We start from the raw sequence: 55755 nt of genomic DNA, 5'->3' as shown, positions 1-55755 counted from the left end.
GGCATGACGATCGACCTCGGGTTCGCCTGGACGACGCTGCCCGACGTGGGCCAGGTCGCGTTCGTCGACGTCCCGGGCCACGAGCGGTTCGTGACACAGATGCTGGCCGGGGTCGGGCCGGTGCCCGCGACGATGTTCGTGGTCGCAGCGGACGCCGGCTGGATGCCGCAGTCGGGCGAGCACCTCGACGCGCTGCACGCGCTCGGGGTGTCCGACGGCGTCCTCGTGGTGACGCGGTCGGACCTCATGGACCCCGAGCTGGCCCGCGACGAGGCCCTGGAGCACCTGGCGGAGTCGAGTCTCGGCCGGCTGCCCGCGGTGTGCGTCTCCGGGGCCACCGGCGAGGGCCTCGACGACCTGCGGGCCGAGCTCGTCGCGCTCGCGGGGCGGCTCCCCGACCCGGAGCCCGACGCCGACGTCCGCCTCTGGGCCGACCGCGCCTTCACGATCCGGGGCGCGGGCACCGTCGTGACCGGCACCCTCGGGGCGGGCAGCATCGCCGTCGGCGACGAGCTGGAGCTCGGGGGACGGACGGTCGCGGTGCGCGGGCTGCAGTCGCTCGGGGCGCCGGTGGACGCCGCGGCGGCGGTCGCGCGGGTGGCGGTGAACCTGCGCGGGGTCCCGCTCGAGGACGTCTCGCGCGGCGACGCGCTGCTCTCGCCGGGCCGGTGGCTCGCGGCGGGCGTGATCGACGTGCGCGTGCACCCGCCGCGGGGGACGGACGCCGTCGGGAAGCTGCCGTCGCAGGTCATGGTGCACGCGGGCTCCGCTGCCGTGGCCGCCCGGGTGCGGCCGCTCTCGCGCGACGACGCCCCGGACGCCTCCGACTCCTCGCGGACCGTGCGCCTCACCCTGCGCGAGCCGCTCCCCCTGCGCCCCGGGGACCGCGCCCTGCTGCGCGACCCGGGTGCCCACGCGGTGCTCGGCGGGGTGACCGTGCTCGACGTCCGCCCGCCCGAGCTGCGCCGCCGCGGCGCCGCGCGCGCCCGGGCCGGCGAGCTTGCGACGAGCGACGGCACCCCGGACACCGCCGTCGAGCTCTCCCGACGACGGGTCCTCCGCGCCGCCGACCTCGCGGGGCTGGGCCTCGCCGACCCGCCGTCGGGAACCCCCGCCGCGGCGGGCTGGTACGTCGACCCGGAGCACCTCGCGACGCTGGCCGCCCGGCTGCCGGAGCTCGTGGCGGCGCACGCGGCGGCCGACCCGCTGGAGCCGGGTCTGCCGACCCGAGCGGCGCAGCGGGGCCTCGACCTGCCCGACCAGCGCCTCGTGGCGCTGGTGCTCGCCCGCTGCCCGGACCTCGTCGAGGAGGGCGGCCGCATCCTGCGCCCGGGCGACGGTGGGCTGCCGACGGCGGTGCGGGAGGCCGTCGCGACGGTGGTCGCCGATCTGGCGGAGGCCCCGTTCCTCGCTCCCGAGGCGCACCGGCTCGGCGAGCTCGGGCTCGGGGCGAGGCAGCTCGGCGCGGTCGTGAAGGCCGGGGAGCTGCTGCGGGTCGCCGACGGCATCTACCTGCGGCCGGACGCCCCCGACCGCGCGGTCGAGGTACTCGCGACCCTCGAGCAGCCGTTCACCGTGTCCACCGCGCGGCAGGCGCTGGGCACGACCCGCCGGGTGGCCGTGCCCCTGCTCGAGCTGCTCGCCCGCACCGGGCGGACCCGCCACGAGGGCGAGGGCCACACGGTGCGGAGCTAGCTCCCGCCCTCGGAGAGCTCCTGGCGCAGCGTCGCGAGGGTGCGGGTGAGCAGCCGCGAGACGTGCATCTGCGAGACGCCGACCCGCTCGGCGATCTGCGTCTGGGTCATGCCGCCGAAGAACCGCAGCATGACGATCGTCCGCTCCCGCTCGGGCAGCCGGCGCAGCGCGGGCTGCACGGTCTCGCGGTGCTCGACCTGGGTGAGCTCGTCGTCGTCGGTGCCGAGCACGTCGGCGAGGCGTCCCGACGACGGGTCGTCGACGAGCATGTCGTCGAGCGAGCTGGAGCGGTATGCGTTGGCCGCCTCGAGCGCCTCGAGGATCTCCTCGCGCGGCTTGGAGAGCCGCTCGGCCAGCTCGCCCGCCGTCGGGGCGCGCCCGAGCTCCTGGGAGAGCGCGGGCATCGCGGAGCCGATGGCCAGGCGCAGGTCCTTGAGCCGCCGCGGGACACGCGTGGACCACGCCTTGTCGCGGAAGTAACGACGGACCTCGCCGGTGATCGTGGGCACCGCGTAGGACAGGAAGTCCGACCCGCGCTCCGGCGAGAACCGGTCGACGGCGTGGATCAGGCCGACCGTGGCGACCTGCTCGAGGTCCTCCTGCGGCTCGCCGCGCTGGGCGAACCGGCGCGCGATGTGACGCGCGAGCGGCAGGTAGCCCTGGACCAGCCGGTCGCGGAGCGCCTCCCGGCGCTTGTCACCGACCGGGAGGCCGGCGTGCTCCGCGAGCAGGGGGGCGAGATGGGAATAGGAGTCGTCCCGCTTCTCCTGCTCGGCGGGGACGCTCACGTCGTCGTCCGGTCCTTGAGCAGTCGGATGCCGATCCACGACGGGTCGCGGTCCAGCACCTCGGCGACGTCGGTGAGCGTGTCGAGCACCCGCCAGCCGAAGGTGTCCTGACGCAGCGAGGTGGGCCGGTCGACCGGCACGCGGGCGACCACCGCGACCCGCCCGTCGATCACCGTGAACCCGCACCGCAGCTGACCGCCCGGGCTCGCGAGCGGCACGAGCGCCGAGCAGGCCTCGTCGACCGCCATCCGCAGGTCGGACACCGCGTCGAGGTCGAAGTCGGCCCGGGCCGCGAGGTCCGCGGCCACCGCGCGGACCGAGGGGATCAGGGCCGGGTCGGCGTGCACGCGCACCTCGACGGGGCTCGGCACCTCCGCGAGACTCGACACGTCGGGCAGGCCGTCGACCTCGGTCGCCACGCCCGCGGCGGGAACCTCGGGAACGCGCTGCTGCGAATCGGGCATCTGCACGACTGCTGGTCTCCGTTCGCGGTTCGGGGGACGTCTCGCGACGTCCGGGGAAGTGGGCGACGGGGCCCGCCCCGCCGCGTCACCGTATCGGCGCACACGCCGCTGGTCACCATCGGTTCGCGCGGCGTGTCCTCGCACGACGCGCACCGACGACCGACCGGCGTGATGCGGTCCGCGGTCAGGCCGCGAGGGCGTCCTCGACGGTGGTGTGGATCTCGAACAGATCCGTCAGCCCGGTGGCCTGCAGCGGACGGCTCACGGGGCGGCTGTCGGCCACCAGCCGGAGCGCGACCCCACGGTTGCGCGACTCGTCGAGGGCCTCGACCAGCAGCGCCAGCCCGCTGGACCCCAGGAACTCCACGGCGAGCATGTCGAGTACCAGCACCGACAGCCCGGCGGCGAGCTCCTCGGTCACCTTGGCCCGCAGCGCCGGCGTGGTGAGCATGTCGATCTCGCCGGTGAGGCGGATGACCGACGTCTCACCCGAGCGCTGGACGTCGACTCCCATCGGCTCCTCGGTGGAGTACTCCTCCTCGGTGGCCACGGCCTCCCGCCCCCCGTTCCCTGCGCTGTCAGTCATGCACCGACTCCTCGAAACTGCTCTGGCGGTCCGTGCCGTCCTGGACCACGGACTCCTCAGGTGGCCGCACGATACCCACCGGTGCGGACACTACCCGCGACGCAGGGTCGCAGTTCGGTCGCACGGTGCCCACCGGACGCACGACACGACCAGGGGGGAACCGCGTCCGACCGGGTGAGGCGATCTGGTTTGTGATCGACGGTGGACGGTTATACCGGCCACGATCCCGTCGGGCCGGTCACCACGTGACCACCGACGCCCGTTCGGACAGGCCTGGAGGTTCCCGTGGCTGATGTGCGTCTGCTGCCCGGCCCGATCATCGACGAATGGGACTGGCAGCTGCACGGGTCCTGCCGCGGCATGGACTCCAGCTTCTTCTTCCACCCGGACGGCGAGCGTGGTCCGCGGCGCGAGCAGCGCGCCAGCCAGGCCAAGAAGGTCTGCATGAGCTGCCCCGTGCTCGAGCCCTGCCGTCGCCACGCCCTGGCGACCAAGGAGCCCTACGGCGTCTGGGGCGGCCTGACCGAGGACGAGCGCCGCTCGGCACTGCGTCGTCCGCGCGCCGGCGAGGTCGTCCTCGAGGGCTGAGCCCCCGCCGGGCGACCACGGCGGGTGGTCACAGGTACTGCCCGCCGAACTGCCCGCCCTCGGCGGGACCGGCCCCTCCCGGCAGGGCGGCGCCGGACCGACCCGGTCGCCCCGAACGCATCTGCTCGAGCTGTCCGCGGGCAGACATCTGCTGGGCCAGCACGGCGCTCTGGATGCCGTGGAAGAGCCCCTCGAGCCACCCGAGCAGCTGGGCCTGCGCGATCCGCAGCTCGGCCTGGGACGGCACCTCGTCGGTGCCCAGCGGCAGCGAGATCCGCGCCAGCTCCTCCCGCAGCTCCGGCGCCAGACCCTGCCCGAGCTCGCTGATCGACCGGGCGTGGATGTCGGCGAGCCGGGCCCGGCCGGCCTCGTCCAGCGGCGCCGAGCGCACCTCCTCGATGAGCTTGCCCACCATCCCGGCCACCCGCATGACCGCGCCGGGTGACTCCACCAGCTCCGCGGTGCCCGCGCCGTCGCCCGCTCCGCTGGCGGCCGCGGCGGCCAGGGCGGACGGGTTGCCGGAACGGTCCTCGGCGCCCTCGGCGCCCTCGGCGGCGTCGCTGCTCATGGCGTCCATCATGGCCCGGCCGCGCTCCCGCCGCGCTGCGACCACCCGTCCCGGCCGCCCGTTCCGGGACCGCCCGACCGGATCGGACATCGTCGCCGACGGTGGCGCTTGCGCCGCGCCGGGCGGGGGTATCACGGCCGCGAGGTGAATCGTGCAGCAGCTCGCGTGGCAGACCCGCGCCGTCCCGTCGTCGGGCGGCGCGGTCGTCGCGACGGTCCGGGGCGACCTGGACCGGGGCGACCGTGAGCAGTTCGTGGCGCACCTGGCCGATCTGCTCGTCCGCCACCAGCGGGTCGTCCTCGAGACGGCGGAGCTCCGGCCCCGGCACGCGTCCGTGGTGCACGTCTTCACGGAGGCACTCGCCCGCACCGGTGGGTGGCCCTCCGCCTGCCTGGCGATCGTCGCGCCCGATCCCTCGCTCGCGGCCCTGCTGACCGGCTCCGGGACCACGCACCGCGTCCCCGTCTTCGACGACGTCGCGGAGGCGCTCGCCCACCTCGACGACCGGCCGGAGCTGCTGCGCGACTGGTGGCGCTTCACCGTCGACCCGCACGCCCCCGGCCGCGCCCGGCAGAACGTGCGCGAGACCTGCACCCGGTGGGGCGTGTCCGACTCGGTCCGCGAGGCCGCCGAGATCGTCGTGACGGAGCTGGTCACCAACTCCGTGGAGCACGCCACCAGCGCCTCCGTCGTGGAGATCGAGAGCCGGGCCGCCACGCTGCGCGTGACCGTCCGGGACTACGGGGTCGGGTACCGCATCCCGGCCGCCGACACCTGGACCGCACCGCCGACCTCCTCCCCGCGGGGCCGCGGCCTCGCGATGGTGGCGGCCGTGTCCCGGGAGTGGGGCCTGCGGCGCCACCCCGACGGCGTGACCATCTGGTCGGAGATGACCCCGGAGTCGGTCGGCGCCTGACGCCGAGGCGGACGGGTCAGCCGCGGTCGGTGACCAGCTCGAGGACCGCGGCCTCCACCTGCTCCCGCATCGCGAGATCGGTCGGGTCGGCCTCGCGGATCGCGTCGAGCACGGTGCGGCCGGCCTCGAAGTGCTCGACGAGCACGGGGTCGACGTAGGAACGCCGGCAGACCGCCGGGGTGTTGCCGAGCTGCCCGGCGACGGTCTTCATGGTGTGGGTGACGGCGGCCTTGCGCTTGCGCTCGGCGCCGGGGGGCGCGCCGTCCGGCCCGACCTGGGTGGCCAGCGCGACGGCGGCGACCACCCCGGCGTTCCAGGTGCGCAGGTCCTTCGCGGTGAACTCGTCGCCGACCAGCTCGTGCACGGCGTCGTTGACGTCGTCGGCGGTCACGTCGTGCCACACCCGCTTGCGCTGCCGGGTCGCCGACCACGCGAGCAGGTCGTCCCCTCCCCCGCGCCGGCGCTTGAGGGAGGTGACCAGGCGGTGGGTGGCGGGGTCGGCGATCGTCAGCGTGCGCGGCACGCCGGCCTTCGCGACGTAGCGGAACTGCACCGACCCGTCCTGGCGGGCGCTGGCGTGTTCGCGGCGCAGCGTGGCCAGCCCGAAGGAGGCCTCGGAGTACTTGTCGCCCTCGGCGTACTCCTCGCCGCCGACCCGGAAGACCCCGAGGTCGAGCAGCCACACGGCCCCGGCCAGCACACGGTCGCGGCCGAGCCCGTCGGCCTCGAGGCGCTCCTGGAGCTGTGTGCGGACCTCGGGCATCTGCGCCCCCAGCCGGGCGACCCGCTCGAACTTCTCGCGGGACTGCTGCTCGGTCCACTCCGCGTGGTAGCGGTACTGGCGCCGGCCGGCGGCGTCGGTCCCGACGGCCTGGATGTGCCCGTCCGCGCGCGAGCAGATCCACACGTCACGCCAGGCGGGCGGGATGACCAGTGCGGTGATGCGGTCCAGCGTCTCCGCGTCGGTCACCGCCTCGGCCGAGGACAGGTCGAAGTAGCTGAAGCCCTTCCCCCGGCGGCGGCGACCGAGTCCGGGCCCGTGGGGGTCGACCCTCGTCAGCGTCACCGGCCCGGCGTACCCGCTGGTAAGGCCCCTGCAACCGGTGTTTCGAGGGACGGATCGGTGCCCACCCCCGCGCCGTGACCGCAGCTGCGCCGGCCGACGACCCGCGGATCGAGGGCCCCTGCGGCCCCCTCCCGCCCGAGGCGGCCCACCTCGACGAGGCCGTGGCACGGTTCCTCGGTGCGGGCGCCGAGCTCGGCGACGGACAGCGCGACGCGATCCTCGCCGCGCTGACGACCGACACGCTCGCCGTGCTCCCCCCGGCCGCGGGCAAGACCGCGATCTACGCCATCACCGGCGACCTGCTCGGCGGACGCACGATCGTCGTGTCGCCGACCCTGTCGCTGCACCGCGACCAGGTCGCCCACCTGACCGACGCCGGTGTCGCCGCGGGTGCCCTCAACTCCGAGGACGGACGCGGTGCGCTCGCCGCCTTCGTCGCGGGCGAGATGTCCGTCCTCGTGACCTCGCCCGAGCAACTGGCGCGGCCCGACGTCCTGCGAGAGCTCGCGGGCGCGGCCCCGACCCTGCTCGCGGTCGACGAGGCGCACTGCGTGAGCGACTGGGGACCGGACTTCCGGCCCGACTACCTCGCCCTCGCGCCGGCCGCGCGGGCGCTCGGCTCGCCCCGCATCCTCGCGCTCACCGCCACCGCCTCGGTGCCGGCCCGCGAGGAGATCCTCGACCTCCTCGGGATCCCGGACGCCTGCGTCGTCGTCCGCGACGTCGACCGGCCGCAGACGCATCTCGCCGTGCACCTGGTGCACGACGAGGAGGCCAAGTGGCGGCAGGTGGTCGACGCGGTGCTCGCCGCCTCCGGCCCGGGCATCGTCTACGTCACCACCCGTGGCCACACCACGCTGCTCGCCGACCGGCTGAAGGACGCGGGCGTCACGGCCGGCGCCTACCACGGCGGGCTGCGCAAGCGGGAACGTCAGGCCGTGCAGGACGCCTTCATGGCCGACGACCTCTCCGTCGTCGTCGCCACCAGCGCCTTCGGCATGGGCATCGACAAGCCGGGGGTCCGCTGGATCGTCCACGGCGACGTCCCGACCTCCATCGACGCCTACCACCAGGAGATCGGCCGGGCCGCGCGCGACGGCGGCTCCGCGCACGCGGTGATGTTCCACCGCCCGCAGGACCTCGCCCGGCCGAAGCTCTTCGCCTCCGGCCGCGACGCCCGCGCGGCGGCCCTCGCCACGGTCGTCGAGGCGATCCGCCTGCACGACGACGGGGTCGCGCAGGCCGAGCTGGCCGACGCGGCCGGGCTGTCCAAGGCCGCGCTGTCGCGAGCGATCCCGGCGCTGGTGGTCGGCGGGAGCGTCGTGCAGGCCCCGGGCCGACGACTGCTCGCGGGGATCAACGAGGCGCCCGCCATCGAGGTGGCCCGGGCCGCCGCCGAACTCGTGACCCGCAGCCGGGAGCGGCAGCGCTCGAAGGTCGAGCTGGTGCGGCGCTACGCGGAGGGGACGGGGTGTCGGCGGCGCACGCTCCTCGAGGTGCTCGGCGAGGCCCGGGACGCGGCGTGCGGCAACTGCGACCACTGTGACGCCGGCGACGTCGGCGATCCCGGCGGGCGGTCCGGCGCGTCCCACGGTGAGCCCACCCCCGGAGAGGCCGTCCGCCACGACGAGTGGGGGCGCGGGGTCGTGCAGACCGTCGCGGACGACAGCGTCGTCGTCCTCTTCGACGATGCCGGTTATCGCACCCTGTCGATCCCGGTGCTCCGGGAGCGTGGCCTGTTGACCTCCGTGTGACGGCCGAAGCGTTTGCCTGTCACACAGGGTGCCGATCCTGCTAGCGATGACGTTCCTGCCGTCGAACGGAAGGTGACCGTGCTCCTCGATCCCATCTCCACCCGGCCCGCCGCCGATGACTCCAGCCTCCCCGCTGTCGTCCCCGATGTCCCCGACACCGCCGTCCTCCCCCGGGTCCTCCCCGGTGACCTCGGCTCCCTCGCGACCCGCGCCCGGCGCGACCGCGGGTCGGCCCTGGCCCTCGTCCACCTCCTCCTCGAGCGCGGCTGGTCCGCGACCGAGGCCGGAACCGCACTCGACGGGACGGTCCCCCTGACCCGGTCCCAGATCGAGGCCCTCGCCACCGTGCGCCGGCCGCGGACCTCCGCCTCCGACGTGGCCGACCGCCTGGTCGCCAACCGTCGGCCGCTCACCGCCCGCGTGCCGCACCCGCGGACGAGCTGAGCCCTCCCCACGCCAGGAAAGCGTCGTTGCCGTCACCGGGTGACGGCAACGACGCTTTCCTGTCACGGGGCCGGAGACCTCCGGTTCGGCGGGTCCTCACGCCTGCCAGCGGGTAGGACTGGGAGCCTCGTCGTCCCACCCCCGAGAGGAGCCCGGTGCCCGGCGTCAGCGCTGAACTCGCCGACCTCGCCGCCGCGTACGGCGTCGCCACCCGCTACCGCGACGCGGGCGACCGCGACGTGGACGTCGACGCCGGGGTGGTGATCGACGTCCTCGCCGCGCTCGACGTGGACGCCTCCACCGACGAGGCGGTCCGCGACGCGCTCGCGAACCGGCGGCAGGGCGCCCTGCCGCCCACGCTCGTCGTCGGGGCGCCCGTCGAACTCCCCGAGCCGGGCGAGCTGACCCTCGAGGACGGGACGACGAGCCGGGTGTCGACGCTCGCCGACCTCCCCGTGGGCTACCACCGCGTGGTCTGCGGGCACGAGGAGGCCACGGTGCTGGCACCACCGCCGCGCCTCGCCGAGGTGCCCCGCACGTGGGGCTGGATGGTGCAGCTCTACTCCCTCCACTCGCCCGGCTCCTGGGGCTGCGGGGACCTCGTCGACCTGCGCGACCTGCTGACCGCGGCCGCCGGGCAGGGCGCGGGCGCGGTGCTCTGCAACCCACTGCACGCGCTGCGGCTCGAGCCGACCGTCGAGGCGTCGCCGTACTCGCCGTCGTCACGGCGCTACCTGCACCCGGTGTCGTTGCGGGTCAGCGCCACGCCCGCCTACCGGGCGGCGCCCGCGCACGTGCGGCACGCGGTGGACCGGCTGGCGCCGGACTCGGACGTCCTGCGCGAGTCGGACCCGACCGACCTCATCGACTACGACGCCGTCTGGTCCGCGAAGCGCGCAGCGCTCTCCCTGCTGCGGCCGTTCGCGGTGTCGGTCGGCGCGACGCCGGGCCTGGAGCACGATCTGCCGCCGGTGCCGGGCGCGTCCGTGGGGGACGCGGACGACCCCGACGCTGCCCTCGCCGCCGAGCACCGCGCCGTCGTCGCCGCGCTCCCGGCCGCCCTGCGCGACGTCGCCACCTGGTACGCGCTCGCCGAGCGGTACGGCCCGGAGTGGCGCACCTGGCCCGAGGGCGTCCGCTCCCCCGACGGCCCGGGCATCGAGGCGGCCCGCGCGGAGCTGGCCGACCGCATCTCCTTCCACGGCTGGTGCCAGTACCTGCTGGACCACCAGCTCGCCGAGGCGCACGCGGCGACGTTCGGGATGCCGGTGGGGCTCATCGCCGACCTCGCCGTCGGCTGCGCGCCCGACGGCGCCGACGCGTGGGCGCTGCAGGACGCCCTGGCACCCGGCGTCCACGTGGGCGCCCCGCCGGACGACTTCAACCAGCGCGGCCAGGACTGGTCGCTGCCCCCGTGGCGCCCCGACCGGCTCGCGGAGGCGGGGTACGGCCCGCTGCGGGACATGCTCGGCGCCGTGCTGCGCCACGCCGACGGCGTCCGGATCGACCACGTCGCCGGGCTCTGGCGGCTCTGGTGGATCCCGCCGGGCCGCCCCGCCACCGAGGGCACCTACGTCCACTACGACGCCGAGGCGATGCTCGCGGTCCTCGCGATCGAGGCCTCCCGCGCCGGCGCCGTCGTCGTCGGGGAGGACCTGGGGACGGTCGAGCCGGAGGTCACCGAGGGGCTGGCCGAGAACGGCATGCTCGGCTGCGCGGTGCTGTGGTTCCAGCGCGACGCCGACGGTGACCTGCTCCCGCCGTCGCAGTGGGAGGAGATGACGCTCGGGACGATCTCCACCCACGACCTGCCGACCGCCGTCGGGTTCCTGCGCGACGAGCACGTGCGCATCCGCGACGAGGCCGGGCTGCTGACCGACGTCGACGCGGCCCGGGAGCAGGCCGCCCGGGAGCGCGAGGAGCTGATCGCGCTGCTCGTCTCGCAGGGCGTGCTCGGCGACGACCGCTCGGAGGGCGCGATCGTCGCCGCGATGCACCGGCTGCTCGCGGGCGCCGGGTCGCGGATCGTGCTGGCGTCGTTCACCGACGTGCTCGACGAGGTGCGCCAGCCGAACCTGCCCGGCACCACCGACGCCTACCCGAACTGGCGGATCCCGCTGCCCCTGGAACTCGACGAGCTGCTGCGCGACCCGCGGGTGCAGACGACGGTGGAGGCGCTGCGGGGGCGGTAGTCCCCCCGTGGCAGGAAAGCGTCGTTGCTGTCACCGGGTGACAGCAACGACGTCCTGCCACGTCAGAGGGGGAGGAGATCCACCGCCGACGAGCCCCGGTCGGGCAGGGTCGTCGCGGACTCCTGGTGATACGCCCCGCTGGGCAGGATGCCCGCCGCGCCGGAGCGGGCCATGACCCGCTGCTGCGCCAGCACGTCCTCGCCGTGCGCGTCCTCGGGGACCTCGCGCCAGAAGTCGAAGCCACCGGCGTCGAGCAGCGCGGCCCGGTCGAACAGGACGCAGCCCGCTGCCCACGCGATGCGGTACGCCGACCACGACGACGGGTCGGGCACGGCCGCGCCGGGCGCGTCCAGGCCCTCGGCGAACGCCAGGTGCATCCCGTTCGCCGCGTTGCCGAGCCGCCAGCGCTGCCACGCGGCCGACTCCTTCTCGATCCGCTCGGGGCCGGGCTCCCACCGCTCGTAGGTGACGCGCTCGTGCGGGCGGTCGTCGTCGAGGTGGGAGAGCCCCTGCATCGCGGCGGCCACCATCCCGCACCCCAACGTCTGCAGGGCGGTGTGCAGCCGGGCGAGCACGCCCGGCTCGAGCCACACGTCGTCGTCGAGGAACAGCACGGCGGGCGCCGTGGACCGCGACAGCAGGAACGCCCGCTGCTCGGTGATCCCCCGCCGGGGCAGGTGCCGCAGCAGCTCCACCTCGACGCCCCGGAACCGCAGCGCCCGGACCAGGGTCGCCGCGGCCGGCGTGTCGAACGACGGCTCGTCGTCGGACTGGTCGGAGACGACCAGCCGGAACGAGGGACCGGACTGGGCGGCCAGCCCGGCCAACGTCGTCGCGAACTCGACCGGGCGGTCCCTGGTCGGGATCAGGACGTCCAGCTCCGGAGACGGAGCGGAGGGGAGCTCGCTCGTCGGGTCAGCCACGGGACCGGATCCGTTCCACGATGAGCGACGTCGACCGGTCCGGCAGGTAGTCCAGGATCGCGACGTGGCCGCCGTAGGCGGTGACCGTCGGGGTCTCCGGCAGCATGTCCGGCGTGTAGTCGCCGCCCTTGGCGTACACGTCCGGGCGCAGTGCCTCCAGCAGCTCGACCGGCGTGTCCGCCGCGAACCCGACGACGTGGTCGACGCAGGAGAGCGCCCCGATCACGGCCGCGCGGTCGGCGAGCGGGTTCAGCGGACGTTCCGGACCCTTGAGCCGGGCCACGCTCTCGTCGGCGTTGAGCGCGACGACGAGGACGTCGCCGAGCCGCTTCGCCTGGTTGAGGTAGGCCACGTGGCCGCGGTGCACCACGTCGAAGCAGCCGTTGGTGAACACGATCCGCCGACCCTCGGCCCGGTGCTCGGCGACGAACGCGGCGACCTGTTCCGGGGTCGACAGCGATCCACCGGACGCCCCGACGCGTGCGACGAGGTCCGCCGTCGAGCACACGGCGGTGCGGGCCCGCCCGACGACGACGTCGGCCGCGGCCTGGGCGAGCTCCACCGCGGTCGGCGCGGGTGTCCCGGCGGCGAGCGCGAGCGTGAGGGCCGCGGTGAAGGAGTCGCCCGCGCCGCACGCCCGGCTCTCCGGCGCGGGCCGCGCCCACGTCCGGTGGGCGGGGAGGTCGTCGGCGAGCAGCACGGCCCCGTCGCGGTCGAGGGTCGCCACGACGGCGGCCGCTCCGGACCGCCGTCGCAGCTCGCCGGCGGCGGCCTCGGCGGCCGCCGCCCGGTCCGGTCCGCGCAGGGGGCGCCCGAGCAGGGTGGCCGCCTCCCCGGCGTTCGGGGTCACGACGTCGGGTGCGGTCGGCTCCCAGCGCGCGACGGCGTGGGCGTCGACGACGAGCAGCCCGAGCCGGTCGCGGCGGGCCGCGACCGCGGCGACGGCGTCGTCGTCGAGCGCGCCCGCGGCGTAGTCGCACACCACGGTGGCGTCGGGCCGCACGGCCAGGGCCGTGTCGAGGGCGGCGGTCAGCCCGGCGACCGCGTCGGCCGGGGGCACGGTGTCGTACCGGGCGACCATCGCGTCGTCGGCGACGATCCGACGCTTCGCGGCCGTGGGCCGCCCGGGGGCGACGACCACGCCGGAGGTGTCCACCCCCGCCTCGGCGAGCAGGCGGCGCAACGTGCGCCCGTCGTCGTCGTCACCCACGACCGAGACCAGCGCGACCCGCGCGCCGAGGGCCGCGAGGTTGACCGCGGTGTTGGCGGCGCCGCCCGGAGCGCAGCGCGTGCGGTCGATCTCGACGACGGGGACGGGGGCCTCGCGGGAGAGCCGACGGCTGGGGCCGGTCATCCAGCAGTCGAGCACGGCGTCGCCCACGACGACGACGCGCGGCGCCGCCTCGGCCAGCCGACGGGGCAGGTCGGCCGCCAGTGGGGCGCGATCGAGTGGCGTCAGCGACACGGGGCCCTCCGCTCGGACAGGGTGGGGGCCTGGACGCGTGGCCGGTACCGGGAGTCCTCGCTAGGGTTCGGCCGACGCAGCCGTGGGGTCGAGCAGCCTGCCCCTGGTGACCCCCGACGAACTCCGCGAGTCCCCCGCCGGTTGCCGGCTGCCCGGAACTCGTCCGTGCCACAGGAGGCGCAGTGCACGACCCGGGCACCGTCGAGGTCGCGCTGCGTGATGCGACCGACGGCGTCGTCGTGGTCGCCATCGTCGGTGACGTGGACGCCGCCGCGACCGCGGCCGTGCGCGCCGGGGTCGACGAGGCCGCCGCCGGGGCGCGCGCCGTGGTGCTGGACCTCGAGCAGGTCGCCCTGCTGGCCTCGGCCGGCATGACGCTGCTGCTCGAGGTCACCGAGGACCTGCGCCGCCGCGGGGTCCCGCTGCTGCTCGCCTCGCGCGCCCGGACGGTGCGCCGACCGCTGCGGATCACGGGTCTGGACCGCGTGCTCGCCCTGCACGAGGACGTCGCCAGCGCGCGGGCCGCGGTGGACGATGACGGTTCGGATCACGGGTAGGACGACTCCCCGGACGCGGCCACGAGCAGCTCGCGCACCTCGCTGCCCGGCGGGCGGGTCAGCGCGAACAGCACCGCCTCCGCCGTCTGGGCCGGGTCGTTGAGCTGCGCGTCGGGGCCGGGCTTGTACTGCTCGGGGCGGTCGTCGAAGAAGTGGGTCCACATCCCGCCGGGCACGAGCAGGGTGACGCCGACCTTGCCCGCCCACTCCGCGGCGATCGCGCGGGTGAAGCCGACGACGCCGAACTTGGAGGCGCAGTAGGCGCTGGCGTCGGAGACGGCCTTGATCCCGAGGGTCGAGGACACGGTGACGACGGTGCCGTGGCGCTCCTCCAGGCTGGGCAGGGCGGCGCGGACCACGGCCGCGGTGCCGAGCAGGTTGACCGCGACGACCCGCTCCCACTCCGCCCACTCGACGTCGACGATGCGGCCGCACCGGTCGATGCCGGCGGCGGTGACGACGCCGTCGAGCCCCCCGTGCTCGTCGATCGCGCGGGTCACCGCGGACTGGGCGGCGGTCGGGTCGGCGAGGTCGACCTCGACGAAGGCGTACCCGGCGTCGGGGGCCTTGAGGTCGAGGACGACGGGGGTGCCGCCGGCCTGTGCGACGGCGTCGGCCACGGCGGCGCCGAGGCCGGACGAGCCGCCCGTGATGAGGACGGTGCCGGGGTTCGTCATGCGGGGGTTCCTCCAGGGGTCGCGGGAGACGGAGCGGAGCGGAGCTCGACCGGATCGGCGGGAGACGGAGCGGAGCGGAGCTCGACCGGATCGGCGGGAGACGGAGCGGAGCGGAGCTCGACCGGATCGGCGGGAGACGGAGCGGAGCGGAGCTCGACCGGTTCGGCGGGAGACGGGGCGGAGCGGAGCTCGACCGTCCGGTTGGCGGCGGCGAGCAGCCGGGTCGACGAGCGGCCGGCGTGGTAGGGGACGGCGACGACCTCGCCGCCCCAGGAACGGACCAGGGGCGCCTCGGGGAGGTCGTCCGCCGCGTAGTCGCCGCCCTTGACCCAGACGTCGGGTCGCAGGCGGGCGATGAGGGCCTGCGGGTCGTCCTCGTCGAACACCGCGACGGCGTCGACGCAGGCGAGGGCCGCGAGCAGTTCGGCGCGGTCCGCCTGGCCCACGATCGGGCGCTCCGGGCCCTTGAGCCGACCCACCGAGTCGTCGGAGTTGAGGCAGACGATCAGTACGTCGCCGAGCGCCCGCGCCGCCGCGAGGGTGCGCGCGTGCCCGGCGTGCAGGAGGTCGAAGCAGCCGCCGGTGGCGACGACGCGTCCTTCCCGACGGCGGGTCGCCTCGGCCAGGGCGACGGCCGCGTCGGCGTCGCCGGGCCGCACCCCGTACTGGTGAAGGGCGCCCTCGGCCCATCTATCCGACCGACGGTGCCCTTCGGTCGGATCGGGGTCGGCGGAGGTCGACGAGCGAGGGGCGCCGTCGGCCCATCTATTCGAGCGACGGGACCCTTCGGTCGGGAGGGGCGGGCGACCGACCCCGGGGTGGGACCACGTGCCCTCGGTGCGGCGGACGGCGCCCGCTCCCCCACCGGCGACGAACGCGCCGGCCGCGCCGACGGCCGCCGACACCGCCTCGTCGGGGGCGGCACCGGCGGCGAGCGCGAGGGCGGCGGCCGCGGCGAACCGGTCACCGGCACCGCACGGGTCGCCGCCGGTCACGGGGGTGGCGGGGACGACGGCGTTGCCGGCCGCCGAGCGGAGCAGCGCCCCGTGCGACCCCGCCGTCACCACGACGGCCTCGACGTCCCACCGCACGCGCAGGTCGGCGGCCGCGCGGGACGCCGCCGGGAGCCAGTCGGGGGCTCCCGCGGCCCCGGCCTCGGCCAGGTTGGGCGACACGAGCACGGCGCCGGGCACCGGGTCGGCGCCCTTGGGGTGCGGGTCCCACACGAGCGGCAGCCGCCGGGCGGTCGCGGTCAGCAGGTCGCGCAGGGCCGGGTCGGCGGTGACCCCGCGGCCGTAGTCGGCGACCAGCACCGCGCCGGCGTCGGCCAGGGCGTCGGAGACCGGGTCGAGGTCCCACGGCCCGGTACCGAGGCCACCGGTGTCGAGGCGCAGCAGCGGCCGGTCGCCGGCGAGCATGCGCGTCTTGCGCGGCACCTCGCCCGTCGTCGGGAGCCCGACGACCTCGACCGTGCCCGCGAGCAGCTCGCGGAGGCGGGCCGACCCGTCGTCGTCACCCAGGGGCGCGACCAGCCGGACCGGTCGGCCGGAGGAGAGCGCTGCGAGCAGCGCGGCGAGGGCGGCGCCCCCCGGGCGGGGCCGCTCGGCGTCGGCGTCGAGGACCGGGACGGGGGCGTCGGGGCACAGACGGGTCGCCGACCCGTCGACGTCCACGTCGAGCAGGGCGTCACCGATGACGACCAGGGGCCGCAGGCTCATGCCACCGACCTCCCCAGCGCGGAGTCGACCATCTCGCAGAGCAGGTGCACCGCGACGAGGTGCGCCTCCTGCACCGACGGCGTGACGCCGGGCAGGCAGATCGCCTCGTCGCTGGCCTGCGCCAGCGGGTTCGGGGCGGGTCCGGTGATCGACCAGACGGTGACGCCGAGCGCGCGCGCCACCTCGGCGGCCGCGAGGAGGTTCTCGCTGCGGCCGCTGGTGGAGAGCAGGATCAGCACGTCGCCGGGGCGACCGTGCGCGCGGACCTGCCGGGCGTAGATCTCGACGAAGCCGTAGTCGTTGCCGAGCGCGGTGATCGTCGAGGTGTCGGCGTGCAGGGCGAGCGCCGAGAGTGGTTCGCGTTCGCCGCGGTAGCGGCCGACGAGCTCGGCGGTGAGGTGCTGGGCCTCGGCGGCGCTGCCCCCGTTGCCGGCGGCGAGCAGTCGTCGTCCGGCCGAGAGCCGCGCGGCGAGCTCGGTGCCCCAGGCCGCGAGGACCGGGGCGTGGGACCGGATCGCCGCCAGCGTCGTCGCGAGGCCGTCGAGGTGACGGCCGACGACGAGCTGCGGGTCCGGACCGGCGCCGGTGCGTGTGGTCGGGGTGGCGGGGACGGTGCTCACGAGCGCACTCCCGTCAGGTCGGCGACGGCGGGCTCGGCAGCGGCTGCGCGCGCGGGGCCGTCGAGCACGTCGCGGTAGACGGCCACGGTCGCGGCGGCCACGCGGTCCCAGGCGTAGTGCTCCATCACCCGGGCGCGGCCGGCCCGCCCGAGGCGGGTCCGGGCCGCGGGGTCGGCGAGCAGGGAGGCGATGGCCCGGCCCGCGGCGTCGGGGTCGCCGGGCGGGACGTGCAGCCCGGTGACGCCGTCGACGACGGTGTCGGCGAGGCCGCCGACCTCCGCGGCCACCACGGGACGCCCACTGGCCATCGCCTCGAGTGGCACGAGGCCGAACGGTTCGTAGGCGGGCAGCTGGACGACGATGTCCGCGTCGCCCATCAGCTCCGGGACCGCGGCAGGTCCGACCCGGCCGACGAAACGGACGCGGTGGGCGACCCCCTCGTCGGCGGCGAGCGCCCGCAGCCGCGCGACCTCGGGGTCACCCGCCAGCTCGGTGCCCTCCGGGCCGCCGGCCACGACGAGCTCCGCGGGGCCCGGGACCCGGGCGAGGGCGCGGATCGCGGTGTCCACGCCCTTGCGGGGCACGAGCCGGGAGACGGTGAGCACGCGCGGCGGCCCGGGCCGGCGGGACCCGTCGTCCGGAACGGCGAAGCGGCGGACGTCGACGCCGCAGGGGACGACGTCGACGTTCGTGACGGGCACGCCGAGCGCCACGAGCTCGCGGACCTCGTCGGCGCAGGTGGCGACGACGCGGTCGACCTGGGCGCCGAGGTCGGACTCCAGCGCGACCCGGGACGGGGGGCTGGTGTCGGCGGCGCCCTGGTGTCGGCGCTTCACCGAGCCGAGGGCGTGGAAGGTCTGCACGACCGGGACGCCCAGGGCGCGTCCGGCGTCGAGGGCGGCGAGGCCGGACATCCAGAAGTGCGCGTGCGCGACGTCGGGCCGCCCGCCCGCTCCCCCGTCGCCGCGCTCGCCCCAGGGTGCCGACCAGCGCCGTCGGAGGACCGCCCCGAAGGCGTCCATGTGCTCGAGCAGATCGTCCTTGCCGAGCTCGACCGCCGGACCGGCGGGCACGTGGTCGACCACGACGCCGGAGGGCAGGCGGACCTGGTCCGGGGTGTGCGGATCCGTGCGCCGGGTGTGCACGACGACCTCGTGACCGACGCGGGCGAGCGCCTCGGCCAGGGCGTGCACGTGGACGTTCTGCCCGCCGGCGTCGACGCTGCCGAGCCGGCCGTGGCCGGCTCCGTCGGTGCGCACGGCGAGCGGGCTCGCGTGCTCGGAGACCATGGCGATGCGCATGGCGGTGTCCTCCTGGGGTGCGCGCGCACGCCGGACCACGCCGCCCGGTCACGGGCGGGACGCAGGGGCGCGCAGGAGCGCACGACGATCGAGGGGGTTCCGGACGGCGACCGTGGGCTCAGGTCGGCGTCCGTGTGACGGTCGTGCGGGTCGGGGCCGGGCCGGCACTGGCCCGACCGGGCGTTACAGCGGGAGCGCGGCGTCGAATCCGCTGCGGGCTGACGTGCAGGACCGGTCGGCGACGGTCTCGGCGAGCACGTCGTCCCAGTCGTCGAGGAACCGGCTCACGGCGAACCGGCGGGTGGCGATCTCGCGGGCCCGGGTGCCGTGGGCCCGGGCGAGATCGGGGTCGGCGCGGTAGGTGCGCAGGGCGTCGTGCAGGACGGAGAGGTCGGTCGCCACGACACCGGCGTCGGACGGGACGGACACGGCGGCCTCGGCGGTGGCCAGTCCGACGACGGGCAGCCCCAGCATCATCGATTCGATGAGCGCGAGGCCGAGGGAGGTCCAGCGGATCGGGTGCAGGTAGACCCGGCGGCTCGCCAGCTCGGCGTGCATCCGATGCTGCGGGAGGTCGCCCACCACCCGCACGTCCGGGTGGTCGACGGCCTCGGGCAGCCGCTCGGTACCGATGCCGAACACGTCGAGGCCGATGGTGTCGGCGAACCCGGCGAGCAGGTCGGTGCCGGTGACGCGGTTGCGGCGCACCGGCTCGTTCACGACGACGGCGGCGCGGTCGAGCTCGCCGGTGTACCGGTGGCCCGGGTCGAGCACGCCGTGCTCGACGACCCGGACCGGGGCGCGGCCGCAGTCCCACATGAGGGCGTTGAAGTGCGTCACGTGCACGACCGGGATGTCGTCACGCTCCGCAACCGGATGCCGGGTGGCCGGGGCGTCGCCGCGCGGGGTGTTGTGCTCGAGCCACACCGCCGGGAGATCGACGCCGGGCCGGCGTCCGGTCCAGCGCTCCACCAGGTCGATCTCCTCGGGGCGCTGCAGCACCACGGCGTCGATCTCGTCCGCGCGGGCGGCGAGATCGGCCGGTGAGCACTCCTCGGCAGCATCGGGCCAGGTCCAGGCGGCCGGACGGCCTCCGCCCCAGGGGCCGCGTTCGGGCAGGGTCGGCAGCAGGTAGCGGTGCCGTCCCTGGACGAAGGCGGTGGACCACGAGCCGTGCACGTGCCAGTGCAGCACCGTCAGGGACGGCAACGTGGCGGGGCGGGAGGTCACCGGCGAGGAATCCCTTCGGCTTCGACGTGGTAAACGCGTGCCGGGAAACTACTACTCCGCGTGACCATCGGCAGGGCAACTACCCCTGACCAGCGACGACACCGCCCGCACCACCTCATCGGGCCCGACCGAACCGAGGCAGGGATGGCCCGGGACCGGGCAGATCCGGGCCCGCGTGCCGCGACACGGGGCGTCCTGGTCGCCCAGCAGCACGTGGGGGACGCCGTAGGGCGCCCAGCGCCACGCCGGCACCACGGGGGCGAACAGCGACACCACCGGCGTGCCCACGGCGGCCGCGAGATGGGCGGGCCCGGTGTTGCCGACCACGACGGCCGCCGCGTCCCGCAGCACGGCCGCGAGCTCGGTGAAGCTCGTCGCCCCGCCGAGGTCGGTCCCGTCGGTGCCCGCGACCGCGGCGGTGAGCGCGATCTCGGCCGGCGAGCCGGTGACCACGACGCGCCACCCGGCCGCCGCGAGGGCCGTGACCGCCGCCGCGCACCGGTGGGCGGGCCACGCGCGCGCGGGCACGGACGCGCCCGGGTGCAGCACGACGTAACGGCCGGTCACCGGGGACGCGCCCGGCTCGCGGACCCGCAACCGCCGGTCGTCGGGCGGGGGGAACCCGGCGCGGGCGGCGACGGCGAGCGCGCGTTCGGGTTCCGGGAGGTCGTCGTCGAGGTCGGTCGTCGGGTCGAGGGCCGGGTCGCCCGGGCGCAGGCGGACGTCGAGCAGGTCGCCGGGGAAGTCGACGGACGCGGCCGTGATCCGCGTGACGCCGGCCATCCGCAGCACGAGCGCGGTCGGCAACGGGGACTGGTGGAAGGAGGTGAAGACGACCGCCTCGTCGGCGCCGAGGGCGGCGAGGCGCTCCACCGTCGTGGCGATCTCCCGGGCCGTCACGGGCGGGGCGTCAGCGTCCACCCAGCTGCAGTGCCACACCACGACCTCGTCGACCCCGGGCAGCATGGCGGCCGCCTGGCGCCCCTTGGGCCCGACGACGGCGACGACGGAGTCCGCGCGCGCCGCGATCGCCCGGACGGCGGGCCCGGTCAGCAGGACGTCCCCGTCGGAGTCCAGACGGACCGCCAGCACCCGCATCAGGGGCACCCGAGCAGGTCGAGGGCGTGCAGCAGGTCGCGGGCCACGAGCGGGGCCGCGTCGATCTCCTCCCGCCGGGTGACGGGCGTCGGGACGAGCACCGAGCGCGCCCCGGCCGCGGCCGCCGCCCCGACGTCGGCGCCGATGTCCCCGACGACCGCGCACTCCCCGGGCGCCACCCCGAGCCGACGGGCAGCGTCGAGGACCAGCCCGGGGGCGGGCTTGCGGCAGGCGCATCCGTCGTCGGGACCGTGCGGGCACCAGGCCCAGACGCCGATCGGGCCGAGCAGCTCCTCGACCCGGGCGTTGACCGCGTCGACCTGCGCGGTGGTGAGCACGCCGCGGGCGATCCCGGACTGGTTGCTCACCACCCCCGTGCCGAGCCCGGCGGCGCGCAGCCGGTCGAGGGCGGCGCGGGCGGTGTCGACGGGGGCGACGAGGTCGGGGTCGCCGTTGTAGGGCACGTCGTGCACGAGGGTGCCGTCGCGGTCGAACAGGACGGCCCTCGGGGCGGTCACGGGCTCGCGCACGGCGGGGAGCAGACCACGCCCGACCGGACCGTGCACGGTGTCGCCCGGTTTGTGGGAGGAGGCCTCGGGTACACGACCCGCGACCGGGATGGCGGGGGGTGCGGCCCGCGCCGCGGGGCCCACGCGGTCCCGCCGGGCCCCCGCGGAGCACCGGGGACCGACGTGGTGGTCAGGACGAGGAGGTGCTCGTGGCACGGCCCGATGCGATTCCGCCCGATCTCGAGGAGCCTCCCGAGGACGTCGAGGTCCGGGTCCCGGCGACGCCGCGGGCGGTCGTGACGATGCGCACGGTGGCGGCCGATCTGGCTGCGCGCGCCGAGTTCACGCTCGATGCTGTGGCGGACCTCCGGATGGCCGTCGACGAGGCCTGCTCGAGCCTGGTCTCCCTGGCCCGGCCCGACACGAAGTTGACCTGCACGTTCATCCTCGACGAGGAGCGCATGACGGTGACCGCCACGGTCTCGACGTTCGGCCCGGAGCGGCTGCCGACGGACTCCTTCGGATGGCGCGTCCTCACGACGCTGGCCGACGATGTCCGCATGCTCTCGGCGACCGGTGACCGGAACGGCGACCCCTTCCGGCTCACCCTGCGGCTCTCGGTCCGGCGCCTCGGGACCGTGCTTTCGTGACGGCGAGCGACACCGGGACCGCGCCGGCCGCCCAGCCCGAACGGCGGGAGCGCAAGGGCTCCCGCGGCGAGTACGACCACCTGATGCCCAAGCTGGCCGAGCACGCCTCGCTGCCGCCCGGGTCGCCGCAACGGCTGCGGCTGCGCGACGAGCTGGTGCGTGGTCATCTGCCGGTCGCCCAGCACATCGCCCGACGGTTCTCGCGTCGCGGCGAGCCCGAGGAGGACCTCGAGCAGGTCGCCACGCTCGGGCTCATCAACGCCGTCGACCGGTACGACCCGGAGCGCGGCACCGACTTCCTGTCCTACGCGGTGCCGACGATCACCGGCGAGGTCCGCCGGCACTTCCGCGACCAGGCCTGGTCGATGCGCGTCCCGCGCCGGCTCAAGGACCTCAACGTCACGTTGTCCTCGGCGATGGGCCAGATGTCCCAGACGCTGGGTCGCGCGCCGACGGCCGCGGAGCTCGCCGAGCACCTCAGCCTGCCGAAGGAGGACGTCCTCGAGGCGCTCGAGGCGTCCAACGCGTACCGCTCGGGCTCGCTGGACGAGATGCTCGTCGACGACCCCGACTCGGGCACCGTCTCCGACCTGCTCGGCGAGGCCGACGCGGCCCTGGAGAAGGTCGAGTACCAGCAGTCGCTCGCACCGCTGCTCGCCGCGCTCCCCCAGCGCGAGCGCACGATCATCATGCTGCGGTTCTTCAAGAACATGACGCAGTCGCAGATCGCGGCCGAGGTCGGCATCTCGCAGATGCACGTGTCCCGGCTGCTCGCCCGCACGCTCATGCAGCTGCGCGACGGTCTCGGGGAGAACGCCCGCTGACGGTGCACGTCCTGCGGGACCTCGGGCTCGGCGACCTGCTCGTCGCCGTGCCCGCCCTGCGGCTGCTGCGCCGCGCCCTGCCCGGACGGCGGTTCGTGCTGCACGGGCCGGCGTGGGTGCGGGACGTGCCGGGGTTCCCGGTGCTTCCCGACGGTGCCGACGATCCCGGCCGCGGGTCGGCGCCGGACGTCAGCGGTGGCCCACGGCCAACACCGGACGTCAGCGGTGGCCCACGGCTGACGCCGGACGTCGGCGGCGCGCCACTCACGCTCGTGAACCTGCACGGGCAGGGCCCGCAGAGCCACGCCCGGCTGGACGCCCTCGCCGGGGACCGACCGGCCGTCCGGATCGGTCACGCCGCGCCCGGCTGGGACGGGCCGCCCTGGACCGACGACCCGACCCGTCCCGAGCGCCGCCGCTGGTGCGACCTGCTCGCCGCGTGCGGACTGGTCACCCCCGACCAGGCGGCCGCCGCCGCGGACGACCTCCGCCTGCCCGAACCGCCCCCACCTGCCGTCGGGAACGGAGCCGTCGTGATCCACCCCGGTGCGGCCTTCGGCGCGAAGCGGTGGCCGGTGGAGCGGTTCGCCGCGGTGGCGCGGGCGGTGGCCGACGCCGGGCACGACGTCGTCGTGACCGGCGGCCCCGGGGAACGGGACCTGACCGGTGCCGTCCCGGGCCGGGACCTCGCGGGGCGGACGTCGATCGGCGAGCTGTGCCGGCTGGCGGCGCACGCCCGCCTCGTGATCGCCGGGGACACGGGCATCGCGCACGTGGCGACCGCCTACGGCACGCCCTCGGTGACCCTCTTCGGACCGGTCGGACCCGAGCAGTGGGGCCCGCCTCCGGGCGACCGGCGGCACGTGACCCTCACCGATCCGACCGTCCGCCGGGGCGAGCGCTTCGCCGACGACCCCGACCCGGCCCTGCTCGCCGTCGGGGTGGACGACGCCCTTCGGGTGGTCATGCCACAGCTCACAGCGATGTCACAGGGACAGCCCGGAGATCCAGGGGTACCACTGACGTCATGAGCATCGTGCCCTCCTCCTGCGTGGGCGACGGGACCGTGCTCGATCGATCGGGCTCCGAGGACGCGCGCGACGCGCCCGCCTGGATCGAGGCGATCGGCCGCGTCGGCCTCGTCGCCTACGGCCTGGTCCACCTCGGGATCGCCGTGCTCGCCATCCGCATCGCCGCCCTCGGGCCGCGGTCGGCGCACGGCGAGGACGGCGGCCACGCCGACCCGCGCGGCGCGGTGGCGCTGGTCGCCGCCGGCGGCGGGTTCTTCGGCCGCTGGCTGCTCGCGGCCGCCGCGGTCGCCCTGGTCGCGTTCGCGTTCTGGCAGCTCCGCGCGGCCGCCGTCGGCTTCTGCTGGGCGAGCCCCGAGGAGCGGTGGCGGAAACGGCTCGGCGCCGCGGCCAAGGCGCTCGGCGTGCTGTCCGTCGCCTACCTCGCGGCCGAGTTCGCGACCCGCCTGCAGGGCCGCCGCAACGCCTTCCAGGAGACCGTCCGGGAGGTGTTCACCTACCCGGGCGGCCGGTGGGCGGTGGGCATCGCCGGGCTCATCGCGGTCGGGATGTTCTTCTCCATGACCTACACCGGGGTCCGTGCCACGTTCATGGGCGACTTCGTCGCGGCGAAGCTCCACGGCTACCGGTGGCGGCTGACGATGATCACCGGCTCGGTCGGGAACCTGACGCGCGCCGTCACCTTCGGCGTCGTCGGCATCCTGACGACGGGTGCCGCGATCAACGACGACCCCGACGCCATCGGCGGCGTCGACGTGGCCCTGCGCACGATGGCCGCCCACACCCTCGGCGCGGCCGTCTTCGTGATCGCGGGGCTGGGCTTCGCCGCCTACTTCGTCTACTGCGTGATGGACGCGTACGCGCGCCACCCCTAGAGGTGGGCTCCGCCCAGGTGAGCACTATTCCGTGCTCCGGCACGGAATAGTGCTCACCTGCGCGCAGCGCACCTCGCCTCTACGTCTCCCGCACCACCTCGCGCGCGTCCTTGTCGTCGCGCAGCCCCTGGTAGCGGGGGTGACGCAGGCGGCCGTCGGAGGTCCACTCGCCGAACCCGACCTGGCACACCAGCTCCGGGCGCACCCAGTGCCGACCGCGCTCGCGGGGCGCGTCGGAGAAGGGGTCGACGTCGGAGGCCAGCGGGTCGAGCCGGGCGCGCAGCAGCTTCAACGTCGCGTCGTCGAACCCGGTCCCGACCTTCCCGGCGTACCGCAGCACCCCGTCGCGGTGATACCCGACGAGCAGGGCGCCGAGGACGCTGCGCGAACCCGCCGGGTCGGTCCACCCGCCGATGACGAACTCCTGGTCGCGGACGCACTTGAGCTTGCGCCAGTCGTGGCTGCGCCCGGTGGTGTACGGGGCGTCGAGGCGCTTCGCGATGAGCCCCTCCCACCCGTCCGCGCAGGCGGCGTCGCGGAGCTCGAGGGGGTCACCGTCGAGCTGTTCCGAGACCGTGACCACCGGTGGGTCCGGCCGCACCACCGTCTCCAGCAGCGCGCGTCGGGTCGCGAGCGGGAGGCGGGTCACGTCGAGGTCGTCGAGCACGAGCAGGTCGAACAGGTGGCACTCGACCGCCACCCCCGTCGCCCGGGCCCGCCGCGGGTCCGACAGGTGCATCCGCGCCTGCAGCGACCCGAACCGCCCGTCCGCCGCGACGATCTCCCCGTCCAGCACGAACCGGTCCGGGCCCGCCGCGTCGAGCGCGTCCACCACCTCCGGGTAGCTCGCGTCGGCCGACTTCCGGTTCCGGCTCCACAGCCGCGGCCGTTCCCCGCGCTCCCGCGTGGCGATCACCCGCACCCCGTCGAGCTTCCGCTCGAACGACCAGCCCTCCCGGGGCGGCGGCGGGTCGGTCGGCTTCGACAGCGACGCGAGCATCGGCGTGCGGAACCCGGCGTCGGGCGCCCGGCGCAGGGCCCGGACCTGCTCGGGCGGGAGGTTGGCGAGGTCGACCACGGTGCCTGCCTACCCCGTCCGGCGGTTCCGCTGCGAGCCCCGACGGGTGCTTTCGCCGACGACGGGTGAGGCCGGCTCCGAGAGGTAGCGGCTCCGAGGCCTGACCGTCCGGATTCGCTACGTCTCCACAGGGCCGAGGACGGGCGGCGGCGGGGGACCCGGCTCGGCCACCGACAGCAACCCGATCACCCGACCTGCGCCACCCGTCGTCGGGAACCACAATCCGCACCCATGACCGACCCCTCGCAGCGCGCCGCGGACCTCGAGCAGCAGTACGTGAACGAGTACGAGGGCACCGAGGAGGAGCTCACCGGACTCGACCCGGAGCGCAGCAGCGACGACCAGACCACGGAGCGGGTCGAGGCGGTCGCGAAGGACGCGGACGCCGAGGACCACGTCGAGAAGATGGCCGACGGGGACCGCTGAGGGCCGGACGGATCGTGCACGGGGTTGCTCCGGACCGGCCGGCGAGCCGCTCGACGGTGTCCCGCGGGCGACGACCGGTTCACTCCCTGTAGCGCGCGAGAGTGTCTCGTGCCACGATCCTCCGCCATGCGCTATCTCGTTACCGGCGGTACCGGGTTCCTCGGGCGCGCCGTGCTCGCCCGTCTGCTGGAGCGCGAGGACTGCGAGGCGGTGTACGCACTGGTCCGGTCGGGCTCGGTGCAGAAGCTCAAGCGCCGGACCCGGGACCTCGACGGCGCCGACCGACTCGTCCCCGTCACCGGTGACCTGACCAAGGAGCGGCTCGGGCTCGACGACGACGCCGTGAACGACCTCGCCGGCCAGGTCGACGAGGTGCTGCACCTCGGCGCGATCTACGACGTCACCGCGGACGAGCAGGCCAACCGCTCCGCGAACGTCGACGGCACGCGCAACGTCGTGGCGCTCGCCGCCGAGATCGGCGCGCGGTGCTTCCACCACGTCTCGAGCGTCGCGGTCGCCGGGGAGCACGAGGGCGTGTTCACCGAGGACGACTTCGACCTCGGCCAGGAGTTCGGCAACCCGTACCACGCGACGAAGTTCGCGGCGGAGAAGATCGTCCGCGAGGAGTCGACGATCCCGTGGCGGGTGTACCGGCCCGCGATCGTGGTCGGCGACTCGCGCACCGGCGAGATGGACAAGATCGACGGCCCGTACTACCTCATGGGCGCGATCAGCGCCCTCGGCCGGCTGCCCGGGTTCCTGCGGGTGCCCGCCCCCGAGCTGGGTGCCACGAACATCGTGCCGGTCGACTACGTCGCCGACGCCATGGTCCGGCTCGTGCACACGACCGGCCTCGACGGTCGCGCGTTCCACCTCGTCAACCCGCGGCCCCAGCCGCTCTCCGAGATCTACAACGGGCTCGCCGGGCCGCTGGGCGCACCGAAGCTCGTCCCGGTGCTCCCACCCGCCGTCGGGAAGGCGCTGACGCGGGCCGCGGGCGCGGCGGCCGAGACGGGGGCGGGCGGATCGACCCGCGACATCGCACTCGCGGAGTTCGACGTGCCGCCGGAGGTGCTGCCGCACCTGACGTTCCCGTGCGTCTACGCCGCCGAGGAGACCGTCCAGGCCCTCGACGGCTTCACGCCCCCGGAGTTCGCCGACTATGCCCCGGCGCTGGTGCGCTACTGGCGCGAGCACCTCGACCCGAACCGGGCGCGCCGTCCGCGACCCGGGCCGCCGCTGCTCGGACGGCGGGTCGTCATCACCGGCGCGTCGAGCGGGATCGGCCGGGAGACCGCCATCCGCGTCGCGCGCAACGGCGGCGTGCCGCTGCTCGTCGCCCGACGGCAGGAGGAGCTCGACGAGGTCCGCCTCGAGATCGAGCGCGAGGGCGGCCAGGCCCACACCTACACCTGCGACATCACCGACGCCGAGTCCGTCGACGCCACGGTGAAGTCGATGCTCGCCGACCACGCGGGCCCGGACACCGGCATCGACATGCTGGTGAACAACGCCGGCCGCTCGATCCGCCGGTCGGTGAAGCTCGAGCTCGACCGGTTCCACGACTTCGAGCGCACGATGGCGATCAACTACTTCGGCGCGATCCGCCTGACGATGGCCCTGCTGCCGCACATGATCGAGCGGCGCTTCGGCCACATCGTCGACATCTCGTCGATCGGCGTCCAGACCGGGCCGCCCCGGTTCTCGGCCTACGTGGCGTCCAAGGCGGCGTTGGACGCCTGGGCCCGGATCGTCGCCACCGAGGTGATCGGGGACGGCGTCACGTTCACGACCGTCCACATGCCGCTGGTGCGCACCGACATGATCGCGCCCACGAAGATCTACGACGCGTTCCCGACCCTGAGCCCGGGCGAGGCGGCCGACATGGTCGTCCGCGCCCTGATCGACCGCCCCAAGCACGTCGGCACCGCGCTCGGCACGCTCGGCGCGGTCTCGGCCGCGCTGACCCCGCGGATCGTGGACGTCGTCATGCACGTCGCCTATCGCGTGTTCCCGGAATCACGGGCGGCCCGCGAGGGTAGTGATGCGTTGACCCCCGGCGAGGACCGTGCCCTGCAGGCCGGTCCCCTCTCGCGCGGGGCCCAGGCCTTTGCCCGACTTCTCCCTGGAGTGCACTGGTGAGGACGCCGTTCGGAACCCCGACCGAGCTCGCGACGGGGGTCCGCCTCCTGATCGGAGCCGGGGTCGTCGCCCCGATCGCGCCCCATCGGGTGGTGAAGTTCCCGGTCGCGCTCTACCGCTACGGCTTCACGCCGACCACCGCCTACACCATCGGCGCGTGGCGGCACCCGAAGCAGGTCGCCCTCATCGACGACCGCGGCACGCTCACCTACGGCGAGCTCCACGAGCGCACCAACCGGCTCGCGCGCGCCCTGGCCGACCGCGGCGTCGGCCCCGGCAGCAAGGTCGCGGTGCTCTGCCGCAACCACCGCGGACCGATCGAGACGATCATCGCGACGTCCAAGATCGGCGCCGACGTCGTCCTCATGAACACCGGCCTGTCGGCCGGCCAGATGAAGGCCGTCGCCGAGGAGCAGGAGCTGACGAGCATCGTCGTCGACTCCGACCTCGCCGACCGGCTCGACGAGGTGCCGGAGAGCATCACCCGCATCGGCGCCTGGCAGGACGAGGGCTCGGGCTGCTGGGGCGACGACACCCTCGAGGGCCTCATCGCGGTCGACGGCTCGAAGGAACTGCCGACGAAGCCGCCGACGGGCAAGACGATCGTGCTGACCTCGGGCACCACGGGGACCCCGAAGGGCGCCGAGCGCCCCTCCCCCAACGGCATCGGCCCGGTCAACGCGATCCTGTCGCGCATCCCGCTGACCGCCCGGGAGCCCGCGCTCGTGTCCGCGCCGCTGTTCCACACGTGGGGCTTCGCGGCGTTCCAGATCGGCTCGCTCATGGGCTCCACGCTGGTGCTGCGCCGCAAGTTCGACCCGGAGGACGCGCTGCGCCAGCTCGCGATCCACCGCTGCACGTCCATGTTCGCCGTGCCCGTGATGCTGCAGCGCATCCTCGAGCTGGGCGACGACGTGATCGCCCGCTACGACACCTCGGCGCTCAAGACCGTGACCGCGACCGGCTCGGCGATGCCGCCGCACAAGGTCACCGAGTTCCTCGACACCTTCGGCGAGAAGCTCTACATGCTCTACGGCTCCACCGAGGTCTCGTGGGCCTCGATCGCGAAGCCCGAGGAGCTGCGCCAGGAGCCCGGGACGGCGGGTCGGCCGCCGGCCGGCACCGACGTCAAGATCCTCGGCGACGACGACCAGGAGCTCCCTGCGGGCGAGACCGGTCGGATCTTCGTCGGGAACGACATGCTCTTCACCGGCTACACCGGCGGTCGCGGCGAGACCGAGGTCGTCGACGGCATGCTCGGCACCGGCGACCTGGGGCACTACGACGACGACGGGCTGCTGTTCATCTCCGGCCGCGCCGACGACATGATCGTCTCCGGCGGCGAGAACATCCACGCCGGCGAGGTCGAGGGCCTGCTGGGCGACATGGACGGCGTCAAGGAGGCCGCCGTCATCGGCGTCGACGACGACGAGTACGGCCAGCGCCTGGCGGCCTACCTGGTGCTCGAGAACGGTGCGTCGATCACCGCCGACGAGGTCCGCGACCACGTCAAGAACCACCTCGCCCGCTTCGCGTCCCCGCGCGACGTCGAGTTCCTCGACGAGCTGCCCCGCAACCAGACCGGCAAGGTCGTCAAGAAGGAACTGGGCCAGTCGTCGTAACCATGTCGTAGCCCTCCCCCTGATACAACGGTTCTCGACTCCCCCTCCCCGCAGGAGAACCTGAGGTCATGAGTGTCCACCCCCCGGACCTGACGATCGGCGCCGATCCGCTCACGCTCGCGCGCGGAGCCGCCGAGATGCTGCTCGAGAACGCCGCGGACAGTGACGACCCGGCGATCGGCGTCCAGCGCTGCCTGTTGCGCTGGCTCGCCGCGCAGGGCCTGTACTCGGTGGCGGCGCCGACCGAGCACGGGGGGATGGGCCGCGACGAGCGCACGCTAGCCGAGGTCGAGGAGATCCTCGCGGGGGCGGACGCCGCGACGTGGTTCGTGCTCACCCAGCACCGCACCTCGCAGAAGCTGGCCCTCGACTCCGGGTACCCGGCGGCCGGGCAGTACCGCGAGGCGCTCTGCCGCGGGGACGAGCTCGGCGGGATCGCGGTGGCCCACCTGCGGCGGCCGGGACCGCCCGCGATCACCGCGGTTCCCGACGGCCGGTCCGGGTGGCGGTTCAGCGGCCGGGCCGAGTGGTGCACCGGGTGGGGGCTGGTCGACCTCGTGCTGATCGCCGCGGTCACCGAAGCCGACGAGGTGGTCTTCGCACTCCTGCCCGCGCACGAGCGGCAGGGGCTGACGGCGTCCGAGCCGTACTCACTGGCCGTGATGGGCGGGACCCACACGGTGGGGCTGCGGCTCGACGACATGCCGGTGGCCGCCGACGAGGTGGCGGGGATCGTGCCGGTCCAGGAGTGGCGCCGGCGCGACGCCGGCACCGTGGTCGACACCAAGCCCGCGACCCTCGGGCTGCTCCGGCGGGTCATCGACGAGACGCTGCGCACCGGGCACGACCGGGACCGCCCGGCCGCCGTCGACGAGGCGCAGGCCCTGGCGTCGCGGGCGTGGCCGCTGCGGGAGCGGGCCTACGAGCTGCGCTTCTCCCCCGACAGGGACCGCCACGTGTCCGAGCGCCTCGAACTGCGGGGCCGGATCGCGGAGCTCACCGTCCGCGCGGCCGCGGGCCTCGTGGCCGCCCGGGGCGGGTCGGCGATGTACTCGTCGTCGCACGAGCAGCGGTGGTCGCGCGAGGCGATGTTCCACCTCGTGCAGGCGCAGAACGACGACGTCCGCGCGGCGCAGTTGGCGGCGTTCTCCGGTTCCTGAGTGGCAGGAAAGCGTCGTTGCTGTCATCCAGCGGCAGGAACGCCACATCGTCGATCCCGGTCCGCGCGCCGTGATCCACCGAGATCAGTAGGGTCGTCGGCGTGAACGGACGGCTGGTGTGGATCGATTGCGAGATGACCGGGCTCGATCTCGGCAAGGACAAGCTGATCGAGATCGCGGCGCTCGTGACCGACCAGGAGCTCGTCCCCCTCGGTGACGGTGTCGACGTCGTCATCCACGCCTCGGACGACGACCTCGACGGCATGCCCCCGGTCGTCGTCGAGATGCATGCGCGCTCGGGGCTGACCGAGGAGGTCCGGGCGTCGTCGGTGACGCTCGAGGAGGCCGAGAAGCTGGTCCTCGACTACATCCGCGAGCACGTCCCCGACGCCCGGTCCGCGCCGCTGTGCGGCAACTCGATCGCCACCGACCGGGGCTTCATCGCCCGCGACATGCCGGAGCTGGACTCCTACCTGCACTACCGCATGATCGACGTCAGCTCGATCAAGGAGCTGTGCCGACGCTGGTACCCGCGGATCTACTACGCGCAGCCGGAGAAGGGCCTCGCCCACCGCGCGCTGGCCGACGCCCGGGAGTCGATCCGCGAGCTCGAGTACTACCGCCGCACGGCGTTCGTGCCCCTCCCGGGCCCGACCACCGACGAGGCCCGCGCGGCCGCGGCCGACGTGGTCGACGCCGACCGTTCCTGACGACGGGTCCGCCCTCGGCTCCCGACCTCAGGGGCGCGCCACGTCGGCTGCCGGCCGTCGACGGAGATCGTCAGGATGTAGCGGGGCCGAGGCCCTGGCGTACGGATCCGCTACATCCTGACGATCATGCCCCGGTGGCAACCGGCTCGACGGCGGCTAGTAGTCTCACCTACGTCGCCGGGACGCCGGGGACAGCCAATGGTGGGTGTAGCTCAGTTGGCAGAGCACTGGGTTGTGATCCCAGGTGTCGCGGGTTCAAGTCCCGTCACTCACCCGGACGACAGTGGTACCCCGCTGTCGGACCGGAAGATCAGCACTGTTAGTCTTCTGGTCACGCGCCGTTAGCTCAATGGGCAGAGCAAGTGACTCTTAATCACTGGGTTCGGGGTTCGAGTCCCTGACGGCGCACCATCTTTGCTGGTCAGCGGTTTACGTCATCGTTCGCGACGTGATCACTGGTCGCTTGAGGGAGCGGAAACTCCTCAAGAGGTTCGCCGCCGAAGATCATCGTCGGTTGAGTGGCTGACTCCTATCGGGGTCTCGATCGCTGGACGTCTTCGCTCACTCCCAGTCAGCCGACCCGGTGGGTCTCGATCAGAGCGATGCTTCCTGGTCGCCGCCGACGCCTCGAACCGACAGCCGACCGCTCGCTCTTGGTGACGGTCACCGTCGCCCACTACAGGCTCGCAGCGACGGTCTCGGCGGTCGTCGCCTCGGGACGAGTCAAGGTCTCCCCCGAGCGCCCGCCCTCGGTCGGCGCCCACGACCGGGCGTTGATCGCCCCCGGGACCACCACGCGAGCACCCGTGGCCAGGGACTCGGCGACGTGCTCGCCCCGCTCTTCCAAGGCGCTGAGAGGTGGAAGCTGGGCTCGCCGTCGACCCACTCGCCCTCGATGAGCTAGCGAGAGTCGGCCGCGACGGTGGAGCGGGTGGCGGCGCGGCCGCTCGGGGTCAGCGGTGAGGTTGCCGGTGAGGTGGATCGGGGGACGTCTGAACCGGACGCCTGAAGCGGGCATACAATGATCTTGGTCGGGGCCGGTGACCGTGTCCATCGATGACGGCGGTCGTTGGTCTGCTCGTGGCCCCGTCATCCGTCGGCCGATCGCGCGTTCGCGGCGGTCGCCATCGCGCCCCACGGGCGGCGGCCTTGGCGCGGCTGCCACTGTGGTTGGGGCTGCTCGTGTCGATGGCAGCGGGAGCAGCATTGGCCGTGCCGCTCATCGGCGCGCCGCTGCCGACCTCCGGAATCCTCGTCGCGATCACCGTAGGATGGTCGCTCGTCCGACGCCGCCGGCGCCCGAGGTCCGCGTCGCCAGTGGTGCGTTTCGACGACGCTGACACGGCTCCCTCCGAGGCCCCGATTGCGCGTCTGCGCCGAGAGATCGTGGAATCGACGAACCGGCACGCGGCCTGAAACGAAAGGCACCGCTCGGCAGTTGGGCGCAACCGTTCGTCCTGACGAGCGAAATCGACGCGTTTCTCCAAGGCACCTGCGTCGGTTGTGGCCGCCGACAGCAGTTCCGTGGACGGGGTGGGCCGGGGGAAGTGGCCTTCGTCGTCCTCCCTGGCGAGAGGGACATGCGCGTGTTCGGAAACAAGTTCGTGACGCAGGCGATCAGTCGCAGTGCCGAGAACGGGCTCGACCGTCGGAAATTCTTCGCGGCCGCGGGCGTGGCGGGCCTGGGTGTCGCCGGCGCCGGCGTGCTCGGCGCCAGCGGAGCCTTCGCCAACGATGACCAGGGCAGCGGCGGGGGGCCCAGCGACGCGGCCATCCTCAACTTCGCTCTCAACCTCGAGTACCTCGAGGCCGAGTTCTACTCGCGCGCCTACCTGGGCGAGGGGCTGCCCGACAACCTGACTGGCGGCAAGGGCGACCGCGGTCCGGTCAAGGGTGGCCGCAAGGTCGACTTCAAGACCAAGGCGATCCGGGACTACGCCTGCGAGATCACCTTCGACGAGCGTCACCATGTCGAGTTCCTGCGCACCGCGCTCGGCGGGGCGGCGGTCGCCCGTCCGGCGATCGACATCGACGCGGCGTTCCAGGCCGCCGCGAAGGCGGCGGGGCTCGCCACCGACGCCAAGCCGTTCGACGCCTACGCCAACGAGGAGAACTTCCTGCTCGCGGCGTTCGTGTTCGAGGACGTGGGCGTCACGGCTTACAAGGGTGCCGCTCCTCTGGTGTCGAACAAGACCTACCTCGAGGCCGCCGCCGGCATCCTCGCCGTCGAGGCCTACCACGCCGCGAACATCCGCACCTCGATCGTCGCGAAGGGCATCGACCTCGAGAAGGCCGCCAACAAGATCTCCGACGCCCGCGACAGCCTCGACGGATCCTCGGACCTCGACCAGGGCGTGGTCAACCCCGACGGCAAGGCAAACATCGTGCCGGCGGACAAGAACAGCATCGCGTTCAGCCGCTCCGCCGGTCAGGTCCTCAACGTCGTCTATCTGACGCCGAAGAAGGCCACCTCCGGTGGCTTCTTCCCGAATGGCACCAACGGCGAGATCCGCGAGAGCGCCGCCAACGGCTGAGTCGCCCACCCCCACCGGTGCCCGTGACCCCGTTCCGGGGCCGCGGGCGCCGGGCCCGTCCGGCGAGCGCCGCTCGCCCGTGGAGAGGACATTCGCGTGACCGGAGCACTGAGCCCCACCCACTGGCTGCTGATCCTCCTCGTGGTCCTGCTGCTGTTCGGCGCACAGCGCCTGCCGGCGGCCGCGCGCGGACTCGGCCAGTCCATGCGCATCTTCAAGGCCGAGACCACCGCGCTTGCCGAGGAGCGTGCGCAGGAGAAGCGGGTAGACGAGACACCCGCGGTCGCATCGGGCCCGACGGCCGCATCGGCCCCGGCGCCCACGTCCGGTCGCCCCGCGAACGAGCCGGCGGCCTGACATCGTGACCGACACCGTGGACCGGGACCTCCCTCGAGCCGAGGGGCCCCCGTCCCGGTGGTGGCGGCCGCGCCGGCGTGACCGGTCGAGCACCATGAGCCTCGCGGAGCACGTGTTCGAGCTTCGGCGTCGGCTCGCGGTCGCGTTGCTCGCGATCGCTCTCGGCACGATCGTCGGCTTCTGGTGGTACGACCACGCGGTGGGCGTGCTTCCCAGCCTTGGGGCGCTGCTCACCGGCCCGTACTGCTCGTTGCCCGTCGGCGCCCGGCTCGACCTGGGTCCCGGCGGGCAGGGCTGCCGCCTGCTCGCGATCGGTCCCTTCGACCAGTTCCTGCTGCGACTCAAGGTCGCCGCGACGGCCGGCGCCGTGGTCGCCGCACCGATCTGGCTCACCCAGCTCTGGGGCTTCGTCGTCCCGGGGCTCCGGCCCGTCGAGCGGCGGACCGCCCGCTGGTTCATCGGCACCGGCAGCCTGTTGTTCGTCCTGGGTGCCGTTCTGGCCTATCTGGTGGTGGCCGAGGCTCTGAGCTTCCTCCTCACCGTCGGCTCCGAGGTCCAGGTCACTGCCCTGGGCGGTGACGCGTACTTCTCCCTTGTGCTCTCACTCGTCGTCGTGTTCGGGACGAGCTTCCTCACCCCACTCGTCGTCGTGGCGCTCAACCGGGTGTCGGTGCTCTCCTACGCACGCCTCGCCCGCTGGCGCCGCGGGATCATCGTCGGCCTCTTCGCCTTCGCCGGGATCGCGACGCCGGGCGGCGACCCGGTCTCCATGTCGGCGCTCGCGCTCACGCTCTGCGTGCTCGTCGAGATCGCGATCCAGGTCTGCCGGGTCCACGACCGTCGGCTCGCCCGCTCCGCCGCACGCGCGGCGCTGACCACCCCTGAGCCGGTCCGGGCCTCCGAACTCCCCTGACCGCACACCGTCCGAAGGAGAAGCGATGTTCGGAATGAGTGGCGGCGAGCTGGTCGTCCTCGCGCTCGTCGCCCTGTTCGTGCTCGGGCCCGAGCGCCTACCTGGGGCCATACGAGCCGTCAGCGCCGCGATGACCCAGGCGAAGACCTGGCTGGACAGCGCGAAGGACCAGCTGAACACCCCGGAGCTCCAGCACCTGCGTGAGCCGCTCGAGGAACTGCGCGCACCTCTGGCCGAACTGCGTGCCGCCGACCCGCGCCGCGCCGCCCGCGATCTCCTCGCCGCTCCTCCCGCCCGAACTGCCGCGGCGGCGACGCCTGCGGACAGTTCCGGTGACCCGCAGAACACGAGCGGTGGAGCAGTCGCTTAGGGAAGAACGGGGCAGGTCGGTCAGAGTGTGATCGGGCATGCCTGTGGGAGCGCCCCGGTTCCGTCATGGTCTCCGCCGTGGCCGAGCAGCCTCGACCCTCAGTCGTGCGGCGTCGAGCCGACTGCCGCTCGTCGGCGGCGACCCACCAGTACCCCGATGACGACGAGCACGGCGAGTATCGCTGCAACGGGCCAGAGCCCCAGTCCGTCGATCCATCCCGACACGGTCTCCTGGATGACGACGACGAATCCGACCACCGGGTCGTCGGCACTGCCGCCGCCGAGGAAGAGCCGCAATTCGTACACGCCGTAGTAACCGACGTAGAGCCCCACCGCCACGAGCAGCACCCCCGAGGCCCGGTTCACGTAGGGCAGCACCCGGCGGAACCGGGCGGCCGCACCCGCGCCGGCGAGCGCCACCGCCACTGCCAGGACCCCGACGACCACCGCCATCCCGACGCCGTAGGCGAGGTAGGCAGCCACCCCGCCGAGCAGCGAGCCGGTGCCGAAGCTCGCGCTGGTGACCGCGAGGAAAGGGCCCACGGTGCAGGACAGGGACGCCAACGCGTAGGCGGCGCCGTAGCCGACCATCGAGCCCAGCCCGCCGGTGGGGGCGCCACGGGTGGGTCTGGGCAACATTCCCGTGAGTTCGCGCCCTGCGAGCAGCCAGAGTCCGAGCAGCACCATCACCACCCCGATCACCACGGTGGCGAAAGGGAAGTACTGCTGCAGCGAGGCCGCGAGCGGCGCCACCACCAGGCCGAACACACCGAACACGAGCAAGAACCCGAGCGCCATGAGCACCGTCGCGGCCAACGCCCGACCCACCACCGTGCCACGAGGGCGTTCGTTCGGTCGGGTGCTGCGGTCCTCGCCGACGAGCACCAACGCGAGGTAGCCGGGCAGCATCGCGAAACCGCAGGGATTGAGCGCAGCGACCAGCCCGGCCGCCGCGGCGAACCCGAGCAGGGAGGGATCCACCGGTTGAGGCCCTAGGTGAGGTTGCTCAGGCGCTGCGTGAGGTCTTCTTCGGAGAGCCCGTTCTTGACCACCTGCACAGCGCCGCTCGGAGCGATGAAGGCATACGCGGGTTGTTGAGTCACCCCGAAGTGGCGCCAGACGGAGGTGTCGGTGTCGGCGAGCTGGGTGAAGGTCAGCCCGTACTTCGCCTGGAAAGCCTTCATCGCGGGCACCTGGTCGAGCGCGGCGACGCCGATGAAGGTCACGCCGGGATGTTGCGACGCGATCCTGGCGACCCCGGGGGCCTCGGCATTGCAGGTCGGGCACCAGGGCGCCCAGAACCACATCACGACCGGCTTCCCCGCGAGACTCTTCCCGTCGAACGGCGCACCGCTGAGCGTCGTCGAGGAGAAGCTCAACGAATCGGCCCCGGACGGGGCCGGGGAACTCGAGACGGCTCCCGGCGAGGAGGAGCATCCGGCTACCAGGGCGAGAGCCGCGACGGACAGGACCAGGGCGCGGACGAGCCGCATCACGACCTCCAACGATCGGTTGCACGCGACCGTACGCCTGACTGTCAACGGCGCCTGAATCTGGACCCCTTGGTGACGGTTGAAAATGGACCCCTTCACGGTTGCTGATCTTGTTCAGTCGTCGGTCTGGTTGGCGGCGGGGACGCGGCCGAGGTCGCGGTCCTTGAGCCGGTAGCTGTCGCCCTCGAGGGAGACGACCTCGGCGTGGTGGACGAGGCGGTCGTGAAGCGCCCCGGGTGTGGTGGAGGCTCTGATCCCACGGGAAGGTGGGGGTCGTGCCGGCGCCGAGGAAGTTCAGCGACGAGATGCGGGAACGCGCGAAGCGGATGGTTCGCGAAGCGCGGCAGCAGGAGCCGGGCCTGTCGGTCAACGCGGCGTGCAAGTGGATCGGGCCGCAGCTGGGCATCCAGCCCGACACATTGCGGAACTGGTGCAAGCAGGCCGATGTAGACGACGGTCTCGCACCGGGGACCACGACAGCGGAGTCTGAGGAGCTCAAGCGGCTGCGACGGGAGAACGCCGAGCTCCGCCGCGCGAACGAGATCCTGAAGACCGCGTCGGCGTTTTTCGCAGCGGCGGAGCTCGACCGCCATGTCCGCTGATCGTCGACTACATCGATCAGCACAAGCACCGCTTCGGGGTCGAGCCGATCTGCCGTGTCCTCACCAGCGAGGGCATCGCGGTCGCCCCGTCGGGCTACTACGCCCACAAGCAACGCCCATCCTCGCGACGAGCGCTGTCGGACGCGGCGCTGGCCGAGACGATCGAGGCCACCTTCTTCGACCGTGACAAGGGCCGCGGGGTCTACGGAGCCCGCAAGATGTGCGCTCAGCTGCGCCGCGACGGCATCACCGGCCTGTCCGGGCACTCGGTGGCACTCTGCACGGTGGAGCGGCTCATGCGTCTCCTCGGACTGCGCGGGGTCCGCCGCGGCCAGTCGGTGATCACCACCCACACGGATCGACAGTCGCAGCGAGCCCCGGATCTGGTCGATCGGGACTTCACCGCGCAGCGCCCGAACCAGCTGTGGGTGGTGGACATGACCTACCTGCCGACGTGGTCGGGGATGGTGTTCACCGCGTTCGTCTCCGATGTCTACTCCCGGCGCATCGTCGGCTGGCGCTGCGCCGCCCGTATGCCTACCGAGCTGCCCCTCGACGCCCTAGAGATGGCGCTCTGGATCCGAGAACGCGCAGGTCAGGCCACTGACGGGCGGCTCGACGGGCTGATCCACCACTCCGATGCTGGATCGCAGTACACCGCGATCCGCTAAAGCGAGCGGCTGCTCGAGGCCGGAGCGCTGGCCTCCATCGGCTCGATCGGCGACTCCTACGACAACGCGATGGCCGAGTCGCTGATCGGGCTCTAAAAGACCGAATGCGTCACCCGAGACGGCCCACTGCGCACCGTCGCCGACCTCGAACTGGTCACCGCGTCCTGGGCGCACTGGTTCAACACCAGTCGCCTGCACTCCGGACTCGGCCACATCCCGCCAACCGAGTACGAACAGAACTACTACGCTCACCAAGCAACCCGAGAAGATCCACTCTCGGGAGAACCCAGCCTCCGCTGAAGTCGGGGCGCTTCAGCCCGAGACCGTGGACGTGGGCGTGGATGCCGGCCCGGAGCCGGAGCCAGAGCCGCGCTTACCACGGCGGCCCACGCTCGCGAACGGGGCGGCGACCGCGACAACCGGACGGTCCGTTCTCCGCACCTGCCCGCGCCCAGCGCTGGCCCTCGATCCTCCCCGCGCAGACTGTCGCGATGCAGTTGTGGGCTTCGGGACCGATCGGATGCTCGGGTCTGGTCGTGCTCGCTGCCGTCGACGATCCTCACGTCGAGGACTGGTTCGAGCCGGGGCGCCTGCCTTCGACCTGGCTGGTCGACGTGGCGGCCGCCGAACTCGCCGTCGAGATGCTCCATGACGCCGTCACGACGGGCCGCGACGTCGACATCGATCTCATCGTCGATCGCGCCGCGCGGGCCGTCGGCTCGAAAGTCGACTGACCGCAGCGAGTGTTCGGGACGCGCTGTCCGCTGCCCGCGTCCTGACCGGACCCGCGGTGGTCCGGCTCGGGGGTCGGAGGCCGCTGGCCATGTCGTGCAGCCGATGGGGAGCGTGCTGCGCGAACGGCTGGGTCGGACCGGTCAGGACGGGTCTGACCGGATCCTCGCCGACACGCGCCGACACGAGCCGACGACGACAGGGCGTCCCCCTGGGAACGTCGGTACCAATCCCGCATGTTCATTTCCGGAGGTGGGCGCCGGTGGATTCCGGCGGGCAGCGGACCGGGTCGGCACCCCATTGAGGAGAAGTGCCGATGGGAGCCGCGTCGCTCACCTCCACGGACTCGACCGACGGTGGAGCGCAGGTCTCACCGTTCGAGATCGAAGCGTGGATCGAGGTCGCCGACCGGGCTGGGAGGCCGAGATGTTTCGGTCTCGGCGATCGGCGCCGGATGGGTGGCCATGAGCGCCCCGCCGCTGAGGACGAGGATCCCGAGTCCGGTCAGCTCGATGAGCCGGGCGAGCGGCGGGATCGCCTCCCCGGGAGGCAGCAGAGCGCCGGCGATGCCCGAGACGACGATGCCGACCCCGAACGTGGCGACCGCGACTCCGAATGTCCGGCCGACCGGCTCGAGGGTCCATCCGACACACCACCGCACAGCACGCCTGCGCCACAGTTCCGGTCGAACGCTCGCGGCGATTCCCCAGCCGCCGACCAGAGCGCCGAGCACGAGCGCGGCGAGGACAGCCAGCGAGCGCAGATGCAGCTCCATCGCTGACCTCTTTCTGACGGGGACGGGGTCTGTTGAGTGCAACGTCACGCGCTCCACGGAGGTTCGATCTGCTCGCAGATCACGTCGAGGAAGCCTTCCACGCGGGCCACGACCACGAATGCCCTGCGATCGCCTTCGAGGTCGTGAACGACCGTCACCGGTCGCGCCCACGCCCTGGCCAGCTCGATGAGCAGGGCCGCGACCCGGGTCGCCGCCTCCCGCCCGGTGGCGCAGGTCGCGGTGCGGGCGACGACGCCGCCGTCGGCGATGAGGGAGGCCGACCACGACCCGACCTGGTCGAACCGGTACCGCACGAGCACCAACACCGCAGTTCCCCTCGGGCCAGTACGACAGCGACGCCGGCCGGAAGCGACGGGGCGTGCCGTGCAGCGTCGCACCAGCACCAATGATCACGTGAGGCGGCACCGCGCGACGCCCGAGGAGAGCGACCGGCCGGCGGCTCGCCCTCTGCTGGAATCGAACTCGAGCCGTCCGGCCGACGAAGCAGCGTCATGACGACCGACACCGATCCTCCGACGGGAACCGCGACCGCCGCTCGGACCGCGATCTCGCCTGCGGTCGCCGGAGCGATCGGCGTACTCGCGGTGGGGGTGGCGCTCGGGCTCGGTGACCTCGTCGCCGCGCTCACCGCTCCGCCCTCGTCACCGTTCCTCGCCGTGGGCAACCAGTTCATCCGGCTGACCCCGGAGGCCATGAAGGAGTTCGCGACCAGCACCTTCGGCGTCCACGACAAGCAGGTGCTGCTCGCGAGCATGGCCGTCGTGATCGCCGCGGTGGCCGTCGTCGGTGGGCTCCTCTCGCGGCGCAACGTCCTCCCGGGAACCGTGCTCGTCGTCGTCCTGGGGCTCGTCGGGATGTCCTCGGCCGTCGCCTCCCCCACCTTCACCGAGGCCTACCTGATCGCCCCGCTCGTGGCGCTCGTCGGTGGTGTCGCCACGTTCGTGGGACTCCACCGCCTGGCCCTGGCCCCGCGCGGAGGGACGGGCGCTGCGCCGGGAGGCGAGGCCGGTCACGCACGGAATCCCCGGCGCCGGCTCGCCCTCGGACTCGGCGCGGCACTCGCGGGAGCGGCCGTCACCGGGCTGCTCGGACGCATCCTCACGGCCACCGGTGGGGCCGAGGCCTCGCGGAACGCCGTCGGTCCGCTGCCGTCCCCGGCCGGACAGCCGGCTGCCCCGCCGCCCGACGCGGACTTCGCCGCCGTGGGCACGCCGACCTGGATCACCCCGAACGCGGACTTCTACCGCATCGACACCGCCCTGCAGGTCCCCCAGGTCTCCGCCTCCTCCTACCAGCTGCGCATCCACGGGATGGTCGATCGGGAGGTCACGCTGAACTACGACCAGCTGCGGGCCCGAGCTCAGCTCGAAGCGCCGATCACCATGTGCTGCGTCTCCAACGACATCGGCGGAAACCTGATCTCGAACGCGGTCTTCCTCGGCGTCCCGCTGCGCGACCTGCTCGCCGAGGCCGGCGTCCGACCCGGCGCCGACCAGATCGCCTCCACCAGCGTCGACGGCTTCACCACCGGCACCCCGGTGGCTGCCTGCACCGACGGCCGGAACGCGATGCTCGCCCTGGGGATGAACGGACAGCCCCTCCCGGTGGAACACGGTTTCCCGGTCCGCATGGTCGTCCCCGGGCTCTACGGGTTCGTCTCCGGATGCAAGTGGATCACCGACATCGAGCTCACCACGTTCGACGCCTTCCAGTCCTACTGGCAGCAACGGGGCTGGGCCGCCCAGGCACCGGTGAAGACCCAGTCCCGCATCGACGTGCCACGCGACGGCGCGACCTTCCCCGCCGGGCGCGTCACGGTGGCCGGCACCGCCTGGGCCCAGCACCGCGGCATCGCCCGCGTCGAGGTCCGCGCGGACGGTGGCCCGTGGCAGACCGCCGACCTCGCCGCCGACGTCTCCATCGACACCTGGCGGATGTGGCGCACCGTGCTCGACCTCGGCCCCGGGCCGCACTCCCTGCAGGTCCGCGCGACCGACGCCACCGGCGCCACCCAACCCGAGGCCTTCAGCCTGACCATCCCCGACGGCGCCACCGGCTGGCACACCGTGGACATCACGGCGCGCTGACGAGCTCTCCGACGTCCGACGGCGGATCGCCCGCCGTGCCGCGCCGCGTGACCGTCGTCCGGGCGACGGCCTCACGCACCGGGATCGGGTCGCTCGGTCCGGTCGGCGCGATGAGGAACACGCCGGGCGTCCGCGCGAGCCCGCCGTCGACCTTCGGGGCGTGATGGGCCCGGACGGGAGGTGCGTCCTCGGGCACGACTCGTCGATGCCGGAGAGAGGACCGGACGACGCAGCCCGGATCAACGCCGAGAGTGTCGACGGCTCCCGGAGCGACCGGTTGCGAAGCAGACGGCCGCAGCAACCGCCGTCGCAGGCCGAATCGTCCTCCGCGCGCGCCGTCGGCGCACCGACCAGCCTCGCCGGCAACGCGTCCCGGATCGGGTGGGCATCGACCACGGGGCACCGCCCGCCCCGAGCCCGGTCGGTGGCGGAGGACGCCGCCGCCCGGCCGGTGCCCACGGTCGGCGTCCTCACCTCCGGGAGGGCGTACCCTGAGCACGCCGAGGCGTCATCGACCGGTGTTCACGCCGGTCCTCCTCGCCAGAACTGCCATACCGGCCGCTCGACGGCCTGGGACGGGGCACCCGCCATGACGGGACCGGACGACAGCTCGCACGGCGCACGACGGCACGGCGGACCATTCCCGCCCACCGCCGTGCTTCCTCGGGGCGGCGTGGCGTGAGCGCCCGGCCCCGCTTCACCTCGACCGAACCGGCCCGGGACCCGGCGGACGAGGCCGCCGCGTCGGCGGCGGCGCGGCGCCTGGCGGTCCGGGTGGTGGCAGCCCGGAGTACGGGTGTCGAGGACTGCCGTGACCTGCTCGACATGCTCGGACTGCACTCGGCCGCCGGACTGCCCGGCCCCGCGATCGGCGATCTCACCCAGTTCGAGCCACCGATCCCGGGCCGGCGGTGAGCGGTGGACCCGCCGGTCCGCAGCGTCGTGCGGTCGGCTCGGAGCCGGCCACGACCTCGACGTCGGACCGGGCCGTCGCCCTGCGGCAGGCGATCAGGCGGGCGGGCGAGACGGACGTCGAACGGCCGTCGTTCTCCCCCGACGGCGGCGTCACCGTGCACGGGCCCGAGACGCGGCGGGCCCGTCTGCAACCGCTCGGGCAGCGCACCCGCATCAGTCTGAGCGACGGTGGGACGCTGGTCGGTGAGGCCGAGGTCGACAGCGACACCCTCGTCGCGGCGATCGACGCCCGAGGAGCGACCTACGACGCCGCGGCCGACGCGCTCGCGGTCGAGAACGGACGACCGGGCTGAACCACGTCAGCCGAGCGCGAGCACCTCGCCGAACGCCTCCTCCACGCACGCCGCGAGCACCTCGGGCGCGGTGACCGCGGCGGGATCGACCGTGGCCCCCACGTGGCAGACGTCCGCGTCCGACATCAGGGCCACCATCACCGCGCCCCCGGGCAACGGCCCGAAGGCGTAGCTGCGCTCGATGCGGGCGCCGGCGACGAACGCCGGGCGGGTCATCCCCGGGATGTTGCTCACCTGCACGTCGTTGCCACGGGTCGCCCCACCCTGCACACGAGCGAGCACCACCGGCGGGAGCGCGGCGAGCAGCGGCGCGATCAGACCGAGCGCATCGGTGATCCGCTCCTGCCTCAACCCCGCGACGATGTCGCGGACCAGGCCGATGCGCGCCGCCGCGTCGTCCTCGCCGATCGGGGCCGCGAATCGCAGGCAGCTCGGTGCTCCGAGGACGTACGCGCAGCGAGAGGTCAGCCCTCCAGCACGACGGACGGATCCACCGTGCGCTCGACGAGGCTGCGGGCCAGGTCCGTGAGGCGCTGCCCGTGAGAGCGGGCGTGGCGCCGCAGCAGGGCGAACGCCTCCTCGGGATCGACCGCCGTGCGGGAGCGGAGGTGGGACTCGGCGGCGAGCACTCCCTTGGCCTGCTCGATGACGATCCGGCTGTTGAGAGCGCCCTGCAGTTGCTCCTGGACGGTCTCCGCCCTGCGGAGCGCGCGCTCGTGGATCAGTCCGATCGTGGCCGCGTCGGCGAGGGCCTGCCCGAGACGGGCGTCGATGTCGGAGAGGGCGTGTGGACGGGTGTGCAGCAGGGTCAGCACCCCGATCACGTCGTCGCGCAGTCGCATCGGCAGCGCATGCGTCGCCCGGAATCCCGCCTCGACGGCACCGCGTGCGTAGCGCGGCCAGCGGTGCTGGGCGTCGGCGGCGGTGAGATCGTCGCAGAGCTGCTGCTCCCCCGTCCGTACGCAGTCGACGCAGGGCCCGCCGTCGATCGCGACGGCGAACACCTCGAGCAACCGGGACCGCTCGGAGGAGGCCGCGGCCACGGAGAGCCTCCCCTGCCCGTCGACGAGGATGATGCCCGCGGCGGAGACGTCGAGCAGCGCGATGCAGCGCTCGGCGAGCATCGTCAGCATGTCCAGCGCGTCGAAAGTCGTGGACCAGGGTGTCGGTCAGCGCCAGGAAGGTGTCGACCACCTCCGCCTCACGGGTCTCGCTCATGGGTGGTCGTCCTCCGGGTCCGGGGTGGGTCGCGGATCGTCGTGAATCGGGTCGGTGAGGTCCAGCGTGCGCGCGATGACCCGGCGAGCCACCTCGCGCAGCGGCTCGCCGTGCGCGAACGCGTGGGCACGCAGGCGGAGCAACGCCGTACCGACGTCCATCCCGGACCGCGCCGAGAGCATGCCGGAGGCGATGTGGACATCGGCGTGGACGCCGGGCAGCCAGCCGATGTCCTCCCCTGTCCCGGGATCGGTGTCGGGGTCCGTGAGCAGGGCCTCCGTCACCGCGTCCCCTGCGGCGAGGGCACTCGCGAGCTGCGATCGCGACAGTCCCCCGGAGCGGGTGCGGTACAGGTCGAGCGTGCCCAGACGGACCACGCCGAGCTGCAGCGGGAACGAGAAGACCGCCGCCGCCCCGGCAGCCAGAGCACTCGGGGCGAAGCCGGGCCAACGACCGAGCTCCGCGGCGAGATCGGCGGTCAGCACCGGGACCCCTCGGGCGAAGGCATCGAGGCACGGGCCCTCCCCCGTCGTCAGCTGAAGGTCCTCGAGTCGGCTCGACAAAGCCCCGACGGCGGCGATCTGGTCCCTCGCCCCGCGCAGCCCTCCCGCCAGACTGCCCATCACCGTGATCCCGGCCCCGTCGACGGCGACTCGGGACAGGAGGTCCGCGCAGACCTGACCGAGGCGGTGTCCGAGCGCAACCGGTTCCGACCCGCGCGGGAGATCGCCGTCCGCGGCCTCGTCGTCGGGCGGCCGATCGGTGCCGTCGCCCCCCATCCGGAATCCCCCATCGCGGATGCGCCGCTCGGAGCATCGCCGGGTCGGGTCCGGGGCGGGCAGTGGGACCCGTTCGTTCCACTGCGACGAGGACCGCCGACACTAGCCCCGGCGCGGGTGGTCAGCGACCCGGCCGAGGGCCTCGGCCGAGAACCGCCTCCGGTCGGTCGATCACCGCGCCCTCACGGTCGGGACCCCGCTCCTCGTGCGTCGTCGATCAACCACCGCGCGACGGCGTGGACCTTGAGGTTGACGTGCTGGCTCGAGGCCACGAGGCGCGCGAAGGCCTCGTCGTCCGAGAGCCCGTACCGCTCCATCAGGATGCCCTTGGCCTGACCGATCGCATCCCGGTTGGCCAGCGCCGTCGTCATCCGGGCCACGCGATGGGCGCCGTGCAGCGCGAGGGAGGCGCAGGACGCGAACATCGCCGCCCGGGACAGGCCGTCCTCGCCGACGACCTCCGGGTGTCCGCCGTAGAGGGTCAGCGCACCCACGACGGCGTCGTGGCGGTTGAACAGGGGCAGCGAGCACGCCACGAGCACTCCTCGCTGCGCCGCGACCGGGGCGAACAGCGGCCACCGGTCGACGCCCGAGGTGCTCATGTCGGACGCGGTCACCGTGTCCCCGCCCCGGACCGCGTCGAGGCAGGGCCCCTGGTCGAGCGTGTTCTGCAGCGCGTCGAGCTCGGCGACCACGGCGTCGGACGGGGCCCGCGAGCTGACGGTGCCGTCACGCTCGAGGTACGAGATGCCGGCCCCCGTCACGAGCGGCAACGACGCGACGGCCCCCGCCACGATCAGCGCCAACGTCTCGTCGACGCTCTCCGGGCCCCTGGTCGGGATCAGTCGTCGCACGGCGAGGTGGAGGGGCACCGGAGTCCCGGGATCGGCATCGATGGGCGCGACCGAAGTCAGGTGCCGACGACCGGGAGGGATCGAGTTCACGGATGGGCGGACCTCTCGCTGCGCGTACGTCCTCGGGGCACCGAGCTGCAGTACCTACCGGCGACGAGCGGGTCCGGGCTCGCCGCCCACGGTGAACACGATAACGCGATCCGGTTGCACACCACACCATCTGAGACTCCGTCGACGCACGGCCGGCGCCGCGGGTCCGTCCGGATCACGGTCGATCGCCGCGACATCCTCGTGAGCACGTACGCTGGGCGTATCGGGGCGTTCCCGACCGGCGTCCACGCCGGTCCCCCTCGCCAGAACTGCCATACCGGCCGCTCGGCGGCCTGGGACGGGGCGCCCGCGATGTCGGGACCGCACGATGAGCGCGACCACTCGGACACCCCGGGCGAGCTGCGACTGCGGCTCCGGGACCTGATGGGGAACGACAACGGCTACGTCGACGGTGCGTGGTGGCCGCGGACGCGGGACCTCGCCGCCGAACTCCCCGCGCTGCTCGCCGCCGTCGGTGCGCGGGTGGGGCCGGTGGAGCGGGTCGCCTTCGGCCTCGCCGACCGGGACGCGGTCGGGGTCCGGCGTCTCGCCGGACCCGAGGGTCGCATCCCGGTCGAGGGATTCCGGTCGATCGAGGCCTCCACGCTCTGGCTCGTCGTCCGCGGTCGAGGCCGGTCGCGCATCGGGCTCATGGTCATCCCGGCCGCGACCGACGAGGAACGCGGCGACGAGCTGCTCGAGGCAGCGGGCCGGGGCGGCGAGCGACGCTCTCCGTCCGAGGTGCTCGCAGGCGCGGGTGCCTCGTGAACGCCCGGCCCCGCTTCATCCCCACCGAGCCGGCCCGGGACCTGGAACGGGACGCCGCGACCTCGGCCGCCGCTCGTCACCGGGCGGTTCGTGTCGTGGCGGCCCTGAGTACCGATGTGGAGGACTGCCGCGAAATGCTCGGCATGCTCGGACTGCACCGGGCCGCGGGATTGCCCGGTCCGGCGCCCGACGAGTTCGTCGAGTTCACACCGCCGCGGCCAGGGCGACCGTGAGCAGTGGTGCGGCCGGTCCGCAGCGTCGTGCGGTCGGCTCGGAGCCGGCCACGACCTCGACGTCGGACCGGGCCGTCGCCCTGCGGCAGGCGATCAGGCGGGCGGGCGAGACGGACGTCGAACGGCCGTCGTTCTCCCCCGACGGCGGCGTCACCGTGCACGGGCCCGAGACGCGGCGGGCCCGTCTGCAACCGCTCGGGCAGCGCACCCGCATCAGTCTGAGCGACGGTGGGACGCTGGTCGGTGAGGCCGAGGTCGACAGCGACACCCTCGTCGCGGCGATCGACGCCCGAGGAGCGACCTACGACGCCGCGGCCGACGCGCTCGCGGTCGAGAACGGACGACCGGGCTGAACCACGTCAGCCGAGCGCGAGCACCTCGCCGAACGCCTCCTCCACGCACGCCGCGAGCACCTCGGGCGCGGTGACCGCGGCGGGATCGACCGTGGCCCCCACGTGGCAGACGTCCGCGTCCGACATCAGGGCCACCATCACCGCGCCCCCGGGCAACGGCCCGAAGGCGTAGCTGCGCTCGATGCGGGCGCCGGCGACGAACGCCGGGCGGGTCATCCCCGGGATGTTGCTCACCTGCACGTCGTTGCCACGGGTCGCCCCACCCTGCACACGAGCGAGCACCACCGGCGGGAGCGCGGCGAGCAGCGGCGCGATCAGACCGAGCGCATCGGTGATCCGCTCCTGCCTCAACCCCGCGACGATGTCGCGGACCAGGCCGATGCGCGCCGCCGCGTCGTCCTCGCCGACCGGGGCCGCGAATCGCAGGCCCGCCCAGTGGTTGCCGCCCAGCGCATCGGAGGCCACCCGCGTGTTCATCGGCATGCCGACCGGGACCCGCTCGGGCACCGGCACGCCCATCCTGCGGTGGTACCGGGCCATACCACCGAGAACGGCGGCGACGTAGGCGTCGTTCAGCGAGCCCCCCGCTGCTCGCCCTGCCCGTTTGAGGCCCTCCAGCTCGACGTCCCAGACCAGGAACCTCCGGTTGAGACTGCGGTGGCGCAGCAGCGGGGAGGGCTGTGCGTGGTGCGGGACGGCCGCTCGGGCGGCCGACGCCACGAACGCCGCGCCGTCCCGCACCGCGGTCGCCGGGTGGCGGACGTGTCCGGCCGCGCCGCCCGCCGCCGCGGCGAGGACGCCGAGCAGCGCGGCCGGCGCCGCCCCGAGCACCTCCGCCGTCCGCGCCGCCGTCAGCCCGAACCGGGACCGGCCGCCGCGGGCGGGAGCCTCTCCCACGGGAACCCCGGGTTCCGCCGCGCGGCCGTGGCCGTGCAGCAGGGAGAGGATCTGGACCAGGCCGACGCCGTCCGCCAGGCTGTGATGGACCTTGAGCAGGTACCCCGCACCGCCGCCGTCCAGTCCCGTCACGAGCAGGGCCTCCCAGGGAGGACGGGCGCGGTCGAACGGCGTCGCTGCCCACGTCGCGGCGAGGTCCAGCAGCGAGGACAGCCCGCCGGGTTCGGCGAGCCGCATCCGGCGGACGTGGAATCCGAGGGAGAAGCTCGGGTCGGGGGACCACTCCGGCAGACCCCACCCCCACCACGGCTCGAGGACGCGGTCCCGGAGCCGCGGGACGACGCGGGTGGCCCGGTCATGCGACTCCAGCACCCGGTCCCAGTCGGGCTCGACGTCGAGAAGGTCGACGATCACGACCGGGTGTCGTAGCCGTGGGTCGGCCTCCGCCCGCCACATCATCGCTTCGAGAGCGTTGAGCCGCCGCGGTGAGTCGACGGGGATCGTGCCGGTCACGCGCGCCCGACCAGAGCACGGACGGCACCGTGCAGGGCGCGCACGTCGACCACGTCGGCGGAACCGATCAACGCCAGGAACTGACCCCATCGCGCTCCGGCGACGTCGACGGTGAGCCCGCTCGACCCTTCGGTCAGCGCGGTCAGACCTTCCAGACCGTCCCGATCGCAGCTCGTGACCGCCGACAGTTCGAGCAGCAGCGCACGTTCGCCCGTCGCGTACACCCTCGTGCAGTACTCCGCGAGGTTGCCGACCTCCCGGGCACCGATGGTGCCTGCGAGATTCACCCGCCGCGTCACCGCCGCCGCCGTCCCCCCGACGCCGACCGCACGGCAGGGCGTGGGGTGAGCCCGTGCACGGTGCCCGTCACGCGGAGGGGCCGTGGACGGACCAGGACCAGGACCCCGTGTCCGGCGGCCTCGACCGCCTCCCGGCCCAGGTCCATCAGATCGACCACCAGCTGTCGAGCACCCGTCAACATCAGCGGCCGTCGGCGGTGTTCCCGCAGACGCCGGCCACCGTGTCCCACACGGTGCGGGCGTCCGGATCACGAGCGAGCCAGACCCGAGCCTCGGCCTCGGCCTCCTGATCGCCGTGGCGAGCCAGCACCTGGAGCGCCGTGAGCCGGTCGATCCACTCCTCATCGGCAGGACGAGGGACGGGCGGCTCGTGGTAGTCCCAGGCGGAGACGGCGAAGCGGGGCATGGGTCTTCCTCAGGATCGTGGAGAATCCCGAGCGCCCTGCGATGCAGGAGGACGGGCCGCGCGAGGTCGGGACGACTCGAACGGCTCCACGGGCGCGTCGGGAGAGGCCGGAACTCGGCCGCGGACGTGGCCTTCTGAGAGGGCCCAGGCTCCCGATGTGGGCGGATGCGGAGTCGACCACCCATCTGATCGTCGATACTCCCCGCAGCGGGGACTGTCCTCCGACCACGCGGTGCGCGCAACCTCGTGTCGTCGGGGCGCTCACCCCTCGGGGCGGGCGACGGCCCGGGCCATCAGCGCCTGCGCCATGACGGTGACGACGCGGCGGTCGTAGGTCAGGACGTAGTCGAAGAGGCGGTCCCCGTCGGGCCCCCACGTCGCACGATCATTTCTTCTCTCGATCATGGCGCCGATCAGCACGGACGTCGCTCGTGAAGCACCACGGCCGACGTGAACCCTGCCCACGGGATCCGGGATGAGAGTCCTCGACGGCGCACCCTCCACGAAGGTCCCGGCCCGTACGGTCAGGGCCTTCTTCGTGGTCAGGCCGACCGAGCAGGCTCCCTTCGGAGGACTCACAGGGGCAGGGCCACGCGTTCCCGGGCCCACTCCGAGAGCAGGACGTGACCGGCACGCTGACCCGGCGACCCGTCCACCGCGTCGAAGGCGTGATCGGCCCCGGGCACGACGACGTGGTCGACCGGCACCCCGAGCGCCCGCGCCGCGACGACGAACCGGTCCAGCCCCGCCCTCGGCACGAGCCGGTCCGCTCCCCCCTCGACGAGCAGGGTCGGCGGGGCGTCACGGCTGAGCGCATCGACCCCGGTGACGGCGCGGTACCGCTCCGGGACCTCGGCGGGCGTCCCTCCGGTGTAGGCCCGCTTGAAGGCCCGGGAGTCGGCGCGGGGCACTCCGCGTTCGTACCCGTCGACCGGGTCGAGGGCCGGGTACTCCGCGACCACCGCGCTCGGCACGGGGACCGGGAGCCCGCAGGAGGAGTCCTGGGTCCCGGTCGCCGCGCGGTAGCCGACCGACACCGCCAGCTGGCCGCCCGCGGAGGCTCCGGCCAGCACCAGTCGCCGGACGTCCCCGCCGAGCGGCGCGGCCTCGGCGGCCAACCGCCCGAGGGCACACGCCACCTGCGGGCCGGCGAGGTCCCACGTCGGTCGGCCCGGTCTCGCGAGCTCGTACTCGACGCTCATCACCAACCAGCCCTCCTGCGCGTAGCGCCGGAGGTCGGCCGGACGGTCGACGTCCGAACCGGCGATCCACCCGCCGCCGTGGACCCAGACCAGGACCGGAGCTGCGCCCGGACCCGGCGTCGGGAACCAGAAGGAGACGTGGAGCGGAGCGCCGTCGGAGGTCGCGGTGAACACCGACCGCAGGTCGGGCCCCGTTCCCGACGACGGGTGCGGCCGGCCGGCGTCGACCAGGGCGGCCCGCACCGGCCGCGCCACGGCGGACGCGCTCGCCCCGAGGACGACGACCGCCAGGAGCACCGGGATGACGGCACGGCGGAGGACGGCGGACGACGTCACCCCCGGAGGCTCCCATCGCCGGTGTCCGCCGTCATCCACGCGCGGACCCGGGTGCGACGTCGTCGCACCCGGCCGGACGTCCCGATCATGGCCGCCACGGCGACGAGCAGCACGCCCGCCACGGCGCCGACCGCGGTCGCCGGGACCGGCGACGGCCGCCCGGTGGGGAGCGAGGGCTCTCCGACGACCCGGGCGGTCAGGCGTGCCGGCTGGGCGGGATCCGGGGTCTCGAGGGTGGGGAGGGTGCGCACGACGGAGTCGGTGACCGCCTGCGCGGAACGTCGTGCGTTCTCCGGGCTGCTTCCGTGGACCGCGATGGCGATGACCGAGGCGGTGTCGGGCGAGGTGACCGCGACCCGCGTGGACAGGTCGGACACCGCCACGCCGAGATCACGCGCTGCCGGCAGGAGCACCAGGTCGCTGGTCACGAGCTCCGCGTCGGTCGCGAGCCGCTGGTTCACGTACTGGTTGGCGCTGGCCGAGGAGCTCCGGGTGACCGTGGGGCCGATGGAGAGCAGGACCCGTGAGGTCGACACGTCGGCGGAGGCGGAGGCGCTATGTGCGACGAGGAACCCGATCGCGGCGCCCAGGACCGCGCCGACGACGAGCGACCGCCACCGGCGGCGCAGGAGCGGGATCACGCCGTCGTCACCGGGGTCGGCCCGGCCGGGCGCGCACGGCGCCGGCGGACGATCCGCACCACGACCAGCACGACCGCGACGGCGACCATCAGGACCGTGCCGACGGTCCCGAACCACCCGACGACCGTCGGCCCCGCGCTGCCCGCGAGGAAGCCCACCAGGACGACCGTCGTCGCCCAGGACGCGCCGCCGACGACGTTCCAGACGCTGAACGTGCGTCGGGGCATGCCGACCGCTCCGGCCACCGCAGGCACGACGGCCCGCAGCACCCCGACCCAGCGGGCGAGGAACACCGCCGGGCCGCCGCGGCGCGCGACGAGGGCCTCGGCGCGCGCCCAGCCCGGCGACCGTTCCCAACGTTCCCGCCGGGCGTCACCGATGGTCCGGCCGAGCAGGTAGCCCGTCTGGTCTCCGGCGATCGCCCCCGCCACGGCCGCCATGGCGACGCCGACCACGTCCGCGCCGCCGAGGGCGGCGACCGCCCCGGCCAGGATCATGACCGTCTCACCCGGCACGAGGAGTCCGACGAAGGCGGCCGACTCCAGCGCGGCGGCCAGCACGACGACGACGTAGACCCACGGACCGTGGACCGCGCCCAGCAGGGCCGTCAGGTCGAGGCTCACGCGTCACCCCGGCCCAGCGCGACCTCGAGCAGTCCGACCGCGGAGACCACGAGGAGAGCCAGCGCCCACCCGGCCAGCACGTCGCTCGGGTAGTGCACCCCGAGCACCACCCGCGAGCACCCGACCGCGGCGACGACGAGCACGGCGACGACCACGACCGAGGTCCGGACCCGCCGTGCCACCGCGGCCAGCACCGGTCGGACGAGCCAGAGCAGGAGCAGGACCACTCCGGCGCTCACGACCGCGTGCCCGGAGGGGAAGGAGTACCCCTGGGCCGCCACGGCCTGGAAGACCAGCGGCGGCCGCGGGCGCGCGACGAGGGTCTTCGCACCCACGTCGACCACCAGGACCGCGCCGAGTCCGGCGAACCCCAGCACCGCCCGGGCGCGGTCACGACGCCACGCCCACCAACCGAGCGCCAGGACGGCCACGGTGATCATCACGGCCGGCGAGCCGACGTCGGTCACCACGACCGCCGCGGTCACCAGCCACGGCTCTCGGTGAGCCGCGACCCACTCGACCACCTGAGGATCGACCAGCGCGAGGCCCCCGTGCGTGACGACCCCGAACCACAACACCTCGAACGCGCCGACCGCGAGGATCACACCCACCAGCAGCGCCTGGGCCGGGGGCGTCCGGTCACCGGAGGCTCGATCCGCGGCACGTGGCCGCAACGACGTCGACATGCCGGTGAGCGTGCGCCGCGGACCGTGTCAGGCCGATGAGAGCGGAACCGCCCGATCTCACATGTCGCGTACACGATCCGCTCACCAGGATCGTCGGCATGCGGGTGCTGGTGGTGGAGGACGAGGTGCGCATGGCGGCGCTGATCCGCCGTGGGCTCGAGGAGGACGGCTACGCCGTGGACGTCGTCGCCACCGGCACGGACGGCATCTGGCAGGCCGAGGAGTTCACCTACGACGCGATCGTGCTCGACGTCATGCTCCCCGGTGCCGACGGATTCGAGGTCTGTCGCCGACTGCGGGAGGAGGGCCGGTGGGCCCCGATCCTCATGCTCACCGCCCGCGACGCCGTCGACGACCGCATCCGCGGCCTCGACGCCGGGGCCGACGACTACCTCACCAAGCCGTTCAGCTTCGGGGAACTCGCGGCCCGCGTCCGGGCGCTCATCCGGCGTGGCGCGGTCGACCGGCCGACGGTCCTGCGTGTCGGGGTCCTCTCCCTCGATCCCGCCAGCCGCCGCGCCTGGCGCGGCGACGACGAGCTCGTGCTCTCCACCAAGGAGTTCGCGCTGCTCGAGCTGTTCCTGCGCCACCCCGACCAGGTGCTGTCGCGGACGATGATCCTCGAACACGTCTGGGACTTCGCGTACGACGGCGTCTCCAACATCATCGACCAGTACGTCTCCTACCTGCGCCGCAAGGTCGACAAGCCCTACGGCAGTGAGATGCTCGAGACGGTGCGCGGCGCCGGTTACCGGCTGCGGGCGACCGGGTCCACGCCCGCCGACCCGACGGCGGGTCCCTGACGAGACCGAGGAGGCTCGCGTGCCGCTGCGGGTCCGGCTGACGCTCGGCTTCACGCTGGGCGTCTTCCTGCTCATCGCCGTCGTCGGGCTCGGGTTCGTCCTGCAGTTGCGCACCAGCCTCCACGCCACGCTCGACGTCGGGCTCGCCAGCCGCGCGGCCACGCTCACCGAGCAGTACGGCACGGGCGGGCTCGCCGCACTGCGCACCTTCCGGGACGAGGAACCGGTCCAGGTCCTCGGGACTGACGGCCGGGTCGTGCTGGCCTCCCCCGACCTCGGGACCCGCCCCGTCCTCGACCGCCGGGCCCTCGACGACCTCGTCGCCGGACGCGTCGAGGGCGACGGCTCCCTCGCCTTCACCGTCGAGGACCACGACGAGAGCACGCGCTACCGCGCGGCGTGGCTGTCCCGCGCCGACGGGCTGGTCCTGGTCGTCGGCACCGGGACCGACATTGCCGACACCGCCGACGAGCACGTCGACGTCGGCCTGCTCGTCGGCGGCCCGATCGCGGCCGTCCTCGCCGGTGCGGGCGCCTGGTGGCTATCCGGCGCCGCGCTGCGTCCGGTGGAGCGGATGCGCCGCCAGAGCGCCGACCTCGCCGAGCACGACGACGGCACCCATCTCGCCGTGCCGGCCACCCGCGACGAGATCGCCGCGCTCGCCGTCACCCTGAACTCCCTGCTCGACCGGCAACGGCAGTCCCTCGCCCAGGAACGGCAGGCCCTCGAACGGGAACGTGGGTTCGTCGCGGACGCCAGCCACGAGCTCCGCACGCCCCTGGCCACACTGCGGGCGGAGCTCGAACTCGCGGCACGGCCCGGCCGGGGTCGCGACGACCTCGCCGAGGCCGTGACCTCGGCCGCCACCGAGACCGAACGCCTGATCCGCCTCGCCGAGGACCTGCTCACCCTCGCCCGGGCGGACGGGGACAGCCTGCTGCGGGTCCGGCGTGCCGACCTCACACGGGTCGCCGCGGACGCCGCCCGCGCCGCCACCGCGGTCGGCGACGCCCGTGACGTCGACATCGTGGTGGAGTCCCCGCCCCGGCTCGAGGCCGACCTCGACCCCGATCGGATCCGGCAGGCGCTGGACAACCTGCTCGCCAACGCCCTGCGCCACTCCCCCGACCACGGTCTGGTCACCGTGACCCTGACGGACCACGACGGGTCGGTGGCCCTGGCGGTGGGCGACGACGGGCCGGGCTTCCCGCCGGAGTTCCTCCCGCACGCCTTCGAGCGGTTCCGGCGCGCCGACAGCGCCCGGGCCCGCTCCGACGGCGGGTCGGGGCTGGGTCTGGCCATCGTGGAGACCATCGCCGCCGCCCATGGCGGCAGCGCCCACGCGCAGAACCGCGCGACCGGTGGTGCGCTCGTGACGATCGAGTTCCCGGCCGTGGCCCGCAGACACGAGGCACGGACGAGAAGCGTCCACTAGCTGTCGTGACCCGTCACGTTGTTAGCAGGCGAGGCGGGTGTTTGGTGGCTGGCCGCCGAGGGCGGAGTGGGCGCGGCGAGTGTTGTAGTCGTGGACCCAGGTGTCCAGGGCGGCCAGCCGCTG

62 protein-coding genes, 2 tRNA genes, 2 pseudogenes and 1 other annotated feature (1 of these 67 only partly in view) are annotated in these 55755 nt (G+C 74.0%); of the genes and pseudogenes, 31 read left to right on the top strand and 35 right to left on the bottom strand.

Going from position 1 to position 55755, the window contains the following annotated elements:
• Positions 1–1695, top strand: the 3' portion of a protein-coding gene (gene selB, locus QSK00_RS28165) for a selenocysteine-specific translation elongation factor (protein WP_285596402.1). It extends 105 nt beyond the left edge of the window; 1695 of the gene's 1800 nt are visible here — the last part of the coding sequence; its start codon lies off the left edge, out of view; its stop codon occupies positions 1693–1695.
• Here selB and QSK00_RS28160 read toward each other — a convergent pair.
• The 3 genes from QSK00_RS28160 to QSK00_RS28150 form a co-directional block, all read right to left on the bottom strand.
• Positions 1692–2483 (bottom strand): RNA polymerase sigma factor SigF, encoded by a 792-nt coding sequence (locus QSK00_RS28160; RefSeq protein ID WP_285596400.1) that lies wholly within the window; start codon positions 2481–2483, stop codon positions 1692–1694. The two genes, selB and QSK00_RS28160, sit on opposite strands and share 4 nt — an antisense overlap.
• Positions 2480–2947 (bottom strand): ATP-binding protein, encoded by a 468-nt coding sequence (locus tag QSK00_RS28155; RefSeq protein ID WP_285596464.1) that lies wholly within the window; start codon positions 2945–2947, stop codon positions 2480–2482. The genes QSK00_RS28160 and QSK00_RS28155 overlap by 4 nt, the downstream gene beginning before the upstream one ends.
• Positions 2948–3131: 184 nt before the next feature.
• Positions 3132–3533, bottom strand: coding sequence for an STAS domain-containing protein (locus QSK00_RS28150; protein ID WP_285596398.1), 402 nt, complete (start codon positions 3531–3533; stop codon positions 3132–3134).
• A 285-nt stretch (positions 3534–3818) separates the two neighbouring features.
• Between QSK00_RS28150 and QSK00_RS28145 the strand changes: the two genes are divergently transcribed.
• Positions 3819–4121: a WhiB family transcriptional regulator gene (locus QSK00_RS28145; protein ID WP_285596396.1), complete on the top strand. Its 303-nt coding sequence runs from the start codon at positions 3819–3821 to the stop codon at positions 4119–4121.
• A gap of 28 nt (positions 4122–4149) precedes the next feature.
• On the opposite strand, the gene QSK00_RS28140 is transcribed toward QSK00_RS28145, so the two are convergent.
• A complete protein-coding gene (locus QSK00_RS28140; RefSeq protein ID WP_285596394.1) occupies positions 4150–4689 on the bottom strand; it encodes a proteasome activator in 540 nt (179 codons plus the stop codon).
• Positions 4690–4840: 151 nt separating this feature from the next.
• Here QSK00_RS28140 and QSK00_RS28135 point away from each other — a divergent pair, with 151 nt between their 5' ends.
• Entirely contained in the window at positions 4841–5605 is a 765-nt protein-coding gene (locus QSK00_RS28135) for an ATP-binding protein (protein ID WP_285596392.1), read from the top strand.
• A 16-nt stretch (positions 5606–5621) separates the two neighbouring features.
• Here QSK00_RS28135 and QSK00_RS28130 read toward each other — a convergent pair whose 3' ends face one another.
• The gene (locus QSK00_RS28130) at positions 5622–6671 is read right to left on the bottom strand and encodes a DNA topoisomerase IB (RefSeq protein WP_285596390.1); all 1050 of its coding nucleotides are present in this window, start codon (positions 6669–6671) and stop codon (positions 5622–5624) included.
• Positions 6672–6745: 74 nt separating this feature from the next.
• On the opposite strand from QSK00_RS28130, the gene QSK00_RS28125 reads away from it, so the two are divergent.
• The 3 genes from QSK00_RS28125 to malQ all read left to right on the top strand — a co-directional run bounded on the left by QSK00_RS28125 (position 6746) and on the right by malQ (position 11061).
• A complete protein-coding gene (locus tag QSK00_RS28125) occupies positions 6746–8425 on the top strand; it encodes a RecQ family ATP-dependent DNA helicase (protein ID WP_285596388.1) in 1680 nt (559 codons plus the stop codon).
• A 78-nt stretch (positions 8426–8503) separates the two neighbouring features.
• Positions 8504–8869, top strand: coding sequence for a hypothetical protein (locus QSK00_RS28120; protein ID WP_285596386.1), 366 nt, complete (start codon positions 8504–8506; stop codon positions 8867–8869).
• Positions 8870–9024: 155 nt separating this feature from the next.
• Complete coding sequence (malQ, locus tag QSK00_RS28115) at positions 9025–11061, top strand: 4-alpha-glucanotransferase (protein WP_285596384.1); 2037 nt, start codon at positions 9025–9027, stop codon at positions 11059–11061.
• Between the two features lie 62 nt (positions 11062–11123).
• On the opposite strand, the gene QSK00_RS28110 is transcribed toward malQ, so the two are convergent.
• Positions 11124–11984, bottom strand: a complete 861-nt coding sequence (locus QSK00_RS28110; RefSeq protein ID WP_285596383.1) for a glycosyltransferase family 2 protein — start codon at positions 11982–11984, stop codon at positions 11124–11126.
• Positions 11977–13449, bottom strand: a complete 1473-nt coding sequence (gene rfaE2, locus QSK00_RS28105) for a D-glycero-beta-D-manno-heptose 1-phosphate adenylyltransferase (protein WP_285596381.1) — start codon at positions 13447–13449, stop codon at positions 11977–11979. The genes QSK00_RS28110 and rfaE2 (QSK00_RS28105) overlap by 8 nt, the downstream gene beginning before the upstream one ends.
• 182 nt (positions 13450–13631) lie before the next feature.
• On the opposite strand from rfaE2 (QSK00_RS28105), the gene QSK00_RS28100 reads away from it, so the two are divergent.
• Positions 13632–14006, top strand: a complete 375-nt coding sequence (locus tag QSK00_RS28100; RefSeq protein WP_285596379.1) for an STAS domain-containing protein — start codon at positions 13632–13634, stop codon at positions 14004–14006.
• On the opposite strand, the gene QSK00_RS28095 is transcribed toward QSK00_RS28100, so the two are convergent.
• From QSK00_RS28095 to QSK00_RS28065, 7 genes are all read right to left on the bottom strand, one after another.
• The gene (locus QSK00_RS28095; RefSeq protein ID WP_285596378.1) at positions 13997–14683 is read right to left on the bottom strand and encodes an SDR family oxidoreductase; all 687 of its coding nucleotides are present in this window, start codon (positions 14681–14683) and stop codon (positions 13997–13999) included. The two genes, QSK00_RS28100 and QSK00_RS28095, sit on opposite strands and share 10 nt — an antisense overlap.
• The gene (rfaE2, locus tag QSK00_RS28090; protein ID WP_285596376.1) at positions 14680–16401 is read right to left on the bottom strand and encodes a D-glycero-beta-D-manno-heptose 1-phosphate adenylyltransferase; all 1722 of its coding nucleotides are present in this window, start codon (positions 16399–16401) and stop codon (positions 14680–14682) included. Before rfaE2 (QSK00_RS28090) ends, QSK00_RS28095 begins: the two co-directional genes overlap by 4 nt.
• Positions 16398–17021: a D-sedoheptulose-7-phosphate isomerase gene (locus QSK00_RS28085; protein WP_502872091.1), complete on the bottom strand. Its 624-nt coding sequence runs from the start codon at positions 17019–17021 to the stop codon at positions 16398–16400. Before QSK00_RS28085 ends, rfaE2 (QSK00_RS28090) begins: the two co-directional genes overlap by 4 nt.
• Positions 17018–18322 (bottom strand): glycosyltransferase, encoded by a 1305-nt coding sequence (locus QSK00_RS28080; RefSeq protein ID WP_285596374.1) that lies wholly within the window; start codon positions 18320–18322, stop codon positions 17018–17020. The genes QSK00_RS28085 and QSK00_RS28080 overlap by 4 nt, the downstream gene beginning before the upstream one ends.
• Positions 18323–18505: 183 nt before the next feature.
• Positions 18506–19552, bottom strand: a complete 1047-nt coding sequence (locus tag QSK00_RS28075) for a glycosyltransferase (protein ID WP_285596372.1) — start codon at positions 19550–19552, stop codon at positions 18506–18508.
• Positions 19553–19603: 51 nt separating this feature from the next.
• Entirely contained in the window at positions 19604–20650 is a 1047-nt protein-coding gene (locus QSK00_RS28070; protein WP_285596370.1) for a glycosyltransferase family 9 protein, read from the bottom strand.
• Positions 20650–21180, bottom strand: coding sequence for a D-glycero-alpha-D-manno-heptose-1,7-bisphosphate 7-phosphatase (locus tag QSK00_RS28065; protein ID WP_502872090.1), 531 nt, complete (start codon positions 21178–21180; stop codon positions 20650–20652). Before QSK00_RS28065 ends, QSK00_RS28070 begins: the two co-directional genes overlap by 1 nt.
• 188 nt (positions 21181–21368) lie before the next feature.
• On the opposite strand from QSK00_RS28065, the gene QSK00_RS28060 reads away from it, so the two are divergent.
• From QSK00_RS28060 to QSK00_RS28045, 4 genes are read left to right on the top strand one after another with little or no spacing between them, the layout of a single operon-like run.
• Positions 21369–21809 carry an ATP-binding protein gene (locus tag QSK00_RS28060; protein ID WP_285596368.1) on the top strand — a complete coding sequence of 147 codons (441 nt, stop codon included), beginning with the start codon at positions 21369–21371 and terminating at the stop codon, positions 21807–21809.
• Entirely contained in the window at positions 21806–22633 is an 828-nt protein-coding gene (locus tag QSK00_RS28055; protein WP_502872089.1) for a SigB/SigF/SigG family RNA polymerase sigma factor, read from the top strand. Before QSK00_RS28060 ends, QSK00_RS28055 begins: the two co-directional genes overlap by 4 nt.
• 2 nt (positions 22634–22635) lie before the next feature.
• Entirely contained in the window at positions 22636–23664 is a 1029-nt protein-coding gene (locus tag QSK00_RS28050) for a glycosyltransferase family 9 protein (protein ID WP_285596366.1), read from the top strand.
• Positions 23661–24536 carry a DUF1206 domain-containing protein gene (locus QSK00_RS28045; RefSeq protein ID WP_285596363.1) on the top strand — a complete coding sequence of 292 codons (876 nt, stop codon included), beginning with the start codon at positions 23661–23663 and terminating at the stop codon, positions 24534–24536. Before QSK00_RS28050 ends, QSK00_RS28045 begins: the two co-directional genes overlap by 4 nt.
• Before the next feature lie 79 nt (positions 24537–24615).
• Here the strand turns inward: QSK00_RS28045 and ligD are convergent, their stop codons facing one another.
• A complete protein-coding gene (gene ligD, locus QSK00_RS28040) occupies positions 24616–25614 on the bottom strand; it encodes a non-homologous end-joining DNA ligase (protein WP_285596361.1) in 999 nt (332 codons plus the stop codon).
• Between the two features lie 231 nt (positions 25615–25845).
• Here ligD and QSK00_RS28035 point away from each other — a divergent pair, with 231 nt between their 5' ends.
• The 7 genes from QSK00_RS28035 to QSK00_RS28005 all read left to right on the top strand — a co-directional run bounded on the left by QSK00_RS28035 (position 25846) and on the right by QSK00_RS28005 (position 32085).
• A complete protein-coding gene (locus tag QSK00_RS28035; RefSeq protein WP_285596360.1) occupies positions 25846–26040 on the top strand; it encodes a hypothetical protein in 195 nt (64 codons plus the stop codon).
• A 126-nt stretch (positions 26041–26166) separates the two neighbouring features.
• Positions 26167–28182 carry an SDR family oxidoreductase gene (locus QSK00_RS28030; protein ID WP_285596358.1) on the top strand — a complete coding sequence of 672 codons (2016 nt, stop codon included), beginning with the start codon at positions 26167–26169 and terminating at the stop codon, positions 28180–28182.
• Positions 28179–29804 carry an AMP-binding protein gene (locus tag QSK00_RS28025; RefSeq protein WP_285596356.1) on the top strand — a complete coding sequence of 542 codons (1626 nt, stop codon included), beginning with the start codon at positions 28179–28181 and terminating at the stop codon, positions 29802–29804. Before QSK00_RS28030 ends, QSK00_RS28025 begins: the two co-directional genes overlap by 4 nt.
• Before the next feature lie 68 nt (positions 29805–29872).
• A complete protein-coding gene (locus QSK00_RS28020; RefSeq protein ID WP_285596354.1) occupies positions 29873–30964 on the top strand; it encodes an acyl-CoA dehydrogenase family protein in 1092 nt (363 codons plus the stop codon).
• A gap of 101 nt (positions 30965–31065) precedes the next feature.
• A complete protein-coding gene (orn, locus tag QSK00_RS28015) occupies positions 31066–31674 on the top strand; it encodes an oligoribonuclease (RefSeq protein WP_285596352.1) in 609 nt (202 codons plus the stop codon).
• A gap of 201 nt (positions 31675–31875) precedes the next feature.
• Positions 31876–31948 (top strand) — tRNA-His (locus tag QSK00_RS28010).
• 61 nt (positions 31949–32009) lie between these two features.
• Positions 32010–32085, top strand: a tRNA-Lys gene (locus QSK00_RS28005).
• A gap of 265 nt (positions 32086–32350) precedes the next feature.
• Here QSK00_RS28005 and QSK00_RS30465 read toward each other — a convergent pair.
• Complete coding sequence (locus tag QSK00_RS30465) at positions 32351–32521, bottom strand: hypothetical protein (RefSeq protein WP_352231175.1); 171 nt, start codon at positions 32519–32521, stop codon at positions 32351–32353.
• A gap of 739 nt (positions 32522–33260) precedes the next feature.
• On the opposite strand from QSK00_RS30465, the gene QSK00_RS27995 reads away from it, so the two are divergent.
• From QSK00_RS27995 to QSK00_RS27980, 4 genes are all read left to right on the top strand, one after another.
• Positions 33261–34208 carry a ferritin-like domain-containing protein gene (locus QSK00_RS27995; protein ID WP_285596455.1) on the top strand — a complete coding sequence of 316 codons (948 nt, stop codon included), beginning with the start codon at positions 33261–33263 and terminating at the stop codon, positions 34206–34208.
• Between the two features lie 96 nt (positions 34209–34304).
• Positions 34305–34565: a Sec-independent protein translocase subunit TatA gene (gene tatA / locus QSK00_RS27990; RefSeq protein WP_285596349.1), complete on the top strand. Its 261-nt coding sequence runs from the start codon at positions 34305–34307 to the stop codon at positions 34563–34565.
• Between the two features lie 94 nt (positions 34566–34659).
• On the top strand, positions 34660–35478 hold the full coding sequence (gene tatC, locus QSK00_RS27985; RefSeq protein ID WP_285596347.1) for a twin-arginine translocase subunit TatC: 819 nt from the start codon (positions 34660–34662) through the stop codon (positions 35476–35478).
• Positions 35479–35503: 25 nt separating this feature from the next.
• Positions 35504–35848: a twin-arginine translocase TatA/TatE family subunit gene (locus tag QSK00_RS27980; RefSeq protein WP_285596345.1), complete on the top strand. Its 345-nt coding sequence runs from the start codon at positions 35504–35506 to the stop codon at positions 35846–35848.
• A 98-nt stretch (positions 35849–35946) separates the two neighbouring features.
• Here the strand turns inward: QSK00_RS27980 and QSK00_RS27975 are convergent, their stop codons facing one another.
• The 3 genes and pseudogenes from QSK00_RS27975 to QSK00_RS27965 form a co-directional block, all read right to left on the bottom strand.
• Positions 35947–36828 (bottom strand): cytochrome c biogenesis CcdA family protein, encoded by an 882-nt coding sequence (locus QSK00_RS27975; RefSeq protein ID WP_285596343.1) that lies wholly within the window; start codon positions 36826–36828, stop codon positions 35947–35949.
• 11 nt (positions 36829–36839) lie between these two features.
• Positions 36840–37340 (bottom strand): redoxin domain-containing protein, encoded by a 501-nt coding sequence (locus QSK00_RS27970; protein ID WP_285596453.1) that lies wholly within the window; start codon positions 37338–37340, stop codon positions 36840–36842.
• Positions 37341–37454: 114 nt separating this feature from the next.
• Positions 37455–37571, bottom strand: a pseudogene (locus QSK00_RS27965) (ATP-binding protein); the annotation flags it as partial.
• A 74-nt stretch (positions 37572–37645) separates the two neighbouring features.
• On the opposite strand from QSK00_RS27965, the pseudogene QSK00_RS27960 reads away from it, so the two are divergent.
• Together QSK00_RS27960 and QSK00_RS27955 are read left to right on the top strand one after the other, a co-directional pair.
• Positions 37646–38913: pseudogene (locus QSK00_RS27960) on the top strand (IS3 family transposase).
• Positions 37900–38031, top strand: a sequence feature (AL1L pseudoknot). Its footprint overlaps the pseudogene before it by 132 nt.
• A gap of 236 nt (positions 38914–39149) precedes the next feature.
• Positions 39150–39347 carry a hypothetical protein gene (locus QSK00_RS27955; RefSeq protein ID WP_285596341.1) on the top strand — a complete coding sequence of 66 codons (198 nt, stop codon included), beginning with the start codon at positions 39150–39152 and terminating at the stop codon, positions 39345–39347.
• Positions 39348–39715: 368 nt separating this feature from the next.
• Here the strand turns inward: QSK00_RS27955 and QSK00_RS27950 are convergent, their stop codons facing one another.
• Both QSK00_RS27950 and QSK00_RS27945 read right to left on the bottom strand, forming a co-directional pair.
• Complete coding sequence (locus QSK00_RS27950; RefSeq protein WP_285596340.1) at positions 39716–40120, bottom strand: hypothetical protein; 405 nt, start codon at positions 40118–40120, stop codon at positions 39716–39718.
• A gap of 44 nt (positions 40121–40164) precedes the next feature.
• A complete protein-coding gene (locus QSK00_RS27945; protein ID WP_285596338.1) occupies positions 40165–40446 on the bottom strand; it encodes a hypothetical protein in 282 nt (93 codons plus the stop codon).
• 186 nt (positions 40447–40632) lie between these two features.
• Here QSK00_RS27945 and QSK00_RS27940 point away from each other — a divergent pair, with 186 nt between their 5' ends.
• Entirely contained in the window at positions 40633–42228 is a 1596-nt protein-coding gene (locus QSK00_RS27940) for a molybdopterin-dependent oxidoreductase (RefSeq protein WP_285596336.1), read from the top strand.
• Here QSK00_RS27940 and QSK00_RS27935 read toward each other — a convergent pair.
• Entirely contained in the window at positions 42215–42424 is a 210-nt protein-coding gene (locus tag QSK00_RS27935; RefSeq protein WP_285596334.1) for a hypothetical protein, read from the bottom strand. The genes QSK00_RS27940 and QSK00_RS27935 overlap by 14 nt on opposite strands.
• Positions 42425–42906: 482 nt before the next feature.
• Here QSK00_RS27935 and QSK00_RS27930 point away from each other — a divergent pair, with 482 nt between their 5' ends.
• Entirely contained in the window at positions 42907–43143 is a 237-nt protein-coding gene (locus tag QSK00_RS27930; protein ID WP_285596330.1) for a hypothetical protein, read from the top strand.
• Complete coding sequence (locus QSK00_RS27925) at positions 43140–43496, top strand: hypothetical protein (protein WP_285596328.1); 357 nt, start codon at positions 43140–43142, stop codon at positions 43494–43496. Before QSK00_RS27930 ends, QSK00_RS27925 begins: the two co-directional genes overlap by 4 nt.
• Before the next feature lie 6 nt (positions 43497–43502).
• Here QSK00_RS27925 and QSK00_RS27920 read toward each other — a convergent pair whose 3' ends face one another.
• From QSK00_RS27920 to QSK00_RS27905, 4 genes are all read right to left on the bottom strand, one after another.
• Positions 43503–43904 (bottom strand): WS/DGAT domain-containing protein, encoded by a 402-nt coding sequence (locus QSK00_RS27920; protein WP_285596451.1) that lies wholly within the window; start codon positions 43902–43904, stop codon positions 43503–43505.
• A gap of 56 nt (positions 43905–43960) precedes the next feature.
• Positions 43961–44629: a GAF and ANTAR domain-containing protein gene (locus tag QSK00_RS27915; RefSeq protein ID WP_285596326.1), complete on the bottom strand. Its 669-nt coding sequence runs from the start codon at positions 44627–44629 to the stop codon at positions 43961–43963.
• A gap of 81 nt (positions 44630–44710) precedes the next feature.
• Positions 44711–45199 (bottom strand): ANTAR domain-containing protein, encoded by a 489-nt coding sequence (locus QSK00_RS27910; protein WP_285596324.1) that lies wholly within the window; start codon positions 45197–45199, stop codon positions 44711–44713.
• Between the two features lie 476 nt (positions 45200–45675).
• Positions 45676–46365, bottom strand: a complete 690-nt coding sequence (locus QSK00_RS27905) for a GAF and ANTAR domain-containing protein (protein WP_285596322.1) — start codon at positions 46363–46365, stop codon at positions 45676–45678.
• A 273-nt stretch (positions 46366–46638) separates the two neighbouring features.
• Between QSK00_RS27905 and QSK00_RS27900 the strand changes: the two genes are divergently transcribed.
• Complete coding sequence (locus QSK00_RS27900) at positions 46639–47205, top strand: DUF5994 family protein (RefSeq protein WP_285596321.1); 567 nt, start codon at positions 46639–46641, stop codon at positions 47203–47205.
• 229 nt (positions 47206–47434) lie between these two features.
• Entirely contained in the window at positions 47435–47791 is a 357-nt protein-coding gene (locus QSK00_RS27895; protein WP_285596319.1) for a hypothetical protein, read from the top strand.
• A gap of 6 nt (positions 47792–47797) precedes the next feature.
• Here QSK00_RS27895 and QSK00_RS27890 read toward each other — a convergent pair whose 3' ends face one another.
• From QSK00_RS27890 to QSK00_RS27855, 8 genes are all read right to left on the bottom strand, one after another.
• Complete coding sequence (locus tag QSK00_RS27890; RefSeq protein WP_285596318.1) at positions 47798–49291, bottom strand: wax ester/triacylglycerol synthase domain-containing protein; 1494 nt, start codon at positions 49289–49291, stop codon at positions 47798–47800.
• A complete protein-coding gene (locus tag QSK00_RS27885; protein ID WP_285596316.1) occupies positions 49198–49425 on the bottom strand; it encodes a hypothetical protein in 228 nt (75 codons plus the stop codon). Before QSK00_RS27885 ends, QSK00_RS27890 begins: the two co-directional genes overlap by 94 nt.
• A gap of 256 nt (positions 49426–49681) precedes the next feature.
• A complete protein-coding gene (locus tag QSK00_RS27880) occupies positions 49682–49906 on the bottom strand; it encodes a hypothetical protein (protein WP_285596314.1) in 225 nt (74 codons plus the stop codon).
• Between the two features lie 261 nt (positions 49907–50167).
• Entirely contained in the window at positions 50168–50326 is a 159-nt protein-coding gene (locus QSK00_RS27875; protein WP_285596313.1) for a hypothetical protein, read from the bottom strand.
• Positions 50327–50481: 155 nt separating this feature from the next.
• Entirely contained in the window at positions 50482–51444 is a 963-nt protein-coding gene (locus QSK00_RS27870; protein ID WP_285596311.1) for an alpha/beta hydrolase, read from the bottom strand.
• Positions 51441–52085 (bottom strand): YveK family protein, encoded by a 645-nt coding sequence (locus tag QSK00_RS27865; RefSeq protein WP_285596309.1) that lies wholly within the window; start codon positions 52083–52085, stop codon positions 51441–51443. The genes QSK00_RS27870 and QSK00_RS27865 overlap by 4 nt, the downstream gene beginning before the upstream one ends.
• Positions 52082–52708, bottom strand: coding sequence for a DedA family protein (locus QSK00_RS27860; RefSeq protein ID WP_285596307.1), 627 nt, complete (start codon positions 52706–52708; stop codon positions 52082–52084). The genes QSK00_RS27865 and QSK00_RS27860 overlap by 4 nt, the downstream gene beginning before the upstream one ends.
• On the bottom strand, positions 52705–53394 hold the full coding sequence (locus QSK00_RS27855; protein WP_285596306.1) for a phosphatase PAP2 family protein: 690 nt from the start codon (positions 53392–53394) through the stop codon (positions 52705–52707). Before QSK00_RS27855 ends, QSK00_RS27860 begins: the two co-directional genes overlap by 4 nt.
• A 98-nt stretch (positions 53395–53492) precedes the next feature.
• On the opposite strand from QSK00_RS27855, the gene QSK00_RS27850 reads away from it, so the two are divergent.
• Together QSK00_RS27850 and QSK00_RS27845 are read left to right on the top strand one after the other, a co-directional pair.
• A complete protein-coding gene (locus QSK00_RS27850) occupies positions 53493–54197 on the top strand; it encodes a response regulator transcription factor (protein WP_285596304.1) in 705 nt (234 codons plus the stop codon).
• Positions 54198–54216: 19 nt separating this feature from the next.
• Positions 54217–55632: a sensor histidine kinase gene (locus QSK00_RS27845; protein ID WP_285596302.1), complete on the top strand. Its 1416-nt coding sequence runs from the start codon at positions 54217–54219 to the stop codon at positions 55630–55632.
• Between the two features lie 21 nt (positions 55633–55653).
• Here the strand turns inward: QSK00_RS27845 and QSK00_RS27840 are convergent.
• Positions 55654–55755: integrase core domain-containing protein (locus QSK00_RS27840; protein ID WP_285596449.1), on the bottom strand; the 102-nt coding region annotated here is incomplete at its 5' end.

The organism is Actinomycetospora sp. NBRC 106378 (assembly GCF_030269685.1).
Lineage (GTDB): Bacteria > Actinomycetota > Actinomycetes > Mycobacteriales > Pseudonocardiaceae > Actinomycetospora.
The sequence above is the reverse complement of the archived record's forward strand: the minus strand, read 5'-3'. Positions and strand labels throughout refer to the sequence as shown.

What these genes read in the sequence shown, in the direction of transcription:
- QSK00_RS28155 (WP_285596464.1), bottom strand. Translation starts at nt 2,947, where the DNA reads ATGCCCGATTCGCAGCAGCGCGTTCCCGAGGTTCCCGCCGCGGGCGTG.
- QSK00_RS28150 (WP_285596398.1), bottom strand. Translation starts at nt 3,533, where the DNA reads ATGACTGACAGCGCAGGGAACGGGGGGCGGGAGGCCGTGGCCACCGAG.
- QSK00_RS28140 (WP_285596394.1), bottom strand. Translation starts at nt 4,689, where the DNA reads ATGAGCAGCGACGCCGCCGAGGGCGCCGAGGGCGCCGAGGACCGTTCC.
- QSK00_RS28095 (WP_285596378.1), bottom strand. Translation starts at nt 14,683, where the DNA reads ATGACGAACCCCGGCACCGTCCTCATCACGGGCGGCTCGTCCGGCCTC.
- rfaE2 (WP_285596376.1), bottom strand. Translation starts at nt 16,401, where the DNA reads ATGAGCCTGCGGCCCCTGGTCGTCATCGGTGACGCCCTGCTCGACGTG.
- QSK00_RS28080 (WP_285596374.1), bottom strand. Translation starts at nt 18,322, where the DNA reads ATGCGCATCGCCATGGTCTCCGAGCACGCGAGCCCGCTCGCCGTGCGC.
- QSK00_RS28070 (WP_285596370.1), bottom strand. Translation starts at nt 20,650, where the DNA reads ATGCGGGTGCTGGCGGTCCGTCTGGACTCCGACGGGGACGTCCTGCTG.
- QSK00_RS28045 (WP_285596363.1), top strand. Translation starts at nt 23,661, where the DNA reads ATGAGCATCGTGCCCTCCTCCTGCGTGGGCGACGGGACCGTGCTCGAT.
- QSK00_RS28035 (WP_285596360.1), top strand. Translation starts at nt 25,846, where the DNA reads ATGACCGACCCCTCGCAGCGCGCCGCGGACCTCGAGCAGCAGTACGTG.
- QSK00_RS28030 (WP_285596358.1), top strand. Translation starts at nt 26,167, where the DNA reads ATGCGCTATCTCGTTACCGGCGGTACCGGGTTCCTCGGGCGCGCCGTG.
- QSK00_RS28020 (WP_285596354.1), top strand. Translation starts at nt 29,873, where the DNA reads ATGAGTGTCCACCCCCCGGACCTGACGATCGGCGCCGATCCGCTCACG.
- tatC (WP_285596347.1), top strand. Translation starts at nt 34,660, where the DNA reads ATGAGCCTCGCGGAGCACGTGTTCGAGCTTCGGCGTCGGCTCGCGGTC.
- QSK00_RS27980 (WP_285596345.1), top strand. Translation starts at nt 35,504, where the DNA reads ATGTTCGGAATGAGTGGCGGCGAGCTGGTCGTCCTCGCGCTCGTCGCC.
- QSK00_RS27970 (WP_285596453.1), bottom strand. Translation starts at nt 37,340, where the DNA reads ATGCGGCTCGTCCGCGCCCTGGTCCTGTCCGTCGCGGCTCTCGCCCTG.
- QSK00_RS27950 (WP_285596340.1), bottom strand. Translation starts at nt 40,120, where the DNA reads ATGGAGCTGCATCTGCGCTCGCTGGCTGTCCTCGCCGCGCTCGTGCTC.
- QSK00_RS27940 (WP_285596336.1), top strand. Translation starts at nt 40,633, where the DNA reads ATGACGACCGACACCGATCCTCCGACGGGAACCGCGACCGCCGCTCGG.
- QSK00_RS27915 (WP_285596326.1), bottom strand. Translation starts at nt 44,629, where the DNA reads ATGCTGACGATGCTCGCCGAGCGCTGCATCGCGCTGCTCGACGTCTCC.
- QSK00_RS27890 (WP_285596318.1), bottom strand. Translation starts at nt 49,291, where the DNA reads ATGGGGTCAGTTCCTGGCGTTGATCGGTTCCGCCGACGTGGTCGACGT.
- QSK00_RS27880 (WP_285596314.1), bottom strand. Translation starts at nt 49,906, where the DNA reads ATGCCCCGCTTCGCCGTCTCCGCCTGGGACTACCACGAGCCGCCCGTC.
- QSK00_RS27855 (WP_285596306.1), bottom strand. Translation starts at nt 53,394, where the DNA reads ATGTCGACGTCGTTGCGGCCACGTGCCGCGGATCGAGCCTCCGGTGAC.
- QSK00_RS27850 (WP_285596304.1), top strand. Translation starts at nt 53,493, where the DNA reads ATGCGGGTGCTGGTGGTGGAGGACGAGGTGCGCATGGCGGCGCTGATC.